The sequence below is a fragment of the Acinetobacter puyangensis genome (genome assembly GCF_900096995.1).
GTDB lineage: Bacteria > Pseudomonadota > Gammaproteobacteria > Pseudomonadales > Moraxellaceae > Acinetobacter > Acinetobacter puyangensis.
Genome location: NZ_OANT01000001.1, coordinates 749728 through 807398, shown reverse-complemented (window position 1 = coordinate 807398; position 57671 = coordinate 749728). Strand labels below are relative to the sequence as shown.

The window sequence follows — 57671 nt, the reverse complement described above, 5'->3', positions numbered from 1 at the left end:
AGTCCCATTTAAAGCATCAGCAACAACGCAATGGTGAATTATCGACACAATTACAGCACGCTACCGAACAACTGCATGCAGATTTTACTGCAACGGGTTTTCAACTGGATTTACAGCAAACTTTTGAAGTTTTACAGCAACAGTTTAGTCAAGCAAATCATCAGTTAAAACTGCAATTAGAACAACAGCAGCAACAGGTAGAACATTGGCAACAGACCTTGCGCACGGCTAAAGTCTTACAGCAGCAAAAACAACAGCAACAACAAATTGCCGAGCAAATCGAACGCTATCAACAGGCAGCACAAGCCATCTTCACCCAGCTGAATACATCATGGCAGGATCGATGGCAACAACAACCAGAACCAACCGCACAACAACTGCAACAAGCCATTATGCAACGGGTTAAGCAACGACACACTGCCGAACAACAAGGCCAGAAACTAGATCAATTAAACAGTCAACTCCAGCCGGTACGAGATAAATTAAACTGGTTACAGGATCAAGCACAATCCTTGCAAAATCAGTTAGCAGAGATTTCCAGACAAGGTCAAGCCAATACCGACCTACTGATGGCACATCTTGCCCAGCACAGTGACCAAAATAGCGAGCAGCCCTTTAAATCCGGTAAAGAATGGCAAGAAAACCTATTCACCCATACGCAAACACTTGAACAACGCTGTGAACAATCCAAACAACAATTTATGCAGGTTGAAGAGCGCTATCAGCAACAGCAAACCCAACTGGCACAGCTCAAGAGTCAGCTTGAAATCTGGCAAAAACAGCTTGATGAATGTGAATCAACTAAAACTCAGTGGTTAACTCAGCATCCTCATTTTAATCAGACCTTACAACAACACTGTCTAAAACAGACCGCACAGGATATACAAGCCTGTCGGCAACGGATTCAACAATTTGAACGTGAACTTACCGAAATTCAGTCAACACTTGAGCTATATCAGCAAGAGTTAAGTACACACACTCAAACACAGCCACAAATTGCCGTTGCAGATGTACAGCAACAAATGCAACAACTTGATCAGATGATGCAGGTCTTAATCACGCAACGTGATGAAATCAATGCCAAGCTGATGAGTAATGCCGAACGTGCCAGAGAACAGCAACAATATCAACAACAAATCACTGCCTTACAGCAACAGGTAAATCGCTGGGGTAAAATTTCAGAATTGATTGGCAGTAAAGAAGGCACCAAGTTTCAGCGCATTGCACAGGAACATCATCTCGATATTTTGGTGGAATATGCCAATCAACAACTGGAACCGCTTGCACCACGTTATCAATTACAACGCATTCCCGACAGTCTGGGACTGGCAATTATCGACCATGATATGAATGCCGAAGTACGCCCTGTACTTTCACTCTCAGGTGGAGAAACCTTTTTGGTTTCGCTGGCACTGGCACTGGCCATTGCCAATATGGCCTCAGGTTCGATGAAACTGGAATCGCTATTTATTGATGAAGGCTTTGGTACACTCGACCCGACCTCATTGCATATTGTCATGGATGCGCTGGATCGCTTACAAAGTCAGGGCCGTAAAGTGGTGCTGATTTCTCATGTGCAGGAAATGCACGAACGAATTCCGGTACAAATTCAGGTCAAAGCTGTCGGTTCGGGTGCCAGTCAAATTGAAGTGGTGGGCTAATTGAATGATCAGCCATGATCAGGCATTGCCCAGACAATTTAGTCTACAGCTTGATAGCCTACGTGGCCTAAGTGCGATTATTGTGCTGTTTAGTCATTGTTTTCAGGCTTTTATCGGTCCACTGGATTTGAGTCTTTATTCATTGGTGCGTCTGCTCGGTCAGGCTGCGGTCATGATGTTTTTTGTGTTAAGTGGTTATTTAATCGGTCATTCCATTCAAAAAAATATCTATATTCATCAACAGTTTCAATTAAAGTCCTATTTCCGTCAGCGCTGTAAACGTATTTTACCACCCTTTATTTTTGCCCTATTGCTGGTGACGGTTTTGTATCATCTTGCCCCTGATTTTTTTTATTCCGGAACACATCAAATTCTACCGCAACAAGGCATGATGATACGGGAAAACATTACCATCGACCCTACCGAACTGATTGGTTCTGTGCTCTTTCTCAACGGATTTTTAACCAATACGCTATCTGCCAATGCGCCCCTTTGGAGTTTAAGCTATGAAGTATGGTTCTATGTGCTTGCAGCCTGTCTTGCCTTGTACCATCGCATCGGTGCAATCCTGCTATTTATCGGTTTGATCAGTATTTTATCACTCTTGAATCTGCAATTTTTCCTGTATTTTTGTGTATGGTTACTGGCCTTCGCCTTTTCTTTTCCTGCGGTTTATCAAAACTTAAACCTTGATCTGTTACAACCGCTTAAAATCAGCTTTTTCAGTCTTGCAGCATTGATTGCCATTTTTGATTTTTATCAATTTCAGATCATTGAGCATACGCTAGTCTATCGTGCCGATAATTTTAGCTCTTTTAATGTCTGTGTTGGCATTGCCCTGAGTTGTTGGTTATTACAATTACGTTTAAATATCAAACATGTTAAACCAGTTTTTGCGCATGCTGCCAGTTATTCTTATACCCTGTATGTTACGCATTTTCCAATTTTGCTGTTTATCCTTGGTTGTGGTGCATATCTCTCCTTTCAACATATTTTGATGGCCATGCTATTTGTTATACTTAGCATGTTGTTTTGTATAGGATTCGCCTATGTCACATCTAAATTTTTGGAACCACAAAAAACACGTCGTAAGGAGGAAAAAAGCACATAAGAACAACAGAATAATTTGACATCTGGCATCATTATTGCCACATAATCAACATATAAATTGATGAGTATTGAATAAATGATAAAAGTAGCAATCGACTGTCAATTAACCTATAAAGTAACCGAAAATACAGAATTTATTTTTGAAATTGAAGTGGCGCATCACCCGTGGCAAACCATACTGAATGAAACCTTAAATATTCATCCGAAGGGCAATATTCGACATTTTAATCGTGATCATGACCTGAATCGCCTGATTAGAATCACAGCACAGCAAGGCCAATTGGCTCTCAACTATAAAGCCGAAGTCGAACTACATATTCCGCCACGAGATCAAACACTAGTAGAAAACGAAATTGTTGATTTACCTTCCGATACATTGTTTTATCTGGCCCCGAGTCGCTTTTGTGAGTCAGATTTAATTGCCGGGATGTCCCAGCGAACTTTTGGCGAAATTTCCAAGGGTTACCATCGTGTTCAGGCAATCTGTGACTGGATTTATGAAAACGTGATCTATGAATCCGGCTCATCCGATAATACCACCACGGCACGGGATATTCTGGTCAACCGTGCTGGTGTGTGCCGTGATTTTGCCCATCTTGGCATTGCCATTTGCCGTTCGCTGAATATTCCTGCCCGTTTTGTTTTCGGTTATATGCCCTTTTACACGGCGCAACCCGATTTTCATGCCATTTTTGAAGCTTATCTGGGCGATCAGTGGGTTTTATTTGATGCCACAAAAATGGGGCCGATTGATCAATTTGTTCGGGTTGGTACAGGTCTGGATGCCAAAGATGTGCCGTTTTCAACGTTTTATGGCGCAGTTGAATTAATTGATATTCAACCGAAAATCCACCAATTAATTAAATAATGCATTTAAGCGGAAGATGCAGGTCGATAGCCACTGACAGCATCACCAGCATCTTTTTTAAGCTGAATACCATCGATTAATGACAATAATGAAAATAACGCCACGATAATAAATGCCCAGTGAAAATCCTGAAGCGTAGATTGCTGATGTCCTTGTGCATACATCAATCCCCGCAAAATCAATGCTGCCAATGCCACGCCCATACCCATACTGATCTGAAAGAACATACTGAATAAAGTCGACGCATGACTTTTATCACTGGCCTGAATATCGGCAAAACTGATGGAGTTGTAACAGGTAAACTGCATTGAACGACTTAAGCCATTGATAAACATCAATAGCAGCATCACACTCCATGGAGTATCGGGACTAAATAACGCACAACTGGCAATGGTGATTGCACCAATGATGCCATTGACCAATAAAACCTTTTTAAAGCCAAAACGACGCATAATTTGTGTGGTAAACGGTTTCATCACCAGATTACCGGCAAACACCGCCAACACTAACAGCCCAGCATCAAAGGCAGATAAACCAAATGCAATCTGAAACATCAACGGCAATAGAAACGGAATGGTGCTAATCGCAATACGAAAAATTGAACCGCCCCAGATACTCACCGAAAATGTTTTTTGTTTCATGGCATTAAAACTCAACAACGGTGCTGTTTTATGCTGCATATAACGAATGGCTATCACAAACAAAACCAACCCGACAAAAGCCAGTAACAAGCTACTCTGGAAATGTGCAGGGTTTTGTCCGATAGTTTCCATACCATACATCACACTGGCACAGGCACCCGCCAGAAGGATAAAACCAAGATAATCAAATGCAGCGATATTGTCCTGCTTAAAGTTATCCACCAGTTTTAAACTCGCCAGAATGCCCAATATTCCCAAAGGAACATTCAGATAAAAAATCCATTCCCATGCAAAATGAGTGACAATAAATCCGCCCAGCGGTGGCCCTAGAACTGGTGCCACTAAACCCGGCCAAGTAATATAGGCAATCACCTTGACCAAATCTTTCTTGGGTGCCGAACGCAATACCACCAAGCGACCGACCGGCACCATCATGGCACCGCCAATACCTTGTAAAATTCGCGCCAGAATAAAACATTCAAGATTTGGACTCAAACCACATAAAATCGATGCAAAGGTGAAGATCGCAATGGCAGCAATAAAAATGGTCTGCGCACCAAACCGATCTGCCATCCAGCCACTAATGGGAATAAAAATTGCCACAGCAATTAAGTACGCACTAATCCCAATATTCAGATCAATCGCCGAAACCTGAAAGCTTTGTGCAATGGCAGGCAATGCCGTGGTGATAATAGTGGCGTCCAAATTTTCCATAAAGAAAGTTGCGGCAACCAGAAACGCCATCCATTTGATTTTTTCGTCTGACAAAACAATGGTCCTTCTGTTCTGATCTTAAAAACTATTCTCAAAACTATGGATAATCACGCTGGCCAAACAAAGCCGTACCGATCCGTACAATGGTCGCGCCTGCAGCAATCGCAGCCTCCAGATCACCTGACATGCCCATACTTAAGGTATCCCATTGTTCAGGATGGTGGTGTCTGGCTTTTACCTGATCAAACAATTGTTTCGTCTGAGCAAATGCTGCGCTATGCTCTGGTTTTGGAATGACCATCAAGCCACGTAACTGAATATTCGGCAACTGAGTGATTTGCGCAACCAGATCGGCAACCTCATCAACACGGCAACCATCTTTGGATTCCTGATCATCAATATTGACCTGCAAACACAAATTTAAGGGTGCTAGATTTTCTGGACGCTGATTAGATAAGCGTTCGGCAATAATCAAACGATCCACACCATGTACCCAAGCAAAGTTTTCTGCCAGATGCTTGGTTTTATTGCGCTGTACATGACCAATAAAATGCCATTCAATTGATAATTGTTTGAGCTGCTCGATTTTATCCAGTGCTTCCTGCAAATAATTTTCGCCGAATGCACGCTGTCCCAGTTGATAAAAGGCAGTAATTGCCGAGGCAGGATGAGTTTTTGATACTGCCAGTAACTGTACGGATGTGACTGCCCGACCTGACTTTTTACATGCGTGTTGAATCTGTTGTTGAACCTGTGCATATTGCAAAGCAAATTGTGGCATTTTACTTTCCCGGAATTAGAAATCAGTAGTTTTTTGCGATGAAATCACTTGGTTTCATAGAGCGAACATCTTATCATTCTAAAGTCTATTGGCAATTCCTTTATGAATGTACAACAGACCATAGATAATCAGAAATTTTAAGGGGGAACAATGGACATTACAGAATTGTTGGCTTTTTCGGTAAAAAATGGGGCATCAGATTTACATTTATCAGCAGGTTTACCGCCAATGATTCGTGTCGATGGAGAAGTCAAACGGATTAATCTGCCTGCAATGGATCATAAAGAAGTTCATCGACTCATTTATGACATCATGAATGATAAGCAACGTCGGGATTATGAGGAACTGCTAGAAACAGACTTTTCCTTTGAAGTTCCGGGTGTTGCCCGTTTTCGTGTCAATGCATTTAATCAAAACCGTGGTGCCGGTGCAGTATTTCGAACCATTCCCTCCAAAGTATTGACCATGGAACAACTCGGGCTTGGGCAAACATTTAAGGAAATTTGTGAATTACCACGGGGACTGGTGCTGGTTACCGGCCCAACGGGTTCCGGTAAATCCACAACGCTTGCTGCCATGCTGGATTTTATTAACGATAGCCGTTATGACCATATTCTGACGGTCGAAGATCCAATAGAATTTGTCCATCAATCCAAAAAATGTTTAATTAACCAGCGTGAAGTACACCGTGACACCCATGGCTTTAACGAAGCCCTGCGTTCCGCATTGCGTGAAGATCCAGACATTATTCTGGTTGGTGAGATGCGAGATCTTGAAACCATTCGTCTGGCACTGACCGCGGCAGAAACAGGCCATCTGGTCTTTGGTACATTACATACCACCTCTGCCCCCAAAACCATTGACCGTATCATTGACGTTTTCCCTGCCGAAGAAAAAGACATGGTCCGTGCCATGCTGTCAGAATCTTTACAGGCAGTGATTTCCCAAGCCCTGTTAAAACGAAACGGTGGCGGTCGTATCGCTGCACATGAAATCATGATTGGAACCTCTGCAATTCGAAACCTGATTCGTGAAAACAAAGTCGCACAAATGTACTCAGCTATCCAAACCGGTGCAACACAAGGCATGGTCACGCTGGATCAAAGTCTAAAAGAGCTTGTAAATAAAGGGCTAATTACCAGTGCAATGGCACGTACATTAGCAAAAACTCCAGAAGCATTCTTATAGGTAAGGGACACCATGGACTTTAATGGACTATTAAAACTGATGATTGAAAAAAATGCATCAGATCTATTTATTTCTGCCGATGTAGAGCCCTCAATGAAAATTAACGGGCAAATATTACCGGTCACAAAAACCAAGCTTAGCCCAGAAATCATTGCACAGCTTATTCAGTCCATCATGACTGAAAAACAACGCGACGAATTTGCCCGCACTCGGGAATGTAACTTTGCCATCACCGATCGTGAAAAAACTGCCCGCTTTCGAGTCAGTGCCTTTCAGCAACGTGATATGCCGGGTATGGTATTGCGTAAAATCGAAACGCGTATTCCAACCCCAGAAGCACTGAAATTACCACCGATTCTTAAAGAACTCAGCATGACCAAGCGGGGTATTATTTTATTTGTCGGCGCAACCGGGACCGGTAAATCTACCTCTTTGGCATCTCTGGTCGGCTATCGTAATCATAATTCACGTGGACATATCATCACCGTCGAAGATCCGATTGAATTTATCCATCAACATGCAGGCTGTATTATTACTCAGCGTGAAGTGGGCATTGATACCGATTCATTCGAAGTGGCACTGAAAAATACCCTGCGTCAAGCACCCGATGTGATTCTGATTGGAGAAATTCGCTCTCGTGAAGTGATGGACTATGCGGTAGCCTTTGCAGAAACCGGACATTTGGTGTTTGCCACACTACATGCTAACAATGCCAATCAGGCACTAGATCGGGTGATTCATTTCTTTGATGCAGATCGACATAACCAACTGTATATGGACCTTTCATTAAACCTAAAAGCAATTATCGCCCAGCAACTTGTCCCGACAAAAGATGGTAAGGGACGTCGTGCAGCAGTTGAAGTCATGATCAATACCCCGTTGATGCAGGATTATATCCGCAAAGGTGAAATTCATGAGCTTAAGGATCTGATGAAACGTTCCCGGGAACTGGGTATGCAAACCTTTGATCAGGCACTATATGATCTGTATAAAGCAGGTGAGATTAGCTATGAAGATGCATTAAAACATTCTGATGCACCAAATGATCTGCGCCTGCAAATTAAACTGGCAGAAAGTGATGCACATCATCTCATTGGTGAGAGTGGAAAGGGTCTATTTATTCAAGATTATTAGGGTCTGTTGACATTTCGTCTATGATTGCGACAGTGGTTTTTTTTTAGGCAATACAAGGCATGAATAGTGAAATTTAGTTATTCTAAATTAACTATTCATAACGCAGTATGAGGCGCACTGCGCCGCAAGGAAAACAACCCTGTCCCAAAGGGTTGTGGCTAAAATTCCCCCATACGTCGTTACAAAGCTCGACAAGGGAATAGCCATTGCCTTCGCTTTGTCTTGCGGAGTACACTCCTCATCTGAAGAAATTTTAGCCTACAACGCAATCTATTTATCAAATGTCAACAGACCCTAAACACTGATTTTGTATTTTTGACATATTCTCAATCAGTAAAATCTGATATTGAAAGCTATAAAGCAACTTAACATAAAATACTAAGTATGCAATAAAGCATGTATCACTTAGTATTTTTGCTTGCATCATCAGCAAAATTTGGCTGTATAAGACTCTTCCATATAAACGAGTCAACGTATAAGCCTGCTCAACAAACTTATACGTTTCAAAATCATTAACGCATCAATTTTAATCAATCGTTATGTTTTATCCGCCATTAAGTACGCAGATCAATCACAATACGTCCATCAATTTTACCCGCTTCCATACGCTCAAAAATATCATTAATATTTTCTAGTGGCTCAACGCTAATATGCGCTTTGACTTTACCACGCGCAGCAATATCCAGTGCTTCTTTTAAATCCAGTCGTGTACCTACAATTGAACCACGTACGGTAATACCGTCAAGAACCATGTCAAAAATTGATAAATCAAATTTACCAGGTGGTAAGCCATTTAAGACCATTGTTCCACCACGACGTACAATTTTTACTGCCTGTTCAAAGGCTTTTGGTGACACTGCTGTGACCAATACGCCATGACAACCATCACCTGTTGCTTTTTTTACTTCTTCCTGAACATCCACTTTAAGTGCATTAATTGCAACATCAGCACCCAATTCTTTTGCCAACTCCAGTTTGGAGTCATCGACATCAATTGCAACCACGTTAAAGCCCATAGTTTTGGCATACTGCACTGCCACATGGCCCAAACCACCAATTCCGGAAATTGCAACCCAGTCGCCAGTTTTGGCCTCGGTCATTTTCAGACCTTTATATACGGTTACACCTGCACATAAAATCGGTGCAATTTCCAAAATATCAACACCTTCTGGAATCACACCGACATATTCACCATCGGCAAGGCAGTATTCTGCAAAACTACCATTGACCGAATAACCGGAGTTTTGTTGCTCTTTACACAATGTTTCCCAGCCTGCATAACAGTGATCACAATGCCCGCATGCCGAATATAACCAAGGAATCCCGACAGTATCGCCAATTTTTAGATGGGTAATCCCTTCACCGATTTCAATAACCTCACCGACACCTTCATGTCCAGGAATAAAAGGTACAGTCGGTTTAATCGGCCAGTCACCATGCATCGCATGTAAATCGGTATGGCAAACACCTGTAGCAAAAACCTTGACCAATACTTTACCTGCAGAAACTTTTGGAATTTCCACTTCTTTAATTTCAAGCGGTTGATTAAATGCCGTGACAACGGCTGCTTTCATCATGCTTCCCATATTCTATTCTCCTTGTCCTTTGTCGTTATTGACATCTATTCTCATTCAATGCCAATATCTTCAAGCTAACATGCAAAAGGTAGGTTTAAGGTATGTTATTTTTTGCCAAGCAAAACACAATCAAAATATAATTTATTGATATTTATATACTATTTAAATATATTCTATTGTTTTTGATTAAAGTACTTACAAACATACAATAATTTACAAATTAAATTTTAATTCTCAGCGAAGCGCATGTGTGCCTAAGCTCACTTCGCTGATTAATTCAAATACTGAGAATCACAATGCGTCCAAAAATCATGAATAGGCTTGATTGATCTTATGACTAATAATTTCTGCGGTAGCCGCAGATAAAGTCCAACCCAAATGACCATGACCAGTATTATAAAATACCCGGGAATGTTTACCCTGCTCCACTTTAGGCATCATATTGGGTGTCATGGGCCGTAAGCCTGACCACGGTACAGCATGACAGGCATCCAGATCAAAATTCTCACGCGTCCATTGTAATAGCGGTGAAATTCGATCGGCACGGATATCACGATTATAGCCATTAAATTCTGCCGTTCCAGCAACCCGTAAACGATTTTCTCCCAAACGACTGCTGACAATTTTGGCCCGCTCATCCAGTAAACTCACCCATGGCGCATTGGCTTTGAATTGTTCTGCTTCCAGATGAACCGTGATTGAATAGCCTTTTACTGGATAGATATTCACTCGATCACCCAGTTGATGCGCCAGTTGATAACTACTCACACCACCACACACCAATAGCACATCGGCTTGGAGCTGCTGCGGCTGAAAATGGTGTACATTTTCTTCACTCGGCACAAATGTTAATTCAACATTCTTTTCAGACAGTTTGATGTCTGTCACTTCAACCCCAAATTGAAAATTCACACCATATTTTTCACAGGCTTTTGCCAAACCATTGGTGAATTTAAAAATATCCCCCGTTGCATCATCAGGCGTATAAAATCCACCGACATATTCGCCTTTTAACGAAGGCTCTATATTAATCATCTCATCAGGTGTCACCGCAAAACGTTCTAAACCGCCCTTAACTAGCAATTGATTGACCTGATTGGCAACCACATAATCATGATCATTGTGAAAAATATGCAAAATACCGCGTTTTTCCAGATCAAAATCAATATTTTCTTGTTCAGCAATCTCAAATAGACGATAACGCGCATCTAATGCCAACTTTACCGTTTCAAGGGTATTTTCCTCGTAATGCTGAATATTAGATACAAACTCGTATAACCACGAATATTTATGCACGCTAAAGGAAGGATTGAGCAATAAAGGTGCATCGGATTTTGCAATCCATTTTAAGCCTTTTTTAAGGGTACTGATTTGATTCCAGACTTCGGCATTACACGCCGATAATTGACCGCCATTGGCAAATGAAGTTTCCATGGCCGGACATAAATGTTTTTCCAGCACCGTCACTTGGTGACCAAGTTTTGCCAGCATATAGGCGGAGGTGACACCGGTAATTCCCGCACCAATAATAACAATATGAGACATAAGCAAACTCCGTACAAATGTTGATTTGTTGTGGTTTGCCCCATCTGTCATTTGTACCTGAGAGTTTTGGTATATAGACAGTATTCAGCCTACATACCTTCCCCTTCGGTGAGCCAGAGTGGATAATCACTCTCAGCTACTCTCCAGATTGTTTTTCATCATTACAGTCCTGTGGCCTGAGAGTTTCCGAGGCGGTTGCTCCTTCGGCGTGTACTTAAACACTCTCCCGCAATGATGTATTCAGTTGATTTCAATCCACTGATGATATGATTAAAGCATGAACCATGCCATAAAACTGTTTATAAAATTTTAAACCTTTCCCTCATTGCTTTTTAAAAATTTTCAGGCATGCTTTCGCATCATTTCTGGTTACTTGAGATTTTTTCATGAAAAAGCGTCTAGGCGAAAGTATTTTTAAATTGGCAGGCTGGACCTATCAGGCAGATCCCTCGTTACTGGAAAATAAACAAGTGATTATCGGCTTTGAACATACCTCAAATATGGATGCGGTACTCTCCCTAGCAATTTTTGCGATTCTGGATATCAAGATTTATACCTTGATCAAAAAAGAATTATTCAAAGGGCCACTAAAACCACTTTTAAAAGCGGTTGGTGGTATTCCTGTGGATCGGCACAACAAAGGTAATATTGTCGAGCAAATGGTACAGGAGTTTAACACGCATGATAAATTTTCACTGGTAATTGCACCGGAAGCAACCCGTGCCAAAAATAGTGCAGACCGCAAGCCAATTCGAACCGGTTTCTGGCATATAGCCAAAGCCGCCAATGTACCGATTATTTTAATGTATGCGCATGCACCGACAAAATCCGGCGGTATTTTTGCCAAAATCCACCCAACCGATTTAGAAGAAGACTTAAAACTGATTAAAGAAAAATATGCAGAACTAGGAATTGATATCAAAATTCCCGAATAAACTTTGCGAATACAGCACCTATGATGAATGTTATAGACTAAATTTTTTTATTGTCGATAAAAACAAAAGCCCTTTCAATCACTTGAAAGGGCTTTTGTTTACACATCAGTTTAGTTGAATTTTAATTTATTAAACGCTAAATGCTCGCCATCTTTGGACACCACAATGGTATCTCCTGCACTAAACTCACCTGACAGGATTTGTTGTGCCAATGGATTTTCAATCTCTTGCTGAATGGCGCGTTTCAACGGACGGGCACCAAACACAGGATCGTAACCAATCTCGATCAGTTGATCCAGCGCATCGTCTTCAACACGCAATCTGATTTCACGTTCACCCAGACGGTCACGTAACCGATCCAGTTGAATATCGGCAATACCACGCATTTGCGTTTTTTTCAGGCTTTGGAATACCACCACTTCATCAATCCGGTTGATAAATTCCGGACGGAAATGCTGACCAATCGCAGCCATCACCACGGCATGCACTTCTTCATTGCTAGCATCCTCACCCAGCTCACGCACATCTTGTGAACCCAGATTGGACGTCATCACAATCACAGTGTTTTTAAAATCGACAACACGACCTTGCGAGTCGGTTAAACGGCCATCGTCCAGTACCTGCAACAGGATATTAAATACATCCGGATGCGCTTTTTCCACCTCATCAAACAAAATCACACTATAAGGTTTACGACGTACGGCTTCAGTTAATACACCGCCTTCTTCATAACCGACATAACCCGGAGGGGCACCCACCAAACGGCTGACACTGTGTTTTTCCATAAATTCGCTCATATCGATACGAACCATGGCATCATCACTGTCAAACAGGAAGTTGGCCAAGGCTTTGGTCAATTCTGTTTTACCGACCCCTGTAGGTCCAAGGAACAGGAATGAACCACTTGGACGGTTAGGATCAGACAATCCGGCACGAGAACGACGTACAGCATTGGACACTGCAACCACAGCCTCATCCTGCCCTACCACACGATTATGTAAAAACTCTTCCATATGCAGTAATTTTTCACGTTCGCCCTGAAGCATTTTCGCCACTGGAATCCCGGTTGCTGCACTCACCACTTCGGCAATTTCATTGTCAGTCACTTTATTACGCAGCAATTTTGGTGCTTCGTTTTCTTCGGCAACTTCATCCTGATCCAGCTGTTTTTGCAATTCCGGAATCACGCCATACTGCAAACGGGCAGCTTCGGCCAGATCACCCTCACGTTGTGCTTTTTCAAAAGCAATACGCGCCTGATCCAGTTTAACCTGTGCATCTTTGGTGCCTTCAACCAAGGCTTTTTCTTTGCGCCAGACTTCTTCAAGTTCGCTATATTCTTTCTCTTTCTCGGCAATCTGCGCTTCAAGATGTTTAACTTCACCTTTGGCACCAGCATCTTCATCTTTTTTCACAGCTTCAAGCTGCATTTTCAGTTGAATCAACCGACGATCAAGTTTGTCTAAAGATTCAGGTTTGGAATCCAGCTCCATTTTAATTCGGGAAGCTGCCTCATCAATCAGGTCAATCGCTTTATCTGGCAATTGACGATCTGTAATATAACGATGTGACATTTTTGCCGCAGCAATAATCGCGGAGTCTAGAATTTGCACACCATGGTGGGTGGCATATTTTTCTTTGAGACCACGTAAAATTGCAATGGTATCTTCTACACTTGGTTCATCTACCAGAACTTTCTGGAAACGACGTTCCAGTGCAGCATCTTTTTCAATAAACTGACGATACTCATCCAGCGTGGTTGCACCGACACAACGCAATTCACCACGGGCAAGTGCAGGTTTCAGCATATTACCGGCATCCATAGCACCTTCGGATTTTCCTGCACCAACAAGCGTATGCAATTCGTCAATAAACAGAATCACCTGTCCGTCTTGTTTCGCCAGATCTTTCAATACCGCTTTTAGGCGTTCTTCAAACTCACCCCGATATTTTGCACCGGCCAGTAATGAACCCAAATCCAGCGAGAGTACACGTTTACCTTTGAGACTTTCCGGGACTTCATTGTTGACAATGCGTTGTGCCAGTCCTTCTACAATTGCAGTTTTACCGACACCGGGTTCACCGATTAACACCGGATTATTTTTAGTCCGACGAGATAACACCTGAATAGTGCGACGAATTTCATCATCACGACCAATCACAGGGTCAAGTTTGCCCGCCAAGGCCCGATCTGTTAAATCAATGGTATATTTACCCAAAGCATCACGATTTTCTTCATGGTTGCTGGTGGTCACTTTTTCTGTTCCTCTAATTTTTTCAATCACAGTACGTAATTTTTTTGCATCTGCGCCACTGGCACTGATAATTTTGCTGGTTTCACCCTGTTCTGCCAGTGCCAAAAGCACCCAATCTGTCGATAGAAACTCATCGCCTGCTTTTTGTGCATAGCTATCGGCAAGATTTAAGGCTTTTACCGCTTCCGGATTTAAATTGACATCGCCCGTAGGATTACTAATGGTCGGTGCATCTTTAATTGCCTGCGCCAGTTTATCTTTCAGCAGGTTCAGGTTGGCACCCGCCTGTTGCAATAAACTTTGATTGGCAGGTTCTTCCAGCAAACTCGATAAGATATGGATGCCTGCAATCGCAGTATGATCTTTACCAGTGGCCAGAGACTGGGCATCTGATAATGTTTGTTGCAAACGATCTGTAAATTTTTCAAAACGCATTTGTTATTATCCTCATCATAAATTTTCACTTGTTTAAATAAATTGGGGGCATACTTTATTTTTCAAGGTTTTTTTCGACGCTTTTTAAATATATTTTTAATATTTTTCATTAACTTAAAAAAATAAAAGCATGAGATTTGTCAGTTTAATAATGGGTTGTTTACACACATTTTTCAAGTCCATTATGTTACATTTTTTTATAAACAGTTACATTGATCCAGAGTTTTTTGAAATTCAATGAACAAGCCAAATCTTCACAGCTTATTTGAACATAAAAAAGCGGTCATATTTCTGACCGCTTTTCCAGCTTTATTCGATTTTAACTTTAGGCAGATTTTTTAATCTGTGCATTTTTACGGATGGTGATCATCACCAGTTGCACTGCTGCCGGCGTTACGCCCGGAATACGACTGGCCTGTGCCAAGGTTTCAGGTAAAACAGTTTTTAACTTTTGCGTGATTTCACGGGAAAGCCCGGATACAATATCATAATCAAAATCGGCTGGAATTTTGGTTTCCTCCAGACGTTTCATCTGTGCCACATCTTCATGCTGACGATTGATATAGCCTTGGTATTTCACCGCAATTTCAATTTGCTCACCCACAAATTCCGATACCTGCGAATCGGTTAGTTTGGCAATCTGGGCAAAATTAATGTTTGGACGTTTTAACAGATCAATCGCACTACATTCTTTAGACAAGTCTGCACCGGTCATATCAATGAATTTTTTACCCATTGGATTATTTGGTGCCGCCCATAAATGTTGTAACCGAGAAGTTTCACGCTCTACTGCTTCCATTTTTTCACAATACGCTGCCCAGCGTACGTCATCAACCAGACCCAGCTCACGCCCTGCTGGTGTTAAGCGTTGATCGGCATTGTCTTCACGTAGCATCAAGCGATATTCGGCACGTGAGGTAAACATACGATACGGTTCTTTGGTCCCTAACGTAATCAGGTCGTCCACCAGAACACCCATATAAGCCTGATCGCGTTTTGGTGTCCATTCTTCCTGTTCCCAAGCACGGCGTGCGGCATTTAAACCTGCCAACAAACCTTGCGCACCAGCTTCTTCGTAGCCGGTTGTCCCATTGATCTGACCGGCAAAATACAGATTTGAAATGGCTTTGGTTTCCAGCGTATATTTTAGCGCTTGCGGATTAAAGTAGTCATATTCGATCGCATAGCCGGGACGCAAAATATGCGCATTTTCCATACCACGAATCGAACGAACCAACTCAAACTGTACATCAAAAGGTAAAGAAGTCGAAATTCCGTTTGGATAAAGTTCGTGAGTATCCAAACCTTCCGGCTCCAGAAACACCTGATGCGAATCTTTATCTGCAAAGCGATGAATTTTATCTTCAATAGAAGGACAATAGCGTGGCCCAACACCTTCGATCACACCCGTGTACATTGGCGAACGATCCAATCCACCACGAATAATCTCATGAGTACGTTCATTGGTATGGGTAATATAACAATTAATCTGTTCAGGATGCATAGACACATCACCCATAAATGACATCACTGGTGATGGGAAGTCACCCGGTTGCGGTGTCATCACAGAAAAATCAACTGAGCGTGCATCAATACGCGGTGGCGTACCGGTTTTTAAACGTCCCACCGGAAGATTTAATTCACGCAAACGATGCGCCAATGCGATAGAAGGCGGATCACCGGCACGTCCACCACTGGAATTTTTTAAACCGATATGGATGACCCCACCCAGAAAAGTCCCTGTGGTCAGCACTACGGTTTTACAATCAAACTGGATTCCCATTTGGGTAATCACGCCTTTGACGGTATCGCCTTCCACAATTAAATCATCGGCAGCTTGTTGAAAAATATCCAGATTGTGTTGATTTTCCAGTGTATAACGAATAGCAGCCTTATAACGTATCCGATCTGCCTGCGCACGGGTGGCACGTACTGCTGCCCCTTTGCGTGAATTCAAAATACGAAATTGAATGCCGCCTTTATCGGCAGCCAGCGCCATCGCACCGCCAAGTGCATCGATTTCACGCACCAGATGCGATTTTCCAATACCGCCAATGGCAGGATTACAACTCATCTGGCCTAAAGTTTCAATATTATGTGTCAGCAACAGGGTCTGTCGCCCCATACGTGCTGCTGCTAAAGCGGCTTCGGTTCCTGCATGACCGCCACCAATCACAATAACATCATAAACTTTAGGATAATGCATGGTTATAAAACACTTAAAAAAATGACTGATTATTGTAGCAAAATTACGCCAAAATTGATGGCTATTTTACAAAATTATTTGACTATAACCCTTGCAATGCCAATCAAAACAGCACAAAACCTAAAAATGATAGCCAACTAAAATGTTCACACCATGATTTGATCTCATCGCAAATTTGCTTCTATTTAAATCTATATCACTGAATTAAAATAAAATGCCAACAAATCCAGATGACTTCACATTTCATCCACAATCCTTGACACTTTGTAGCAGGATTAATATACAAATCAAATTAACTATTTATCCCATCGTTCTATACTTAAAAATTATCAGCTAGCAATAAAACTTAGCAATTAAAGAGGATATATAGATGAAAAACATGATATTAAAAGCAATGTGTGTTTCGGCAGCCCTATGTTATTCAGGTATGGCACTGGCCAATACTGATGAACTCAGTAAAGCTGAAGTGCAAAAACAAATCAAAGCATGTAATAAAAAAGCGGCCGGTGATCTGGTGTCTTATTCTCATAAAGGCGTGACCTTTAACGGTACTTGTCAGCAAAACGCTGAGGGTAAATTACAGTTCCAGCCCCCAGTTCCAACAGGTAGTGAAGGCTCTGCCATTCAACCACAACATGCAGCTGCTCCAGCATTAGATGCACCAACAACAGCAGATTTGCCTGCGAATGTGCCACAAGTACCGGATGTAAGTGGTGATGCACCTCAGGCACAAGAAGCCCCAGTTGATCAACAATTACCAGTAGAAGTTCAATAAATTAAATGGGTTAAATACCTTACTCTGTAAATATAGCACTTTCGGGTGCTATATTTTTATCCAAAACATTTGTCATTTTATCATTCTCGCTATTTTCTGGATTTTTGCCATATCTTTCATTGTCATTGTACAAATGAACAATGCCATTCCTCAGACTTCATGAGCCTATTGATTTGTAATCTGTCTTAAAACTTCTTGTCTTTGCACGCAACTTGGATAAACTCAAAATTAGAGGAAAACTTTTTAGTTTTATTGATATAAGATGGAAAAAATATCAATAAATACTGTTTCAACAAGGGTTTACTATTTTTATTCAAGGAATGATTATGGATTCAGGATTGATTACCATCTTTTTGCCTCTGGCACTTGCCATCGTCATGATTGGTTTGGGTCTGGAACTTACCCCAAAAGATTTTGCCCGTGTACGGCAACATCCCAAAGCGGTTTTCCTAGCCCTCTTTTGTCAATTGATTGTGCTGGTCGGGATCGCTTTTATTTTATGTAATCTCTTGGCTTTACCGCCTTTACTTGCAGTCGGTTTAATGCTTTTGGCTGCTTCCCCTGGCGGCCCTACAGCCAATTTATTCAGTTATTTATATAAAGGTGATATTGCACTGAATGTTACCTTGACAGCGATCAATTCGATTCTAGCGGCGTTTACCCTGCCCATCATCGTCAACTTTGCCATTTTATATTTTCTCAACGATGCTCAGCATGTGGGCTTACAATTTTCAAAAGTGATCCAAGTATTTTTGATCATCATCATTCCGGTTGCTATTGGGATGTTGATTCGACATTATGCTGCACCGATTGCGGAAAAGTTAAATCGCCCGGTACGCATTTTTGCCGTGGTTTTTTTAATCTTGATCATTGCTGGCGCGATTATCAAGGAACGCCATAATATTTTAGACTATATTGCTCAGGTCGGTTTAGCCACTGCATTATTTTGTGCCCTAAGTCTTGCAATTGGTTATTTTATTCCTCGTGCCGTCGGTATTAACAGTTTTCAGGCTCGGGCCTGCGCTTTTGAAATTGGCATCCATAATAGTACATTGGCTATGACCATTGCGCTTACCGTCATGGCGAGTACCGCCATTGCCATGCCGGCAGCAGTCTATTCAATCTTTATGTATATTTTCGCGGCAATCTTTGGCACCTTGATCAATAAATTTGATCCCGTGATCGACAAACGCACAACACAAGCAGACTAAAGCGAGTAATCCTGATCATTTTTATGATTGAGGATCAGGATTACCCCCTATAATTGCGATTAAAACAATTCTACCTGCTCAATTTTTAAATCACATATTGTTTTGCAAGTATAGGCTTGGTTGTTTTTATATATTTCTACATCCAATATCCGCTACAATTATGCAAATCTATAAATTTCTGAGCGATCTGGATGAACTGGTTACAAATTCATATTACGGTAGATAAACCACAAGTCGACTTTACTGAAACAGTATTAATGTCTTTAGGTGCAGTGAGCGTCACACTGGATGATGCAGAAGATCAGGCCTTACTTGAGCCTTTACCGGGTGAAACACCACTTTGGGATAAAGTTATTGTGACCGGAATCTTTCAACAGACAGCAGAAGAGCCTATTGATGAAAAAGCGCTGCTGTCATTTATTGATGCACAAATACCCAGTATTGCAATCAAAACCGAAACTATAGAAGAACAGGCATGGGAACGTGCCTGGATGGATTACTACGAACCTATTCAAGTGGCCGAGAATTTATGGATCGTGCCAGAATGGCTCGAAGCGCCTAATCCCGACGTGACCAATATTAAACTTGATCCTGGTCTGGCTTTCGGAACCGGAAATCACGCCAGTACATTCCTGTGTTTGCAATGGCTTGCCGGCATAGACCTTCAAGATAAAATTGTGGTGGATTATGGTTGTGGTTCCGGGATTTTAGGTGTTGCAGCATTGTTACTTGGTGCAAAATATGTCTATGCCACAGACATTGATCCTCAAGCAGTTTTGGCTACCAAACAAAATGCGGAATTAAATGGTGTTGCAGACCGATTATATGTTGGCTTACCGGAAGAATTTGAGCAGCATTATCAAGGTCCGGCAGATGTTTTGGTGGCAAACATTCTTGCCAAACCGTTAATGTCTCTGGTAGAAACTTTTTATGATCTGACTCGGGTTGAAAGTCAAATTGCATTGGCAGGTTTGATCGAGGAACAAATTGAAGACGTAAAACAAGCCTATACACCGTATTTTGAAATGACAGGACAACAAATGCGTGAAGAAAACTGGTGTCGCCTGTCAGGTCATCGTAAGGCATAACTTTACAGCATCACTCACTATATGGATGGAAGTTGATCGTGCGCTATCTGAGTCAATGTCCGAGTTGTCAAACAGTCTATCAACTCTCCTTGATGGAATTAAATATTACACAAGGCCTAGTGAGATGCGCACACTGTCGGCATATTTTTGATGCCTATAGTTGTTTTATTAAAGATCCGGATTACCGCCCACCTTCTATCACCCATTACATTAATGACATGCTTATCGCCCATCAGCAAAATGCTGTGGGTGCTAGGCTGAAATACAGTGCAATACATTCTGATACTGAGAATTCGTTAATTCAGCATGTAAATCAATTGATGTCACAAGGTGTCGATGGATCGCAGTTAAATCTTTATACCTATTTGAATTATCTAGATACCTTGAGTCCCATCCACTCAACTAAAGACGATGCGGATTTTGACCCAATAATGATGGCCAAAAAACAAAAATCCACATTGATAACAGAAAAAAAACAGAAAAAAAGTGTGCTGTATTATCTGGTCTGGGGAATAATTCACGTGCTGTTAATTAGTCTACTTTTGTATCAAATCATCTTTTTTCATCGATAAATACAGATCAGAGTGCTTAATAAGAAACAAAAAAGTGCTGCACTATACATTGAAATCGCCTAAAAATACAGCAAAAAAATTAAGAAAAAATGAACTTTATTTACTCACTTTTTTTCAGATAATGATATTATAGCGCCATTGAAGTTTCACTCGTCTCCTTTACTGTTCTGGTAATTTGATATCATGCAATCTACTTCTTAGCTAGTTTATGCTGGCCTAGATTTTTTTTCGTGTGATATTTATATTAGGATACTTTTTGAACAACCCTTAATGAGAACAAAAAGTATACAGTGAAGCTTCGTTAGTAAATTAAGATAGAGTTTTTTTACGATCTAAAAAAACTCTATCGTTTTGATCGCTTAACTTATTAACATGCCACTATCGATCTAGTGGTTCAATTTCGGATTTATAGCATGAATAGCAAGTCTCCTATTTTTACTGCACAATCAGACGTCGCATTACGTATCCACGTTGATCGCGCAGTTCGCCACTATTTCGCTCAATTGCAAGGTGAACAACCTTCTCAAGTGTACGACATGGTTTTGGCCGAAATGGAGAAACCATTATTATCAGTCGTCCTTGAATATACACGTGGTAACCAAACCCGTGCTGCTGAAATTTTAGGACTAAACCGCGGCACTTTGCGTAAAAAGTTAAAAGCCCACGGACTTATGGCTGAATAAATGATAAAATGCCCGCTACTTTGCGGGCATTTTTATGTCCTATCTTTTTCTAACCGTTTAAAAATCTGATTGCTATGACAGTTTCTCGTGCTTTAATTTCTGTTTCTGATAAAACCGGTATTGTTGAATTTGCCAAAGAATTGGCCAGTCTGAATATCGAAATCCTTTCTACCGGCGGTACTTATAAATTACTTAAAGATAATCAAGTACCTGTAACAGAAGTATCTGAACATACCGGTTTCCCCGAAATGATGGACGGACGGGTAAAAACCCTGCATCCTAAGATTCATGGTGGAATTCTGGCACGTCGTGGGCTAGATGAAGCCGTTATGCAGGAACATCAGATTGCTGCAATTGACTTGGTGATTGTCAATCTTTACCCATTTGCTGCAACTGTGGCAAAACCAAATTGCTCGCTTGCAGATGCAATTGAAAATATCGACATTGGTGGTCCGACCATGGTACGTGCTGCGGCAAAAAACCATGCTTCTGTCGGTATTATTGTCAATGCCAGCGACTATGATGCTGTGATTGCAGAATTAAAAGCTGACGGTGCATTGTCATCTGCAACCCGTTTTGATCTGGCAGTAAAAGCATTTGAACATACTGCACAATATGATGGCATGATTGCCCAATACCTTGGTGCACGTGTTGGTAAAGCAGAAGGTCAAGCAGATAAATTTGCGCGTACCTTTAATTTACAACTGAATAAAGCACAAGATTTACGTTACGGTGAAAACCCGCATCAAGCAGCTGCATTCTATGTTGATGCTGCGGCCAAAGAAGCCTCTGTATCAACCGCAAAACAATTACAAGGTAAAGAGCTGTCTTATAACAATATTGCTGATACCGATGCAGCACTGGAATGCGTAAAATCCTTTGCGAAACCGGCATGTGTTATCGTAAAACATGCGAATCCTTGTGGTGTTGCGGTTTCTCTGGATGGCATTCAAACTGCCTATAATCTGGCCTATGCAACAGATCCAGAATCTGCATTTGGCGGTATTATTGCATTTAACCGTGAACTTGACGTAGCCACTGCACAGGCAATTGTTGATCGCCAATTTGTCGAAGTGATTATTGCACCGAGCATTGCTGTGGGTGTACTTGAAATCACTGGCGCCAAGAAAAATGTTCGTGTACTGGTGTGTGGTGAATTACCAAAAATTGATGAACGTGCTGCGCAACTTGACTTCAAACGTGTCAATGGTGGATTACTGGTTCAGGATCAGGATTTGGGTATGATCACTGCCGCAGATCTTAAAGTCGTGACCGAGCGCGCACCGACAGAACAGGAAATTGATGATCTTATTTTTGCATGGAAAGTTGCAAAATATGTCAAATCCAATGCCATTGTTTATGCGAAAAACCGTCAAACCATTGGTGTCGGTGCTGGTCAGATGAGTCGTGTTAACTCTGCCCGTATTGCAGCAATCAAAGCCGAACATGCCGGATTGGTGGTTGAAGGTGCAGTGATGGCATCAGATGCATTTTTCCCATTCCGTGACGGCATTGATAATGCGGCTAAAGCAGGCATTAAATGTATCATTCAACCGGGTGGTTCGATGCGTGATGAAGAAACCATTGCCGCTGCGAATGAACATGGTATTGCCATGGTCTTTACCGGTATGCGTCATTTCCGTCATTAATAAAATTAAAATGCCCATAATTGGACGTATACAATACGCCCCTACTTTATAAAATATAATTGTAGGGGTTTATTGCATAAACCCTAAAATATGACAGAAAGGTAAATAAAATGAATATTCTCGTTTTAGGCAGTGGCGGACGTGAACATGCGCTGGCATGGAAAATCGCTCAGGATGAAAAAGTCACAAAAATATTTGTCGCACCTGGCAATGCAGGCACTGCAACCGAGACAAAATGTGAAAATGTTGCGCTGGATATTCTGGATAATCCTGCCATCATCCGTTTTGCCCAGCAACATCAGGTCGATCTGATTATTGTTGGTCCGGAAGCACCACTGGTCAATGGTGTAGTCGATGCAGTAGAAGCTGCCGATATTAAAATCTGGGGACCAACCCAATACGCAGCACAACTGGAAGGTTCCAAAGCCTTTGCCAAGGATTTCTTAAAAAAACATAATATTCCGACTGCATTTTATGAAGTTTTTACCGAAGTTGCACCAGCAAAAGCCTATGTCGAAAAACACGGTGCACCCATCGTCATCAAGGCAGATGGTCTAGCTGCGGGTAAAGGTGTTATCGTTGCCATGAGCAATGATGAAGCCTTTGCTGCCATTGATGACATGCTGGCAGGCAATAAATTTGGTAATGCTGGTAGCCGGGTGGTGATTGAGCAATTCCTAGAAGGTGAAGAAGCCAGCTTTATCTGTATGATTGATGGTGAAAATATTTTACCAATGGCAACATCTCAGGATCATAAACGTATTTTTGAAGGTGATCAGGGACCCAATACTGGTGGCATGGGTGCATATTCCCCTGCACCAGTCGTGACAGATGAAGTCTTTGAACGGGTGATGCAACAAGTTATGCGTCCAACAGTCAATGGTATGGCAAATGACGGTCATCGTTACAAGGGCTTTCTCTATGCCGGACTGATGATTGATGCCGAAGGTCACCCACGTGTAATCGAATTCAATTGCCGTTTTGGTGATCCCGAAACACAACCAATCATGATGCGTTTACAATCGTCACTGGTTGATCTGGTACTTGCCGGTGTAGAAGGCAATTTACCCAAAGAAGCCAAATGGGATGAACGTAAATCGATTGGCATCGTGCTTGCTGCCGAAGGCTATCCAGAAACTGTACGCAAAGGCGATGTGATTTCCGGTTTAGGTCAATCACCGGAAGGAACAAAAATTTTCCATGCCGGTACAGCCTTGAATGCCGAAGGTCAGGTAATCACCGCAGGTGGCCGGGTACTTTGCGTCACTGCACTAGGAAATACTGTACTTGAAGCACAAATCAATGCACTTGAAGTCTGTGGTCAGGTCACATTTACTGGTATGCAATACCGTAGTGATATTGGCTATCGTGCCATTGCCCGCGAGAAAAATGCCTAATTATCGTTAAGCTCGTTTGACAAGAGTCCATGTTTAATGCCATGGATTCTTGTGTATTAAAGCTGGCAATCCCATGCAGCATAGTTGTTGTAGATATAAGACCATTTCCCCGACAATATGAAAGATACAACAGCAGAAACAAAAAAATAAATACAGGCGGATCTACTTTTAAAATACTGAATATCCGAAATCACTATTTTCATCAATAAATGAAAAAAATTCATTACTGTTAACTTTATTGATACTTAATATTTTTCATATAGTTAATCAATAAATTATATAATGCTCTACTGTTTACACCCTAGTCTAAAACTGCATATCGTTGTACTATATTGCGGTTTGAAAATTTAACTTTGGAATATCCATGCGCGAATACGCTGTATTTACCTCTGAATCCGTCAGTGAGGGTCATCCAGACAAAATGGCTGACCAAATTAGTGATGCTATTCTTGATGCAATATTAGAACAAGATAAATATGCACGTGTCGCCTGCGAAACTTTAGTCAAAACAGGTGCAGTCGTTCTCGCTGGTGAAGTGACGACAACGGCAAATATTGATGTTGAAGCAGTTGTTCGTCATACTGTAAACGGTATTGGCTATCATCATTCCGATCTGGGTTTTGATGGCTCAACCTGTGCCGTGATCAATATGATCGGAAAACAATCGCCCGAAATTGCTCAAGGTGTAGATCGTCAAAAACCTGAAGATCAGGGCGCTGGTGATCAGGGTTTGATGTTTGGTTATGCCAGCCGTGAAACAGAAGTATTGATGCCTGCGCCAATTTCCTATGCTCACCGTTTAATGGAAAAACAGGCAGAATTACGTCGTCAGGGAATTTTGCCATGGTTACGTCCAGATGCAAAAAGTCAGGTGACATTTGCATATGAAAATGGCATGCCTGTGCGTCTTGATGCAGTGGTGCTTTCTACCCAGCATGATCCGGAAATTTCTCAGGTCGATTTAAAAGAAGCGGTCATTGAGGAAATCATCAAAAAAGTGATTCCCAATGAAATGTTCCATGCCGATACCAAATTTCACATCAACCCCACCGGATTGTTTGTGATCGGTGGTCCTGTAGGCGACTGCGGTCTGACTGGGCGCAAGATTATTGTTGATACTTATGGCGGTATGGCGCGCCATGGTGGTGGGGCATTTTCTGGTAAAGATCCATCCAAAGTTGACCGTTCTGCGGCCTATGCTGGTCGTTATGTTGCCAAAAATATTGTGGCTGCCGGACTTGCCGATAAATGTGAAATTCAGGTGAGCTATGCGATTGGGGTTGCCGAACCTACCTCAATCTCGATCAACACGTTTGGTACAGCAAAAATTCCGGAAGAAACCATTATTGCCTTGATTCGTGAACATTTTGATTTACGTCCTTATGGCATTACCCGCATGCTTGATCTGTTACAGCCAATGTATAAGCAAACAGCAACCTATGGTCATTTTGGTCGTCAAGGGTCAGCACATGCGTTTACATGGGAACAAACCGATAAAGCCCAATTATTAAAAGATGCCGCTGGCCTTTAAAGGCGAAATAAACCCCAAAAAACCTGCATTCGCAGGTTTTTTTATAGCTAAATTGATATGTTCAATATGGGATTGAGGCTGCAAAAACAGCATCAATAGGTGTCAACATTTACCCTGACCAGCCCTCGAACATTGCTCAATTCATAATAACCAGACTGCTGATTAAAGAAAACCTGACCTGATTTATTTACATCATAAATGTCCTGATAATTGCCAGCCCAACGATAGCTATACGATTCCGAGCCAAAATCCTGCGTGCTATTCTCTTTTTGCGTGGCTGTTACTTTCTCAAAACTATTCGGATATTGTATATTCAATAGCTTAATCGACTGATAAGCAGGCATTTCCCGTTTTAGTAAATCTTCTTCAATCAAAAAATTGGTCTTATTAGTCTCGGTTAAATCACTGACAATCGTGTTCTGACTTGCCGTATTTGCCAGTTTTTCATCTGAAACCGTCTCCACTGCATAAACCACTGTTGTCGTTAAACATCCGAACAGGATAAATCCGGCGGACCAGTTCTTAACAAATGCATCCATACTTTTGTCCCTGATATTATTGTTATGACCATGACATCTACAAAACAAAACTATCAATTTTTAACCAATGAAGCAAGTCAGACATGACCATTGATCGAAAGTTTATTAGTCTTGGAATTATGTTGAAAATCCAATATACCCGCAGGCATATTGGATCAGTTGGGATACGGTACGATCTGCATTGAACCGTAATCTAGTTTATTTTTCTCAATTGATAATGCGCCTTCATCGGTCCGTTAATGGCGGAACCATCTAAAGCACGTGCTTCGGCAAAACCCTCACCGATAAAAAATATACGATTATCTGCTGCACCATCGAGAACAATTAAAGATGAATTGGTTTTATCAAATTGAAAAGTGCCTTTGGCAACAAAAGGTTTAACCTGCCGCTCCAAATAAGTTTCTTCCAGACTATAAGTTTTATCAAGATTAAGTATTAGAACTGTTTTGATCCCCGGACAATCGGCACAAGGCAAAACGCCTTGATAAGCACCATTCCAGTCCAAAGAATTTTCGGCAGTATGTGCTGGATCTGGCACAGTTATACCAAGCTGGGGACTACTCACTTGAGCAGTAGGTTGAGGGTCGGTAGAATTATCATTATTACTATGATGACATGCTGACAAAATTAAAATGCCTGTTACAGCACAGGTCAGACTAAAAATTTTATTCATCGCTTAATCCGTTATATTTAAAAAATACTATTGTAAAAAAATAACTTAAGCGATGAAGGGGGATTTTGTATGGGTTTGTATTGCTTTATCAATAATTGTACAACAATCATTACCCTTGACGCGCCTTAAAGCGTGGATTGGATTTACAAATCACAAATAATTTGCCTCGTCTTCTGACGATTTGGCAATCACTGGAACGCTTTTTGGCACTTTTTAACGATGATAAGACTTGCATGCTAAACTCCGATTAATGTTATATTATAACATATCAATTATAAGTTTATTGCTCATGCTCTGCAAGCTTTAATGTTATTAAACGAGATTTTCTTATCATCGATCAAAAAGAATCCCCGAAACGTTTCAGGGATTCTTTTTTAATCTTTGCAAGCAAGAACTAAGGCTTTGGATCTACTGGCAATGATATCAATCTTTTATTCTTTATAATTTTGAGTACTGTAATACGCAACCGGAAGGCGGGATAATTGTTTTTGCCCTGCTGTGCCCTCTAGATTTTCAACATAAGAATCACCGTCATTTTGTAAATCGCGGAAATATTGTTTTGCCTTGTTTTTAGTAAAACAAGCGATTTGAATAGTGTTATAATACGGCAATTTTAAATTCTTCATGGCAACACTGTTCGCAATGTTGCCTATTTTCAAAATGTTAGGACTAGCAATGACTGATAATGCAACTATCTTGCAGCATGTACCAGTAGGGAAAAAAGTTGGGATTGCCTTCTCTGGCGGTCTGGATACTTCTGCTGCTTTATTGTGGATGAAACAAAAAGGCGCAGAACCTTATGCCTATACTGCCAATCTTGGTCAACCCGACGAAGATGATTATGATGCCATCCCAAAGAAAGCGGAAAATTATGGTGCAGTAAAAGCACGTTTGGTTGATTGTCGTTTACAGCTTGCATTAGAAGGCATTGCCGCAATTCAGTGTGGTGCATTCCATATTCATACCGGTGGTGTACCTTATTTTAATACCACACCACTGGGTCGTGCGGTTACAGGTACCATGCTTGTTACAGCCATGAAAGAAGATGATGTTAATATCTGGGGTGATGGTTCGACCTATAAAGGCAATGATATCGAGCGTTTCTATCGCTACGGTTTATTGACCAATCCAAATTTGAAAATTTATAAACCATGGCTTGATCAAACATTTATTGATGAACTCGGTGGTCGTGCCGAAATGTCACAATTTTTGATCGACAATGGCTTTGACTACAAAATGTCAAAAGAAAAAGCCTACTCTACCGATTCAAATATGCTGGGTGCAACGCACGAAGCAAAAGATCTTGAATATCTAAATGCCGGTATCAAAATCGTAGAACCGATTATGGGTGTAGCGTTCTGGAAAGAAGATGTCAAAATCGAAGCGGAAGAAGTTACTGTACGTTTTGAAGAAGGTATGCCAGTTGCATTAAATGGTCAGACTTTTGACAATCCTGTGGAATTGATTCTGGAAGCGAACCGCATTGGTGGTCGTCATGGTCTGGGTATGTCGGATCAGATTGAAAACCGTATCATCGAAGCCAAATCCCGTGGGATTTATGAAGCACCGGGTATGGCTTTACTGCATATTACCTACGAGCGTTTATTGACAGGTATTCACAACGAAGACACCATTGAGCAATATCGTATCAATGGCTTGCGTCTGGGTCGTTTACTCTATCAGGGTCGCTGGTTCGATTCACAAGCATTAATGTTACGTGAAGCTGCACAGCACTGGATCGCCAAAGCGATTACAGGTGAGGTGACACTTGAATTACGTCGTGGTAATGACTACACCATTTTAAATACAGAATCACCGAATCTGACTTATGAAGCAGAACGTCTGACCATGGAAAAAGGTGATTCAACCTTTAGTCCGGCCGACCGTATTGGTCAATTGACCATGCGTAATCTGGATATCACCGATACCCGTGCCAAACTGGGTCTGTATTCCAACGCTGGTTTATTGTCGATTGCACAAGGTTCTGCGGTTCCACAACTGGAAAACAAGAAAAAATAATTCTGTTTAATCTAGTTACCCTGAGTTTGCTGAAATTTAGTATGTAAGATCTTAGTCTAAAGGATTATAAGTCGGGGTCTTACAATATTCACTCATCAATTAGGATTAACCTTCGGTTCGACCTACTTTTCTTTCGGGAAAAGTAGGCAAAACCATTTTGTCAGTTGCAAACTCGGTCAAATACCACTCTACTAAAATAATTAATTGAAAAACACTATATTACATATACCGTCCTGACCTCGAACATGCAACCGACTTTTCTGCGTATCAAATATTCTTTTACTCATCTTATATTGAACTAAAGTTAGTAAATTAATTTTAAAATGGCAGTATTTTTATAGTCTATCCCATTATCCATGAGAATGAGTCAGGCGCGTTTTACCTCTTTAAAATGTTGTCGAAGTACCGCAATCCATGCCGCAACTGCTGGCGATATAATGATGTTCTTTTTCCAGGCCATCACCAGATGCCAACGAATTTCCGGCTGTTCTAAAGTCACAGCTGCAAATTTTTCTGGATCAAGCATTTGCGTATAATATTTCGGTAATAACGCCACACCCATACGCTGATAGACCATATCTGCCAATAATCCCCATTGACTGCTACGACAGACAATATTAGGTTCAAAGCCATTCGCCAAACAGGCATTTAAAATCATTTCATTTAAAGAAAAGTTTTCCTGAAACAGAAGAAATGCCTGATGACGTAATTCTTCCAATGCAATGCTGCTGCGCTTGGCCCATTGTGAATCATGACGTAGTACCACCATCAGCGGATAATCACAGAGCTCAACATGATTAAAAATATCATGCTGAATCGGTTCCAGTAAAACGCCCACATCCAGTTCATTATTCAATAATGCCTGTTCGATGCCTTTGGAGCCGACTTCCAGAAATGATAGTTTGATTTGTGGCCATTGCCGATGAAATTCAAATAAAGCCGAGGTCAATAACTGTGCTCCCAACGGCGGCACGCCCATTTGTAAAGTCCCAACTTTCAGCGCACTATAATTTTTAATGTCCTGTCGTAAATCATGCTCAATTTGCAACATCTCTAGCGCATGCTGGTAAACACGTTGCCCTATTTCCGTCAATTCGATTTGACGTTTTCTGGCATGATCCGACTTAACCAGCAACTCAACCTGGAGTTCCTGTTCCAATTGTTGCAAGTTCTTACTGATGGTTGGCTGAGTCAAATATAAAAGCTCTGCGGTTCTGGTAAAACTTTTCGTGTCTACCAGCGTCACAAAACACTGTAATAATTTGAGAGAAACCATAATCAAACCCCATCACTTGGCAAACATAAAATAATTATTCTATTTACGCATAATTTTAAACCATATAATTCATATTCACCATATTAAGTTCGCCTTAACATAGAACTATCAAATCAATCTATAACGATTATCCATACCGACCATGAATCTTTCTCAGAATTACTTTAAAAGTTTAGTCAGACTAATCGGACAACTCGCCTTATTGGCAGGTTTCTGGCTGATTGGTGATGTATTGAATAAAGTTTTAAATATTCCGATTTCCTCCGGTATTTTAGGCATGTTTGTACTTCTGGCCTGTTTATTACTGGGAATAATCAAAATCCAGTATGTCGAAACGGGTGCACAGGTTATTTTAAGAGAGCTGGTGTTATTTTTCTTACCGATTGTCGTCGCTGTTGTGCAATACAAGGAATTATTCATGACCGAAGGCTGGCAATTGGTGCTGAGTATTGGTGTCGGTACGATGTTGGTGATGGTCAGTACCAGTTTGACCATTCATTATCTGTATCGTTTCAAAAAATACTGGCATGTCCGCAAACGTCTGCATCATATTGATTAACCATGACTTACAGCAATAAAAACACGCCATTAAAACCTTAAGGAGTACAGCATGAATATCTGGGCAGTTGCATGTTTAGTCTGGACGATTGTGGCCTATATAATTGCCAAAAAAATCTATCAGAAACATACCAAAGTATGGTTATCACCAGCGATTACTGTGCCGACCTTAACCATTATCCTGATGTTTATTTTTGGTATTTCCTATCAAACCTATGCACAGGATACGCAGTGGATTGTTAATCTGCTCGGACCTGCAACTGTCGCATTTGCCGTACCAATTTATCGGCATCGTGACATCATTAAAAAACATATTCTGGTGTTGTCTGTCGCTATTTTTGTCGGGATGAGTGTCGGAGTTTATAGTGCGTATGCCATGGCACAATTGTTCCACTTTGATTCAGAAGTCACCAGCAGTTTAATGGCACGTTCGATCTCTACCCCTTTTGCCATTGTTCTGGCACAGGATTTACACGGTTCAGCCACATTGGTGTCTTTATTTACCGTGATTACCGGTCTGGTGGGTATGATCTTCGGTGACTTAATTCTGGCATTAACCCATGTCCGTTCCAATATTGCCAATGGTGCAGCCTTGGGCAATGGTGCACATGGTTTTGGTACTGCCCGCGCCCAACAACGTGATAATGAAGAAGGTGTCATTGCCAGTTTGACCATGGTGATTGCAGGGATTTTAATGGTGTTGGTTGGACCAAGTTTGATTCATTTATTTCTGGTTTAAATATCTCATCGTTAAAATATTCACTGCTTATAGGTTTAGGTTTTCTTTATATATTCAATTTTACAATATGCTCAATTTACCCGTAATAACTCTCCCCATCGGGTTAAATAAGCTGGTGAGCGATGATTCTGATTCATTGCCCACAGCTTGGGTTTCAAGCTAACTAATCGTCCCGGCACCAGCGTATCCTTACCGAATTTTTTATTCATTTTTTCCAGCGTATCAGACAATTTTTCACGCTGTATTCTTTTGTCCGGATCAAAAAATAAATCCGGTGCATGCTGTTGCCGTGGAATAATATCCAGCAATAATACGCCAGCCTTTTTATAAATATATCCCGCCTTAAAAATTCGATTTAATCCCTGCTGAACCGCCTGATTAATTTCCAGTACATCATCACTATAATCCTGTAAATGAACCATCATATAAGGATGAAAATAATCATTCTGTTGGAAGCGACTGGTACGAATACTGATCCCGACCGTTTTACACAATAGCTTTTGTTGCCGCAAGCGTTCTACTGCTCTTAGGCTAAATTCAGTCAATGCTCCACTTAAACTATGATGATCCTTGATCGGGTGACCAAAACTTCGACTACTGATAATTTGCCGACGATCAGTCTGTTGGTCTTCAATTTCGATACAGGCCGTACCCTGTAATTCCCGCACCGTATTTTCCAGCATCACTGAAAAATGCTTGCCTAATTGTTTTTCATCCGCCTGAATTAAATCCATGACCGAATGAATATTAAATTGTTCTAACCGTTTTTTAATTTTTCGCCCTACACCCCAGACTTCACCAACCGACGTATTACTTAACAAATCTTCGATAATGCAGGGATCTTCATCCACAATGTTACAAATTCCCTTGAATGATGGGTAAGTCTTGGCAAGATGATTGGCGAGTTTAGCTTGAGTTTTGGAATAGCCAATCCCGATACAGCATTCTAAACCTAGCCATGTTTTTATGGTATCTAAAATAATTTTCGCATAATCATTTAATGGATAACGATGCTGGCCAGTTAATTCCAGAAAACATTCATCAATAGAATAAATTTCCTGTTCACCCTCACCGACAAAACCACCTAAAATGTTCATAAAACGTCTGGACATTTCGGCATACAATGCATAATTGCTAGACAGTACTACGACTTGATGCTGTTTGATTAAATGCTGAATCTGAAATAACGGTACAGCCATCTTAATGCCAATCGCCTTGGCCTCTACAGATCGGGAAACTACACACCCATCATTATTGGATAAAACCACTACAGGACGATTATGAAGTTTAGGATCAAACACCCGCTCGCAACACACATATGCATTGTTAATATCAATCAAGGCAAAGATACGTTGCACTGTCATGACAGAATTACCGCATACGTTTTAAGTTATAAGTGACCACACCCCAAATCACTAGCTCCTGACCTTCTTCAATATAAATATTCTGAAATTCAGGATTTTCAGCTTTTAACCAGACTTTGGGCGGCTCAAAATGATGATCAACCATTAGACGTTTGACAGTAAATTCGGTATCAACCATAGCAATGACAATATCTCCGGCTTTGGCAGGAATACTGCGATCAACAATCAAAGGGTCATCAATATCAATGCCAGCCCCCAGCATGGATAAGGAATTGGCCTTGACGATAAAGGTGGCATTTTCATTACGAATCAGATATTCATTTAAATCCAGTGCCTGCTCAACATGATCCTGTGCCGGTGAAGGAAAACCTGCGGCAACACGCTCCGTTGCCAACGGAATATGATAGGTTTTATTAGGATTCGGCTGTACAGGTTTGGCTTTGACCGAGGAATTAAAATCGATCAAATTGCCACTTTTGACATTTTCCAGTAACCACTTTTTGATAAAAGCAACCTGTGACTCCGGCACACGAATGACTTTGGTCGGTTCCTGAAATTTGGCTTTACGTCCAGCATTGGCTCTGGCACCGCCATGCTCATTTTTACCCGCATTGGACATCATGCCTCCTAATTGTCTGTTTTATCAATCGAAATCATCATAACTTGAAAAAGTTACAAATTCAAGTTGACGAAAGATAAATTTTACATAACAATGCAATTATCAAATCTAAATTTGATGATATGGAGAACGACAATGAATACTCAACGTGATGCCATTCTCGGCTATGCCAATGAACAACATGCCTACTATATTCGTTTTATCGAGAATAACACTGTTCTAGGTAACTGTTACGGTTTATTCTGTCCAGATCCCGAAAGTGATGATGCAGAAAACATCATGATGACATTATTCTTAAAAAAATCCTTTTGGCTCAATGGTTCAGATTTTCAAAATATCGTAAAAGGATTGCAACCGCTTGCTGTAGATTCGACATTAATTGCTTAAGTCTTATAGATGATCAATATGGGCAATGTCTATCGATGTGAGAATTGCCCAGTGATATATTTGATGTCAAAAATGTATAGTAAACAGGACAGAAGAACAATATCTTTAATATCAAAAACTCTCGTTTATTCTATTATCACACCTTTATTGTTTTATCAGAAAAATGTTTTCCTCGTTTTATACAGATTACAATGCCAAGAATAAGACTAATCGCCCATGATACCTGAAATGCCCGAATCTCAGAATCATGATTTTCCATATATTGTATTGTTGAATGTATATCTGACAAACTAGTATTTGTAATTATTTCAACAGCCATTTTATTAAAGTAACTCATTAAAGCAGTATAAATAATAAATCCACCAATCCCTATCACGACTAAATTAATAATTAAATTTTTATTTGGAGAATAATAAGTAGAAACATAACTATAAGCAATACCTGCCAAACCTGATATCAAAATCATTGTACCAATATTTCCAAAATTTAATACTTTAGAAATAACACCACCAATTAAAACTCCTACAATTGCGGCAAAAACAGGAAATCCTAAAAAGTTTAACCACTCATTGATACTAAAATCTATACCATAACCATTTCTTGGAATATTAGACATACTATTCTCTCAGCTGAATTGAAATTTTTAATCCAATGTATAACTTTTACAAAGATTAATAATATATTAAAAAATAAAAAATGTCACTTATATAGTGTGCACTTTTAACGTGTGTTCTTATATCACGTGCTCTTATAAGGCGTGGTCTTATAGAGCGTGTACTTCTAATATCATTTTTATTTGTACATATGATGATATGGAAGATAACCCTCTCGTTCTATTTGGCTTGCGTTTAAAAGAATTACGAAAAATCAGAGGAATTTCTCAAGAGAAATTAGCCTTGGAATGTGGCATAGCCAGAAGTTATTTAGGTGAAGTCGAAAGAGGAAAACGCAACATTGCTTTAATTAATATTTATAAACTGGCAGATACGCTTGGCGTACCTGCCTCTACACTTTTAGAACCACCATCACAGCAGATCAAGGAAGATTAATCGTGTTAAACCACTTCTTCCTGATTGGTCACTCTTAATACTTCCTCTACAGTGGTTTTGCCTGCAAGCACTTTTCTTAAGCCGTCGTGGCGAATCGATTGCGATTGTTTTCGGGCATAAGTTTCCAGTTCATACTCAGCCGCATTACCATGGATCAAGCGGCGCATATGATCATCAATCGGCACCACTTCGTATATTGCAGTTCGCCCACTAAATCCGGATTGATTACATTTATCACAGCCTACGGGATGTGGAATTTTCAATGGTGTGCTATGTTGCATTTGCTCAAACAATTGTTGTTCATGCTCATCTGCATCTTTCCATTGCAAACAATGTGAACACAATGTTCGTACCAACCGCTGTGCCACAACACCGATCAAGGAACTGGATAACAGAAAGGGTTCGATCCCCATATCTTTTAATCGTGTCACTGCACCAATTGCGGTATTGGTGTGTAAGGTTGACAGTACCAAATGACCTGTTAATGAAGCCTGTACTGCGATTTCAGCCGTTTCCAGATCCCGAATTTCCCCGACCATCACCACATCTGGATCTTGACGTAACATGGCTTTTAATGCACGGGCAAAGGTCATATCCACTTTGGTATTGACCTGTGTTTGCCCGATACCTTCAAGTTGGTATTCAATCGGATCTTCGGCAGTTAGAATATTGCGGGTATTATCATTCAAGTCGGAAAGCGCGGCATACAGTGTGGTGGTTTTCCCCGAACCGGTTGGTCCGGTTACCAGAATGATGCCATGTGGACGATGCACCAGATAGCTTAGACGTTGGTAATCATCTGCCATCAGGCCTAAATGGGTCATGTTTAATCGGCCTGCCTGTTTATCCAGCAGTCGCATCACCACCCGCTCACCATGACTCGATGGCAAGGTCGACACACGCACATCCACTTCCCGACCTGCCAAACGTAGTGAGATACGACCATCTTGCGGAATACGTTTTTCGGCAATATCCAGTCTTGCCATGACTTTGATCCTAGACACCAGAAGTGGTGCAAGTTCACGACGCGGCTGTACAATTTCTCTTAATTGTCCATCCACACGTAGGCGCACGGAAAGGCGTTTTTCAAAAACCTCGACATGAATATCCGATGCATTAACACGAATCGCCTCAGACAATAAAGCATTAATCAGTCGAACAATCGGAGCATCGTCTTCCTGATCCATCAGGTCTTCCATTTCCGGCACTTGATCGGCAAGACTAAGCAAATCCGGATGGTCTTCTAGTCCGGCAGCGACTTGTTGCGATTCACCAGTATCTCCAGCAAAGGCTGCGCTCAATATTTTCTGGAAATCCTGATCAGATACAAGCTGATAATGTGCAGAATGTCCCAGAAAACGTCGGGCTTCCTGCAATGCCTCAAATGGTGTGTGTTGACAACGGATTATATTTGTTTGATCGCCATCAAATTGAAACAACACGCCATGGCGTTTTGCAAAGCTATAAGGGATTTGGGTTTGTCTAAGCATGGGTATTTGCAAAAATCTAATGAATTAGCTTACTTGAGTGTACTTGAACTATGTTATAAGGTGAAGACAAAATTATTTTTCTATATATTCATCGGGTGTGATGTTGAATAAATTAGACCATGTCGAAACAGATTTAAAATGGTGGGGAGAATTTCATTTTTCCCTGCATCAAGCCTATTCTTGGCGCTTTGGTTCGCTATATTTCCGTTTGATTCGTAATGAAAAAGAATGGCGTATCGAATATCATCGCCCACAGAATCAACATGAGAGCCAGCAGGATTGGCAAAAGCTGGATCCGGACGAATTATTTCCTGCGCCGATTTTGTTTGAACGTTATATGTTCAATCGAACTGGAGAAAAAATATTTTTATTGCCGAGGCTTGCAGATCGTTCGGTGGTGATTAAACCGGTACAACCGATCTATATTCCGGCAGGTCAACGTGCTTCGTTATTTATCAGCACACCCTTATGGATTTGCGGCATTGTCGATAATCAAAAAAAGCCCCTGTTTGATTTTCCTGTCATTCGTCCCAAAGATACTTGGTTTGGTATGAGTAAAATGGAAGGCCAGCTATGCTATGCCACCCCGGTGGATGGCAGTACCGATCTCAACCTGTTAAAACCACGTGCTTTTCGTGCCATTACCCCGATTCACTTCTACAATGATAGTAATCAGCAGATGCGGCTTGAACGAATTAATGTGCCTGTGCATTCCTTGCCCTTATTTCACAGTGAACAAACAGGACGTTTATGGACTTCGGAAATCAAAGTCTATCAGGACAGCATTGAACGGCCACCGCGTATTCGCATTGAAACACGTACCCCCCCCATGGCAGGTGAAGTGACGTATGTACAGCCTGCACGCACTGAAAGTGCCGGATTTATTACTAATATGTTTGAATCACTTTTCTAGGGATAAACATGGCTGAATTGAACATCACTGAGCAAATCCTTGATACCCTTAAAAGCTTTGTGGCGAATCTAAGCACGGATCGTTTTCAGGAAATTTTATTTGCAATTTTATTCGCATTTATCGGTTTTTTTATTGCCCGAATCATCAGTAATACCTTTACTGCAACCATTGGTTCCAGACTAACGTTACATCAGCGCCTGATTTGGCGACGGGGAATTTTCTATTTTATTTTCATTCTATTTCTGATCGCAAGCTTAAGGGAAGCAGGATTTAAACTCAGCGTATTTTTGGGCGCAGCAGGAATTTTAACGGTTGCATTGGGTTTTGCTTCTCAAACCTCTGCCTCCAACCTGATTAGCGGTTTATTTCTGATTGGTGAAGGTGCATTTGAAGTCGGTGATACCATTCAACTGACTTTAATTCGTGGGCATACCCTTGAAGGGAAAGTACTTTCGATTGACCTGCTTTCGGTTAAGCTGCAAACGCTAGATAATACCGTCATCCGTGTCCCCAACGAACAACTCATCCGGGCACCGTTTTATAATTTAACCCGTTTTCCCATACGGCGTATTCCGATCACCTTGTTTATTAATTTTCATGAAGACATCGTTAAGGTCCGTCAGGTCATGATCGACGTAGCAGATAATTATCCGCTGGTACTAGATGAACCTCGTCCCATGGTGGCGGTGACAGCATTTCGGGAATCCTCAATCGAGTTATTATTCACGGTCTGGACTTTGCAAAAACATTATATTCAGGTTCATGATGAAATGCAGGAACGCATACGCAATGGTTTTATTGACAATGATATTGAAATCCCAATTCCCAAAATGGGACTGGTAGAACGACAAGCAGCACCATTAACAAATGAAGATATTGATCAATATGCCAATAAAGAAGAAATCAAACGCGAACCACGATAACGAGCTGTGAATTTTTACCTTGCAATATTTTTGATATAACATATTGCAAGGTCCGATACATAGTTAATAATAAATCTGAGTCTAAATATTTACACCAGCATCAAATGGTTTTATATCATATAGACCTTTTTTAGTTCAATTTTGCCTTTGGCGGTAAGGGTGCAAAATACCCAATCACCAGCATAATCAAACCACTACCGATAAAAGAAACAATACGGGTTAAGGTATGGCTATGTGACAAATCAAGGAAAATCAGTTTTAGAATCACCAGCGCCAGTACTGCAATCCCCAGCATCCAGATATAACGCCATGATTTTCGGCTTGCCAGTGACGTTAAAACCAACGCAACACTGGTCCATAAAATGGTCAGACAAGTTTGCACGGTACTATTACCCCACGCTTGTTGCGACCAGTACGGCAGATCGGCATAGTGATATAAAACCCGTAATAATACGCTACTGATCAGAAACAGCCCCACAAACAAGATACTGGCAGCACTGATGATTTGCACTTCTCGCTGCCCTTGCATTAAGAAAGGTCGAATCGCATAAGTGATGATCGCAAATAAGAGTAAACTGCTTAAGTCCACGGGATTCAACAACACGATATAAGGCAAATGCCACTGCCCTGTATGTAAGGCCGAGATATAACAGAGCCATAACAGCCCAATCACAATGATGCCGGGATTACCAACCCAATACGACTGTAAATCCTTATATTTTTCAAAAAATAAGGTGATAGAAAATACAATAATCGGGACAAGCGCCCACAAATAGATTGATGTAAAAGAATTTGACCAGACAGCGCCCAATATACCGAGATACAGCACTGCAATGGTTGCAAGTGTATAATGTTGTGCAAGCTGCCTCACTTTATCTTGCATGCTTCGGCAGCGAATAAATACCGCAAAACCAGCCAGCCACAAAATACCGACCCAGAATAATTGCTGTCTTTTTTCATGATTAAGCTGATAAATTGCCAGCAAATCACCGATGTGAAAGTCGATCAGATGCGCAAAAGTAAGAAATGCAGCAACCGCTAGAATAATGAAACTAATGGCCGACCAATCCCGATCCAAAACCTTATTTTTAAGTCTATATAAGCCCGTTAAAATCAAAAACCACAGCAGTAATGGCAAACTAACGAAATACATGGACCATGATAAATGAACAGCGATCCGATGATACACATAAGGTGTAAGGGTAAAAGACAGGATAATAAATAAGATTGAAAAAAATTGTTCAAATGCCGAACGTGGTCTTTGTTGTAAATTATATCTTAAACAATATGCAGCAAGTGCATAGCATAACATCAATACACTGGACGCAAATAAAACAGTTTGCTGGTCCAGAATAACAGCACATAACGTCGCAATGCCACTGGCAAGCAATAAGACCGTACCAAAATATCGGGCATTGACAATGTTATACCGCCAGCCTAGATACAGCACCACGGCACCATGAATCGCCCAGCCAACACTACTCCAGTAAGCATCAAAGGCGAATGGTAAAATTAATGCCAAAAATACCAAACCAAGTCCATAAAAGCATTGTGCCAAAATCGTAAGTTGATGAACCTTACGGTGCAGGACAAAACCAATGCTCAAATACACTGCTGCCAAAATTGCGCTAGCAATACTTAAGGCCTGACCATCAGAATCCACCAGACCTGCATAAAGACTAAAGGCCATAAAAGGTGTGGCAAAAATAAGGGTACTATCAATGAATGGAATATCACTGAATTTTTGATCAAACTGAATGATTAATTGGCTGTATCGAATCGAAATAAACAGATATAAGGCAAAGATCAACCAGACCCAACAACTAATCTGAAAATACTGTCCGGGCTCGGCATTAAACCAGACGGCAAATCCACCAATCCCAAAAGTCATTAATAACGCCACAGTATTGAGAATACGCCACGGTTTAAACCATGCAATCACAGCCAGCGCACTATTCAACACAAAATAGTACGCCATCATTGCAGCAACATTATTACTTCCGGTATTTAAAATAAAAGGGGCTACAAAACCACTGCCCAAGGCAATAAAAGCCAAAATCAAGGCATTTTGCCGCAAAGCCAATACTAAGGTTGCAGCCAGTAAAGCGATCAAACTTAGATAAGCCAGACTGATTGATGCAATGACATGCAGGTGAAATGCGCTAAACAGCACTAAGAATACAATTCCCAAGCCTGCCCCTTGCAGACTAATCGCATACTCAAAACGCTTTTTACGCAACACATAACCCAAAGCCGTTAATACAAAACCACCGCCTGCAATCGCTGCCATTTTTGCAGATAAGGTAAGCTGCCAATATTCACTGGCGAAACGTAGCAATAACACCACCCCGATCAATAACACCACAATGGCAATCCGCACAATGCTATTGCCACCTTTAAACCAGTCAATCGCTGTATGCCATAAGGACGTTACAGCTTTTAGTTCTTTTAAGGTATCTGCATCTTCCTGGGGTTTGGACAATGCAACAGACACGGCAACCTGATTAGGTAATGGCGTGGAATTAATCTGTGAAGTTGCTTCATCTGGTACAGCAACCTCATCAGGGAATGGGCCTTCTTTATCTTGCACTGTAGATGGCAAAGGCTGTTCTAAGGATTGCGTTGTCATCGTTGCTTGCGCTGCATCAGAAGACATCTGATCTTTAGACGGTAGATCTGTTAGACGTTGTTGTAATGCAAAAAGCTGTTGTTGCAAAGACTGTATTTGTCGTTGCTGTTGTTCAAATAAATTTGCCACAATCAACAACACAGTCAAACCCAATATTGAAAATAGTACATTAGAGCTGCCGCCGGTAACAAATTGCCAGAGCACCAGAACAATCAATATAATCAATAAATATCTGGCCCAATATGCTTGCGGGATTTTCAATAAACCTGAAGTGTTGTGTTCGGATTGCTGTTGTTGCATAGGCGTTCTAAATTTTTATAATCTAAATATTGCACAATAATTTAACATGCCCACCTCAATTACAATATGTCTTATTGTTTCAGTGTCGTTTAACGCGCCAGATTACAGTACACTATAGGACAATTTAAAAATTTAGTTTTGGGATATAAAGCATGCCACCTTTTGTATTGGTCGATGGATCATACTTTCTTTTTCGGGCTTTTCACGCCATTCCTTTATTGACCACTTCTCAGGGTTTACACACCAACGCAGTTCGCGGTGCATCTGCGGCCATTCAGAAACTGATGCGACGCGTTAATCCAACCCATATGGCAGTTATTTTTGATACACCAGAACCGACATTTCGTCATGAACTTTCACCGATTTACAAAGGCGACCGCCCAAGTATGCCGGATGAACTGGGCGAACAAATTCCCTATCTACACGATTTAATCCGTGCACTGGGTATTCCGCTGTTTAGTCTTGCAGGGGTAGAAGCCGATGATATTATTGGTACACTCACCCAGCAAGCATTACTGGAAGGTCATCAGGTACTGATTTCCACTGGTGACAAGGATATGGCACAACTGGTTAATCCCAAGGTCACGCTAGAAGACAGCTTTAAAGAACGGGTACTGGATGAACAAGGTGTTTTTGAAAAATTTGGCGTGCATCCACATCAAATTGTCGATTATTTAACCCTGATGGGCGATGCGTCGGACGGCATTATGGGTGTTCCCGGTATTGGTGCAAAAACCGCAGCAAAACTGCTCAATGAATTTGGTACACTCAATAACATTATTGCCAATGCCGACCAGATCAAAGGTAAAGTCGGACAAAATATTAAAGACAATGTTGATAATATTAAAGTTGACCATCAACTTGCGACCATCATTACCGGACTTGAGCTGAACTTAAGCTGGGAGGACTTAAAACTAACCGACCCCAATTCAAATGAATTAAAACGCCTCTATACCGAACTTGAATTTCGGACCCAGCTTCAATCACTTGAACACCCGAACAATCCGAATAACCCAAGAAATAAAAACCTCAATAAAAGTATAAACAGTAGTGAATCGAAAGCCGTAGTTCCAGAAAGTACCACACAATTAACAAGTGATGAAGATCAACTTGGCAAAGCAACGTATCATACTATTTTGACACAACAAGACTGGGATACGTTATTCCAGCGCCTGACCCAAGCCAAACTGTTTGCCATTGATACCGAAACCACCAGTCTGGATTATCGTATTGCGGAAATGGTCGGTTTTTCTGTGGCATTTGATCAACAAGACGCCTATTACGTTCCGTTTACCCATGATTATGAAGGCGCACCTGAACAGCTAAATCGTGAAACTATTCTGGCACAGATCAAACCAATTCTTGAAAATCCTGCCATTGGCAAAATCGGCCATCATCTTAAATATGATGCGCACATTTTTACCAACCACGGTATCCAATTACAGGGCTGGATTTTTGATACCATGCTGGCCTCCTATGTGCTCAATCCGACAGCAACACGCCATAACATGGACGATGTTGCCCGAGTGTATCTTAGCCATCTGACCACAACTTTCGAACAAATTGCCGGTAAAGGGGTTAAACAACTAACCTTTAATCAGATTCCACTGGAAATTGCTGCACCTTATGCGGCCGAAGATGCACATGTCACCTATCGTTTATATGAAGTTCTGTCAAAAAAACTGGCTGTAAGTCCGGAATTAAAACACCTGCTTGAGCGTGTCGAACTACCGGTTGCACAGGTTTTAACCGGAATGGAAAATCAGGGCATACAGTTAGATCCAGAGTTTTTGCATAAACTGAGTGATGAATTTAATCTGGACATGCAAGGTTTTGAAAAACAGGTCATGGAAATGGCTGGTGAACAATTTAATATCGCCTCCCCTAAACAAGTGGGCGAAGTGTTATTTGATAAACTCGGTATTAAAGGCGGCAAAAAAACCACCAGTGGTCAGTACAGCACCAGTGAATCGGTACTGGAAAAAATTGATCATCCAATTGTGCAACTGATTCTCGACTATCGCACGCTGGCAAAACTAAAAAGCACCTATACCGATCGTCTGGTGATACAAGCCGACCAGACAACGCATCGCGTACATACCAGCTATCATCAGGCCGTCACCACCACTGGTCGATTATCCTCATCTGATCCAAACCTGCAAAATATCCCGATTCGTGGTGAAATTGGCCGCCAGATTCGCAAAGCCTTTATTGCACCACAAGGTCGGGTACTGATGGCTGCCGATTATTCCCAAATTGAACTGCGCTTGATGGCACATTTTTCACAGGATCCTGCACTGGTTCAGGCATTTATTGAAGGTAAAGATATTCATCGTGCCACTGCCGCAGAAGTTTTGGGCATTGCACTTGAAGATGTCACCGCAGATCAACGCCGTCAGGCCAAAGCTGTGAATTTTGGTTTATTATATGGTATGTCTGAATTTGGCTTGATCCGCCAACTGGGTTTTACCCGCGCAGAATCACAAAGCTATATCAAACAATATTTCCACCGCTATCCCGGCATCTATGAATATATGCAACGTACCCGACAACTGGCACATGAACAGGGTTTTGTTGAAACCATATTGGGTCGCCGTTTATATACACCAGACATTGATGCGCGTAACATGATGGTGCGTAAAGCTGCCGAACGTGCTGCCATTAATGCCCCACTACAAGGTAGTGCAGCAGACATTATCAAAATGGCGATGATTGAAGTGGAAAAGAAAATTGACCATCAGCGTAGTTTATTGTTACTTCAAGTCCACGATGAACTGGTACTTGAAGTCGATCAGGACTATGCCGATGAACTTAGGCCGATCTTACAAGATGCCATGCAAAATGTGGTACAACTGACTGTACCCTTGGTGGTAGATGTTGGACAGGGCCTGAATTGGGATGAAGCGCATTAAAATGATTTCAGTTTTATATTGAAGTGAATTGAGTAACAGGCAGGCTTGTTGATCGCATGAGTGTTCAACAAGCCCTGCTCTCCTTTTTAAAAATCGACTATTTTTTATAAATGTTTGAGTTTGAAAAAAGGTCATACAAATGTGTATTTACATCAATATCAATTTTCATTAGTTTGAGGTAATGTGACCAACTGAGTCTAAATTCTGTTATTGGTGTCAATTCTGTTTGAGATTTAACAGACAGTGTCTGCTGTTTTGACCAAATAAGATAAAATTGTCGCATTTACTGTAAGTTCGTTACAGAAAATCCTTTGCCAAACTCCTGTGTCAGATTGAAAGATAGATCTGACAATAATTGTTTTCCGTAACCTGCTCTCTCTTTTCCAAGTTGCTCTTCCTCAACAATCATCCGCCCAATTCCAAAATAAGTTAGAACCATTGTATGATTTACTGTTGGAACAACTTTCTGTCGAGCTTCATTCAATAGATTTAATATTTTTATCGATAAGCTATTCGAAATCATATTTGCCATTGTTACTTGAATCTCACTTGGCGGATTTAAGCAAGCAATTTTGTTTTAATTTCTTCACTTTTCCTTGTGATCCAGCATGTTCCTTACGGAACTTTGAATGTCACAGCACAAGAGTAAACAAGACAAGAGTGCCAATTTTTTACTGCCGTGCATCTTGTACTTTTGTTGTGGCAAATGACAATATATTCTCATCCGCTGTGACTAGAATCGCCTGATGTTTACTTGCAGTTGCCAAAATGATACGGTCAGCAGGATCACCATGCATGTTCAATTCATTTGCTAAAATACCGATTTCACCAGTCATAGGCAATTCAATAAGTCCCTGAGCAAGCAGTGCTTTTCGTGTATCTATCATACTGTTATTCGGTACACCAACTCGCCCTTTATGATATAGCATTGACCATTCCCAAAAGGACATACTACTCACCGCAAGTGTGTAATCTCGCCACGCAGTTTCAATCAGATTGTAACTGGCTTTGCCAATTTTCCCTTCAATGCCTTGACTCATCCAAATCATAACATGCGTATCTAGCAAAATCATTGACACGCTTCCCACTCACTCTCTGGAATAGAAGGAGATATAATATCGCCTGTGATTTCAAATTGCCCTTTAAACAACCCAAATGGACTTTCCGCACGAGGCTCTGAAATAGATATATGTGCTTCCACATAACTTAATACTTTATATAATTCATGATCATCCAACTGATGCAACAATTGGACAATCCGTTGTTCTAAAATTGCATTCATCTCATACCTACGCCATAACAACATTACTAAAGCATAGCATAAATATTCGTCACTATTATGCTCAAAAACAAATGCTGTGATTTTTAAAATCTCTTGTTTCTATAGACTAAGATGAACGAGATTGGAAAAAAGCTCATCCGCGCGTCATTTTTAAAGCAGTGCTTTAAAATCTCCTCATGTAAATTTTTATTAAAAAATTGAAAAATAAATATATTTCTATTTATTTTTTATTTTTCAATTTCTTATTTTTGCTTAATGTTTGATCATCATAATCTATGCTATTATTTAACTATCTCAATATTATTTATGAGGTATATCATGACATCTTTAACCATTCACTTACCTGATGAGCTTGCCAAGCGTGTCGAAAAGACAGGTGTTTTAACATCGCCTATCGTTTTACAATTTCTTGAAAAAGTGGTTATGCAAGCCGAGCAAAAACTAGAGATACAACAACGAGATAGTAAGCAAAATGTATTAAAATCGGCATGGGCATGTGTCCAGCCTAGCCACTCCATAGACAGTATTGATCATGATTTATCAGAAATCCGTGATGAATGGGCAAACCGTCCATGAATGTTCTGATTGATAGCAATATTTTGATTTATTTTATTAATGGTCAGCTTTCTGCCCATGCAAAACAATGTTTTGAAGATGCTATCTTGAATAATGCTACATATTCATCAATTACTCGTATAGAAGTAATTGGTTGGTCTGGTCATACCTTGGAATCTAGACAAAAAACATTAGCAATACTGGATTTGATGCAGGAAATTACTCTAACAGAAAAAGTAATCCTGAAAACGATCCAGTTAAGAGAGCAATATCGTATTAAATTACCAGATGCTATTATTGCTGCGTCTGCACTCTGTCATGATTTGCAGCTTATGACACATAATAGTAAGGACTTTAAAGACATGGATATTCAATTATTTGATCCTTTTGAAGAATAAATCTCCCTTACCAGTATTAGGAAGATCAAGTTTAACATCCAATCATACCTACTTTAAAAATTTCCTGTTTCTATAGACTGTGCCCCTCACCTAGCGTTAGGTGAGGCGTAAAACGAACGAGATTAGAAAAAAGCTCATATTTCTTTAATTTATATAGATGAGTACCTTAACAATTCGTTTACCCGATGAAAAACATCAACGCCTGAAAGAACTTGCAGCTTCTCGAAACACCAGTATTAATAAACTAGTGGATGAATTAACCACGATTGCACTGGTTGAACATGATGCAAAAGTCCGTTTTATGACTCGTGCAACTCGTGGCAACGCACAGCAAGGTTTGACATTACTGGATTTACTTGATCAACGAGATAAAAGTTAAAACGATAGATTTAGTCGTAGGTTTTAAATCCCTCCTAACCTCCCTTTTAAAAAGGGAGGAGCGTTGCGAATCTAAAACTGTATTAGATACGCAACGTTCCTTTTTCAAAGGTGAGCCATATATGGCGCAAGAGGGAGGATTGATATTTCTGATAAAAATTTATATTTAGAAACTTCCTTTTAAAACCTAAAACTTATATTTCACTGTTGCCATCCAGTTACGTTCAGGACCATATTCCCATCTACTTAGAAGACCTTTACGATATTCTTTATCAAAAGCATTTTTCAAATTAAATGCCACACTCAGATGACTATTAAATTCATAGCGTGCCATTAAATCCACCACTGCGTAGGCATCCTGTTTAAATAAATCATAGTACTTTTCAGTCGCTTCACTAGAGACGGTCTTACTTTGCCAATTAACCCCACCACCGATGGTGAGTTGTGGCAATTGCGGAATTTGATATGTGGTAAATAGTTTAAATTGCTTAACTGGAAGGTCAGGCGTTAGAAGTTCTCCATCACTGTCTTTGATTTTTACATACGTAAACCCAGCCTGCATATGCCAGCCTAGCATCAGTTCTCCGGCAACTTCCATTTCATAGCCTTTGCCTTTGGTATCATCTTCAGCCCGATAGGCTTGTTCACCCCAAGGAGTTAGATTACTATCATCTTTGACGGCGACATTGTCTTTATTACTTTGAAACACAGCCATACTGGCATTGAGGCGGCCATTAAACCATTCACCTTTTAAGCCTAGTTCATAATTTACGCCCTCTTCTGGATCAAGGACTAACCCATTAACATCATAATATGTTTGTGGGTTAAAAATTGTGGTATAGCTGGCATAAGCCGCAAGATTTTGATTAAAATCATAAACTACGCCAACATATGGGGTAAATTCATCACTGTATTTACGATGTTCTGTTAACGTACCATTTATCGGACCGTTTAAATTTTTCCTATTATATTCCCAATCACTTAAACGGGCACCAAGAATCACTGCCAAATGCTCTAAAGGTCTGATTCGGGTTGAGATATAGCCTCCCCTCTGGTTGATTTTTTTATCATTAGCACTACTATTTGTAGCACTACTCCAATCCGGTGTATAAACGATATGACCATTTGCATAATGAGCCGTAGCACCATAATAACCATTAACCCGTAAATCAAGCGGGAAATCAAAATTTGCATCAGAGCTATTTACCCCTAGTACCACATCATGTTGTCTCCCCCAAAGGTAATAATGACCGTCTAATTTTAAATCAAAAGCATTGCTTTCCCCTTTTTGCTTGTTCCTAAATACTCTTGCAAAGGTGGCTGTATCATCTGAACTCATATACCAAACATAACCATGTAGAGAATCTGTATCCCATTCGCTATAGGTATAATTAAATTTAAGCTTCCAGTTATCATTAAACTGATGATCAATAGCTAAGCCATAGGTCTGACGTGTTTTATTACTGTAACCGTCATACGACATATTCGCGCCTTTACCATAATTAGTGGGTTCGCCATTATCATAATAAACTACCGGATAACCATACACCCAATTATCCCCACCTTCGGTTTTTTCCTTCACATATTCCCCCGTCACCGTAAGCAGGGTATGATCCGTTAAATCGACATCCAGAATGCCATAACCCAGACTTCTTTTACCGGAATAATTATCAAACCAGGCATCACTTGTATCAGTAGCGATGACTGCACGACCGCGTACCGTACCGCTTTGATTAAGTGCACCACTCACATCGAACATGCCACGATAATGATCCCAACTACCGGCACTGGTTTCCACAGAGGCTTGAAAATCCTGAGTTGGACGTTTTCTATTTAAGTTAATGCTACCACTGGGTTCGCCTGCACCGGTTAATAAACCGGTCGCACCACGAACCACGGTCATTGAATCATAAATTGCAGTGTCGAAAAATGGATTACTACCCGTACCAAAAGCATATGCAGCAGCTAATCCGCCATCAATTTGATAATTGGTTAGTGCATAACCACGGGAATAAACATATGTTTCACCAAACACAGGAACACTTTCCTGATAAAAAATTCCTGTGGTATTGGCCAATACATCACCAACTGAATTTAATCCCTGATCTTCCATCCTTTGTTTAGTTATTACAGTTACAGATTGCGGTGTTTCCCTTAAAGATAAATCCAAACCGGTCGCTGCACTGGTTGATCTCATGGTATAAGAATTTTCATTTTCTGCATTTACGGTAATCACAGGTAACTGTGCTACATTAGAATCACGATTGGCTGTACCAATCGCATTGACACCAATCGGCTTTAACTGTCCCATATCACGGCTCTGCTGTTGTGCCGCTGGCACGATACTAAAGCTATTATTACCGTTATCCTTGATTGCCAATCCTGTACCTTGTAATAACTGTTGTAATGCCTGCTCTACCGTCAATTGTCCTTTAACTGATTTTACCTGTTGCTTACCGGTTATCTCATTGCTAAATAAAATCTGTGCACCTGACTGCTTTGCCAGATGGTGTAACGACTCACCCAAAGATTGTGCAGGTAAATCAACTACCAATGGATTATTGGCAAAAACAGTCCCTACATATAACATTGCAGAAACCACCAAACTTAAACGCTTTAAACCTAAAACGTGTTTTTTTGTCTGTCTGTTCATGTTCATCACAACCCCGTCAATCAGTTTATCATCAATATTTTTAGATGAAATTTTCACCTATATAACGTATGACAACTAACAGCATGCTTATGTACACCTGATAAAAAAAAATTTCTTGATAAAATGATCCATTGTTTCAGCCAAAATTATTGCATATAATTCTCATTATTCTTTGCAATACATCTATTTCTCATGGCAAAAACGCTGGTTCATGTTCTGGTCACGCATAATGACGAGCTGGTAGACTATATCAGCCAGCGTTTTGGTAACCGTGCTTTTGCCTACGAAGTAGTGCAGGAAACTTGTGTACATCTCTTAGAAAAACAACTCGATGCCACAGAAATACGCTCGCCTATCGCTTTTTTAAAAACCATGAGTTTTAACATTGCCATTAATTATTACCGTCAGGAAAAGACAACAAGGCAATGGATCGATTTTCTGGATGCCCCGCCTGAATATCATGAAAATGACATACAGCCGAAAATGACGTTGCCGGAGCTTGATGTCGCCAGACAACAACGAGAACAACAAATCCTTAAGGCGATCACGACACTACCAGAAGTGTGTCAGGACGTCTTCATTATGACGCAGCTATATCATCTGTCACAAATCGAGGTAGCCAAACGGCTCGATATTTCACGTGGTATGGTCACCCGTCATCTGGCACGCGCATTGAAATATATCTTGCCGGTTTTAACCGATACGGACGTATAAAATATGGGCACAGATGAACAACCGCACAATGATCCAGCCGATCATACGCCAATAGATAAAAGTAACCAATCACGCCAGCAACGTGTGGTCAGTCAAGCACTTGCACCATTTGAAGATGCACTGATTGCACAACTGCCCACACTAGAACAAATTACCGAACGGGCCGCAAATCGTCAAAAAAGAAACAAACAGCGTTATAAAGGTACTGCATTGGCCATACTGGCTTCAGTATTAGGTGGCGCTTTTTGGCTAGATCCAGCATATCAAACCAGCACACAACGCACAGCGATTGGACAACAGGCCGAATGGCAATTATCCGATGGCAGTAAAATTCAGTTGAATACCAATACCAAAGTGACCGTTGCCATGCATTTGCGCTCCAGACGGATTAGCTTGCAACAGGGTGAAGCCATTTTCCATGTGTCACATAGTCCATGGCATTCGTACTTACCACGGCTAGAACGTCCGTTTACGGTACAGGCAGGTGATATACAGGTACGTGATATTGGTACAGTATTCAATGTTCGATTGACGCCTGAACAAGAGACACAGGTTACCGTATTACAAGGACGTGTTTTAGTTTCGGAAACACATGGAACCAATCCAAAGCAGATAACGCTAGGCGCAGGACAAGCAATTTATAGTCAAAATAGCAAACTACAACAGCGCACGCAGGTTGATCCTGAACAAAACACGGCATGGCAACATGGCCGTATTTATTTTTATAATCAGACCTTGGCTGAGGTTCTACAGGAACTGAATCGCTATGGAGAATTGCCCGTGGTGATTAAAGATCAAAGTACCGGAAAAATCCGTATTTCTGCACAGGTTGATATCCACAATCGTGAACGCTTTATTGCCCTATTACCCGGTTTTGCGCCTGTCACGCTGAAACAAGATAAGGATGGAATCGCATCAATTGAGCAAAGATAAAAAAATAGCTAAAGCGAATATCTCACTTTAGCTATTTTTTAGAGATGATTTTGCACCATCATCCAACACCGTTAACGAAATCCACTCATCACACTCAACGATACATTGGCCATCACAATATCAATGATCAATAAGGCGAGAATGGCGAATAAGGGTGATAAATCAATCATACCCATGTTTGGCATAATTTTACGAAACGGTGCAAACAAGGGTTCTGCCAGATCCTGTATCGCTTCTGCATAAGGCCCGCGATTCTGAGTAAACATTACCACCCAGCTCATGATAATCGCTGCAAAAATCAGATAACGACAAAACGTGATCACGCCATCTGTCACTGCCATCAATGTACCAAGCAGCAAACTATCAATGCCTGCGGCCAGATTTTTATAATGTACATCAAAAATATTAATGCCAATATCGAGATGACTTAGGCCCCATACTTTTAACAAGTATAGAATAATTAACAGAATAATAGCGGCAAGATTCACCCGACCCTTTGCCACAACCGGCAAGGTACGGTTAAGAACATCAACCACTTTAGTTGCTTTCACCGTGGATTGCACCACAGGATTAAAAAAATTAATTGCTGCAAGTTGCATTAAAAAACGCAAAAAAACTAAAAGAATCGCAACATTAATAATGACATTAAAAATTAGTGCCAAAGTACTACTCACTTTTCATTAAAAGTTGGGTTAATTTATGGGGTATTGATACGTTCCGCAAGTTCCTGTGCCAAACTTTGGCTACGTTTTTCTGCGGCAGCAAGTGCAGCCTGAATATGCTGCGATACCTGAAAAGAATCAAATGTTTCAATTGCAGCTTCGGTGGTGCCATGCGGTGACGTCACATTTCGACGCAATTGCGCCGGTGTATGCTCACTGGTAATGGCCATTTGTGCAGCACCCAGCGCAGTTTGTAAAGTTAAGGCTGAGGCAGTTTTTTCATCCAAGCCTAGATTTTTACCCGCCTGAATCATGGCTTCCATCAAATAGAAGAAATAGGCTGGACCAGAACCGGAAATTGCTGTTACTGCATCAATTTTCTTTTCCTGATCAACCCATATGGTCAACCCGGTCGCCGATAGAATTTTTACGGTTAATTCCCGATCTTCCTCGCCCACCGCTTCGGACGCATACAAACCATGTGCACCGCATTGTACCAGTGCAGGCGTATTTGGCATGACACGAACAATGCGCGCATAACCACCTAAAAGCTGAGAAATCAAATCAATCGGTGCGCCGGCAACAATGGAAATCACCAATTGATTTTTTAGCTGACCTGCAAGTGGTTTTAAGACCTGTGCCAGCACTTGCGGTTTTACCGCCAGTACAATCACATCTGCATGTTGAATCGCAGTTAAATTATCATCACCGACATTGATATCCTGCTGCTTTAATATGTCCTGAATCTGAGGCACTGGATCAGATACGGTAATACGGGTAGTCGGTAAACCACGAGCAAGCAAACCACCAATCAGGGCTTGTGCCATATTTCCACCACCAATGAACGTAATATTACGATCTAAACTCTTTGCCATTTTCATTTGATCCATTATTAATGCAGTTGTAAATTTGGTAACCAGCCATTATTGACACAATATACACTTTCAGCCAGCCAAAATCCCGTCGATGTAAATACACCAAGAATCGTATTATGGTACATCAATATTTGCGTTTGATGACGAAACCAAGGGGCTATTTTTCTTGCTTGTAGCTCTTTTTTCAAGATACGGTGCCCTTTTCGCCCATAAAAAGCAATTTTTTCACCACCTTGCCTCGCTACTAGCGTTAACACCTCAGACAATAAAGCACGATCTATGCCGAAGTTTGCCATCTCGACCGTTACATGGCCCAAGGCTATCTGATGCTGTACTCTAGCATCGAAACGGATCGTTTGTTGTTGTGGTGTTGTTTGCAAAGCTTGCCATACGGCTTGTGGATAACGATACACATAGCCATCGAAACGTACGAAATCATAACTGGCATGATGTAATATGCTTTGTGCATCTTGCCGTGCTGTAATCACTTCCGTTCGGATTCGTTCTACCATGGCAAACGGTGGTCGATAGCGATCATCACCCTGCATCCAGACGGAAAGTACCTGACGTTGTCGTGACAAAGATAGCTGATTTAAACACTCAATATTTAAACGCTGCTGCGAATCAACACATTGTTTTAAATCCTGTTGTAACACCTCATAGAGAATATTGTCAGCATCCTGCATTAAGGTTGCACAGCGGACAATACCCTCCTGCATTCTGGAAAAACGCTGTTCCAGTAGCGGCCAAAGCTGTTCCCTGCACCAGACACGATCATAATGCTCATCATGATTCATGGGATCATCAACATACTCGATATTAAGTTGTTGTACCCATTGTTGAATCTGCTGTCGGGATAAGGTTAATAGAGGTCGCCATAAAGCATATTGGGCAGTATCTAATTGAGAAGACTGATGCGAATTTAACTTATTATCATGACTTAAAGAAAAACCGGAAACTAAGCTGCTTTGGGAAAGATCGCTTTGAAAAGGATCATATTGTGACGGATTATGATGATGCAGTTTACGCCATTCGATCTCCTGCATCGCAGATAAACCGCTTATCCCTGAACCTTGTAATAATCTCAGTAAAACAGTTTCGGCCTGATCCTGTTGATGATGTGCCAGAACCAAAATGTCCTGAGGCTTTAAATGCTGTTGAAAAGCGTGATAACGGGCTTGACGGGCCTGAGCTTCGAGATTGCCTGCCTGTATCTGTACCGGAATAATCTGACAAGGAATTTTGAGTTTGTCACAACTGTGCTGGACATGTTGCGACCAAGCTGCACTGGCTTGCTGTAGCTGATGATCAACGGAGAGAACGTAAAGACGCTGAGGGATTAACCCTGCTAACAGGTGTAGCAGCAACATGGAATCCATGCCACCACTACATCCCAGAACAATTTTTGCCTGTGGTGCAAATTGCTGTAAATGACTTAAGAGGCGTTGACTAAATTTGTGCTGCCAAACTTCATTAAACGCTGGTAACGTGCTTCGCATCGCGCATTGGCATCCATTTCTAACAATTCATCTAAAGTATCTTTCAATACTTCTTGTAATTGATGCATCACTTTGATGGGATGTAAATGTGCACCCTCACCTTCATCCACGACAGTTTCAACAATTCCCAGTTTTTTAAGGCGCTCAGCAGTCAGTGCTAAAGCATCACTGGCCTGCTCTGCTTTTTCGGCTGTTTTCCATAAAATGGACGCACAACCTTCTGGTGAAATCACCGAATAAATACTGTGAGAAAGCATAATCACACGGTCTGCTACGCCAATCGCTAAGGCACCGCCAGAGCCACCTTCACCAATGACAGTCGCAATGACTGGTACTTTTAAACTGGACAATTGTGCCAGATTCTTGGCAATTGCTTCAGCCTGACCACGTTCTTCGGCACCGACACCCGGATATGCACCCATGGTATCAATAAAGGTCAATACTGGTAAATTAAAGCGTTCTGCCAAATCAAACAAGCGTTGTGATTTACGATAACCTTCTGGATTACACATACCAAAATTATGCTGTAATCGCTCACGGGTATTACGCCCTTTGTGCTGTCCAACCACAACTACAGGCTGACCATAGAAGCGGGCCAGACCACCGATCAAAGCACCATCATCACCAAACAAACGATCACCATGCAATGCATCAAATTCGGTAAAAATTTCACCGACATAATCGAGGAATTGAGGACGTTCGGGATGACGGGCAATTTTTACTGTCTGCCAAGCCTGTGAGATTTTTGCCTTTGTGTTCATAGCCTACTCTAATTATTAATCCATATGTTGACTGGACTTAATTTGCAGATCAACATTCCAATGTTTAAATTGAATTTGCTCATCATGCAAATCAGCAATCAGTAGTGGCCATTGTTTCACATCTCCGCAAATGGTCAATTGCCAACTCTGCTCATTTTTCACCTGTAAATCAAACTCAGGTAAAGCAGCATCACTACGGCTATGATTGAGTAAAACTGCCAGTCTCATCAGTAAACACAGGAAAACCAGCTTTTTACCACCAACTTTTTGCACGTCCAGTAATGAATCATGGCGTAATTTTCGCCGATGATGAGCGACCAAATGTGACAAATGGTTTTGATCAATCTGTGAAAATCCCGGAATATCGGAATGTTGTAATAAATATGCACCATGTCGATGATAGCCGCCATGACTGATCGCCAGACCAATTTCATGCAGATAAGCAGCCCGACGTAATAAGTCGTCGTCATCACTGCTTAAATTTAAGGCAGTATCAGCATCCTCAAAAAGCTTTTGTGCAGTTTGAACCACCCTTTCGGCTTGTTTTGGATCGGAACCATAACGCCCCATCATCGCTTGTACACTGCGATCACGAATATCTTCATGCCGAAAACGTCCGAGCAAGTCATACATGACACCTTCACGTAAGGCACCATCAGAATAGGCCAGTTTATCAATTTTCAACACCTCAAAAACCGCCGATAAAATTGCCAAGCCTGCCGGTAATACAGCACGTCGATCATCACGTAAACCATCAAAGTCAACTTTGGCAATATGATCAAATTTCAACAAACGATCTTTGAGTTTTTGTAATCCCGATGCAGTCACATTTTGCTGATCATCACTGAGTCCCATATTGACCAAAATCTGTCGACAAGCTTTAATGGTTCCACTTGATCCCACGACAGTATCCCAGCCTGTCAATACATAGGTATTGGCAATGGCACTTAATTCTTTGCGTGCTGCAACCACGGCTTTATCAAAAGCTTTGGTATTAATTTCACCTTCTGGGAAAAATGCCTTGGTATAGGCCACACAGCCCATTTGCAAAGATTCAGTGAGAAGCGGTTCGAATTCTTCCCCAATAATAAATTCGGTCGATCCGCCACCAATATCAATCACCAAACGACGGCCGCCATTTGCCATGGTATGTGACACGCCTAAGTAAATCAGCCGCGCTTCTTCACGACCAGCAATAATTTCGATAGGCTTGGGTAATATTTCCGCAGCCTTTTGCATAAATTCATCGCCATTTTCTGCCTGACGCAAGGCATTGGTCGCCACAATTCTCAAACGGTTATTAGGCACAGCGCCGAGCCGACCAACAAATCTCGATAGACAGGCCAACCCCCGTTGTTGCGCCGCTTCGCTTAAATAATTATTTTCATCAAGCCCTGCAGCAAGTTGCACTTTCTCTGACATCGAAGCAACTTTTTTGACTTCCCCATGATCTACTCTCGCAATCGCAAGATGAAAACTGTTAGATCCCATATCAATTGCAGCAAGCAATTCTTCATCGATCAAAAAATCAGACATTATGAGCATATACCCGAATATAAAACATGTTAAGAGTAATGCACTGGCAATTTTTTTTAAAGATTTATTCGCCTTTAAATGTCTAACAATGAGTTATTTGGGATAGATATTGCAAAAATGATTGCGCTTTACGATAATTGCTATCGAAAGCATCCATTAGACAATCAGTGGATAAAACTTGAAAATTCAATTCATGCCCCTATTACTTATGATATACAGCTTAATCATATAGGTTGTGTGATCAATATAATGGTCATTTCACACACGACTATTTTTTCAATAAATTTGGAGTAAACCCATGTCAGACAATATTATCAATACGACTGATGACAACTTTAAATCAGATGTATTAGAAAGTGACACACCTGTTCTTGTAGATTTCTGGGCAGGTTGGTGTGCTCCATGTAAAGCCATTGCCCCTGTACTTGAAGACCTTGCCGGCACCTATGATGGCAAAGTTAAAATTGTCAAAGTTGATGTGACCAATTGCGAAGCAACCGCCGTCAACTACAACATTCGCAATATCCCTGCCCTATTGTTATTTAAAAATGGTGAAGTTGTTGCGCAACAAGTTGGTGCGGTGCCACGTTCCAAACTGGTTGACTTTATCGATAGCAATATCTAATTGATCAAAAATACCATCCTTCTGGATGGTATTTGCATTGAATCAATTGACAAATGCAATGTCCTCCCTTATAGTTTGCCTGAGTTTAAATTCCTTAATTTTTTAAAGGGGTTTAATGTTAAAATAAGATCGCCCCTCGGCTCATCAAGTCTTCCGATATTTTGCCTTACACATTATCCTGAGTTTACTGGTACAGATACGATCAAGACATCACTCCAACCGATTTGAGTGTGCGAACTTGTGTAATTCACTTCTTCATTTGTTAAAAGCTTCTTATTACTGACTATCCTCATATGAACTTAACTGAACTTAAGAAAAAACCTATTGGCGAATTAATTAAAATAGCCGAATTTATGGGTCTCGAAGGCATGGCACGTAATCGCAAACAAGATATTATCTTTGCGATTTTAAAGCGTCATGCAATGAATGGCGAAGAGATTTTTGGTGATGGTGT

The 57671-nt window shown here is 41.0% G+C and carries 53 protein-coding genes, 1 pseudogene and 1 riboswitch (2 of these 55 only partly in view); of the genes and pseudogenes, 29 read left to right on the top strand and 25 right to left on the bottom strand.

Annotated features, from left to right (window positions below; translation table 11 throughout):
- The 3 genes from CRO21_RS03745 to CRO21_RS03735 form a co-directional block, all read left to right on the top strand.
- Nucleotides 1–1661 carry the 3' end of an AAA family ATPase gene (locus CRO21_RS03745; protein WP_097077965.1) on the top strand. It extends 1963 nt beyond the left edge of the window, so only the last 1661 of its 3624 coding nucleotides appear in the window; the start codon falls outside the window, past its left edge; it ends in the stop codon at nt 1659–1661.
- A gap of 4 nt (nt 1662–1665) precedes the next feature.
- Nucleotides 1666–2772 (top strand): acyltransferase family protein, encoded by a 1107-nt coding sequence (locus tag CRO21_RS03740; RefSeq protein WP_097077964.1) that lies wholly within the window; start codon nt 1666–1668, stop codon nt 2770–2772.
- Between the two features lie 75 nt (nt 2773–2847).
- On the top strand, nt 2848–3639 hold the full coding sequence (locus tag CRO21_RS03735) for a transglutaminase-like domain-containing protein (RefSeq protein ID WP_097077963.1): 792 nt from the start codon (nt 2848–2850) through the stop codon (nt 3637–3639).
- Between the two features lie 5 nt (nt 3640–3644).
- Here the strand turns inward: CRO21_RS03735 and CRO21_RS03730 are convergent, their stop codons facing one another.
- Nucleotides 3645–5048, bottom strand: a complete 1404-nt coding sequence (locus tag CRO21_RS03730; RefSeq protein WP_228150348.1) for a DHA2 family efflux MFS transporter permease subunit — start codon at nt 5046–5048, stop codon at nt 3645–3647.
- 43 nt (nt 5049–5091) lie between these two features.
- Nucleotides 5092–5775: a YggS family pyridoxal phosphate-dependent enzyme gene (locus tag CRO21_RS03725; protein WP_097077962.1), complete on the bottom strand. Its 684-nt coding sequence runs from the start codon at nt 5773–5775 to the stop codon at nt 5092–5094.
- A gap of 150 nt (nt 5776–5925) precedes the next feature.
- On the opposite strand from CRO21_RS03725, the gene CRO21_RS03720 reads away from it, so the two are divergent.
- Nucleotides 5926–6963 carry a type IV pilus twitching motility protein PilT gene (locus CRO21_RS03720; RefSeq protein ID WP_097077961.1) on the top strand — a complete coding sequence of 346 codons (1038 nt, stop codon included), beginning with the start codon at nt 5926–5928 and terminating at the stop codon, nt 6961–6963.
- 12 nt (nt 6964–6975) lie between these two features.
- Nucleotides 6976–8097 (top strand): PilT/PilU family type 4a pilus ATPase, encoded by a 1122-nt coding sequence (locus tag CRO21_RS03715; RefSeq protein WP_097077960.1) that lies wholly within the window; start codon nt 6976–6978, stop codon nt 8095–8097.
- 554 nt (nt 8098–8651) lie between these two features.
- Here CRO21_RS03715 and adhP read toward each other — a convergent pair.
- Complete coding sequence (gene adhP / locus CRO21_RS03710) at nt 8652–9683, bottom strand: alcohol dehydrogenase AdhP (RefSeq protein WP_097077959.1); 1032 nt, start codon at nt 9681–9683, stop codon at nt 8652–8654.
- 300 nt (nt 9684–9983) lie between these two features.
- Nucleotides 9984–11219, bottom strand: coding sequence for a D-amino acid dehydrogenase (locus CRO21_RS03705; protein ID WP_097077958.1), 1236 nt, complete (start codon nt 11217–11219; stop codon nt 9984–9986).
- 154 nt (nt 11220–11373) lie between these two features.
- Nucleotides 11374–11458: riboswitch (glycine riboswitch) on the bottom strand.
- Nucleotides 11459–11605: 147 nt separating this feature from the next.
- Here CRO21_RS03705 and CRO21_RS03700 point away from each other — a divergent pair.
- Nucleotides 11606–12154, top strand: coding sequence for a 1-acyl-sn-glycerol-3-phosphate acyltransferase (locus CRO21_RS03700; RefSeq protein WP_097077957.1), 549 nt, complete (start codon nt 11606–11608; stop codon nt 12152–12154).
- Nucleotides 12155–12264: 110 nt separating this feature from the next.
- Here the strand turns inward: CRO21_RS03700 and clpB are convergent, their stop codons facing one another.
- Entirely contained in the window at nt 12265–14844 is a 2580-nt protein-coding gene (gene clpB, locus CRO21_RS03695; protein WP_097077956.1) for an ATP-dependent chaperone ClpB, read from the bottom strand.
- 325 nt (nt 14845–15169) lie between these two features.
- A complete protein-coding gene (gene mnmG / locus CRO21_RS03690; RefSeq protein ID WP_097077955.1) occupies nt 15170–17050 on the bottom strand; it encodes a tRNA uridine-5-carboxymethylaminomethyl(34) synthesis enzyme MnmG in 1881 nt (626 codons plus the stop codon).
- Between the two features lie 370 nt (nt 17051–17420).
- On the opposite strand from mnmG, the pseudogene CRO21_RS17830 reads away from it, so the two are divergent.
- The 8 genes and pseudogenes from CRO21_RS17830 to metK form a co-directional block, all read left to right on the top strand.
- Nucleotides 17421–17651 (top strand): annotated as a pseudogene (locus CRO21_RS17830) (hypothetical protein); the annotation flags it as partial.
- Nucleotides 17652–18151: 500 nt separating this feature from the next.
- Complete coding sequence (locus CRO21_RS03680) at nt 18152–19036, top strand: bile acid:sodium symporter family protein (RefSeq protein ID WP_097077954.1); 885 nt, start codon at nt 18152–18154, stop codon at nt 19034–19036.
- A 191-nt stretch (nt 19037–19227) separates the two neighbouring features.
- A complete protein-coding gene (gene prmA, locus CRO21_RS03675) occupies nt 19228–20124 on the top strand; it encodes a 50S ribosomal protein L11 methyltransferase (protein ID WP_097077953.1) in 897 nt (298 codons plus the stop codon).
- Between the two features lie 38 nt (nt 20125–20162).
- Nucleotides 20163–20696 carry a zinc-ribbon domain-containing protein gene (locus tag CRO21_RS03670; RefSeq protein WP_097077952.1) on the top strand — a complete coding sequence of 178 codons (534 nt, stop codon included), beginning with the start codon at nt 20163–20165 and terminating at the stop codon, nt 20694–20696.
- A gap of 413 nt (nt 20697–21109) precedes the next feature.
- Nucleotides 21110–21379, top strand: a complete 270-nt coding sequence (fis, locus tag CRO21_RS03665) for a DNA-binding transcriptional regulator Fis (RefSeq protein WP_087618960.1) — start codon at nt 21110–21112, stop codon at nt 21377–21379.
- 74 nt (nt 21380–21453) lie between these two features.
- Nucleotides 21454–23028 (top strand): bifunctional phosphoribosylaminoimidazolecarboxamide formyltransferase/IMP cyclohydrolase, encoded by a 1575-nt coding sequence (purH, locus tag CRO21_RS03660; protein WP_097077951.1) that lies wholly within the window; start codon nt 21454–21456, stop codon nt 23026–23028.
- A gap of 110 nt (nt 23029–23138) precedes the next feature.
- Nucleotides 23139–24425, top strand: a complete 1287-nt coding sequence (gene purD, locus CRO21_RS03655) for a phosphoribosylamine--glycine ligase (RefSeq protein ID WP_097077950.1) — start codon at nt 23139–23141, stop codon at nt 24423–24425.
- Nucleotides 24426–24789: 364 nt separating this feature from the next.
- The gene (gene metK, locus CRO21_RS03650; protein ID WP_097077949.1) at nt 24790–25956 is read left to right on the top strand and encodes a methionine adenosyltransferase; all 1167 of its coding nucleotides are present in this window, start codon (nt 24790–24792) and stop codon (nt 25954–25956) included.
- A 92-nt stretch (nt 25957–26048) separates the two neighbouring features.
- Here the strand turns inward: metK and CRO21_RS03645 are convergent, their stop codons facing one another.
- The 4 genes from CRO21_RS03645 to CRO21_RS03630 form a co-directional block, all read right to left on the bottom strand.
- On the bottom strand, nt 26049–26495 hold the full coding sequence (locus tag CRO21_RS03645; protein WP_097077948.1) for a hypothetical protein: 447 nt from the start codon (nt 26493–26495) through the stop codon (nt 26049–26051).
- A 193-nt stretch (nt 26496–26688) separates the two neighbouring features.
- Complete coding sequence (locus tag CRO21_RS03640) at nt 26689–27168, bottom strand: copper resistance protein NlpE (protein ID WP_097077947.1); 480 nt, start codon at nt 27166–27168, stop codon at nt 26689–26691.
- 109 nt (nt 27169–27277) lie between these two features.
- The gene (ykgO, locus tag CRO21_RS03635) at nt 27278–27403 is read right to left on the bottom strand and encodes a type B 50S ribosomal protein L36 (protein WP_087618967.1); all 126 of its coding nucleotides are present in this window, start codon (nt 27401–27403) and stop codon (nt 27278–27280) included.
- A gap of 196 nt (nt 27404–27599) precedes the next feature.
- On the bottom strand, nt 27600–27794 hold the full coding sequence (locus CRO21_RS03630) for a hypothetical protein (protein ID WP_097077946.1): 195 nt from the start codon (nt 27792–27794) through the stop codon (nt 27600–27602).
- A gap of 34 nt (nt 27795–27828) precedes the next feature.
- Between CRO21_RS03630 and argG the strand changes: the two genes are divergently transcribed.
- Complete coding sequence (gene argG / locus CRO21_RS03625) at nt 27829–29187, top strand: argininosuccinate synthase (RefSeq protein WP_097078132.1); 1359 nt, start codon at nt 27829–27831, stop codon at nt 29185–29187.
- Nucleotides 29188–29554: 367 nt separating this feature from the next.
- Here argG and CRO21_RS03620 read toward each other — a convergent pair whose 3' ends face one another.
- On the bottom strand, nt 29555–30463 hold the full coding sequence (locus CRO21_RS03620) for a LysR family transcriptional regulator (RefSeq protein ID WP_097077945.1): 909 nt from the start codon (nt 30461–30463) through the stop codon (nt 29555–29557).
- Between the two features lie 142 nt (nt 30464–30605).
- Here CRO21_RS03620 and CRO21_RS03615 point away from each other — a divergent pair, with 142 nt between their 5' ends.
- On the top strand, nt 30606–31022 hold the full coding sequence (locus CRO21_RS03615; protein WP_097077944.1) for a CidA/LrgA family protein: 417 nt from the start codon (nt 30606–30608) through the stop codon (nt 31020–31022).
- Nucleotides 31023–31073: 51 nt separating this feature from the next.
- On the top strand, nt 31074–31760 hold the full coding sequence (locus CRO21_RS03610) for an LrgB family protein (RefSeq protein WP_097077943.1): 687 nt from the start codon (nt 31074–31076) through the stop codon (nt 31758–31760).
- Between the two features lie 71 nt (nt 31761–31831).
- Here the strand turns inward: CRO21_RS03610 and CRO21_RS03605 are convergent, their stop codons facing one another.
- Both CRO21_RS03605 and CRO21_RS03600 read right to left on the bottom strand, forming a co-directional pair.
- Nucleotides 31832–33124 carry a Y-family DNA polymerase gene (locus CRO21_RS03605; protein ID WP_097077942.1) on the bottom strand — a complete coding sequence of 431 codons (1293 nt, stop codon included), beginning with the start codon at nt 33122–33124 and terminating at the stop codon, nt 31832–31834.
- Between the two features lie 7 nt (nt 33125–33131).
- The gene (locus CRO21_RS03600; protein ID WP_097077941.1) at nt 33132–33743 is read right to left on the bottom strand and encodes a LexA family protein; all 612 of its coding nucleotides are present in this window, start codon (nt 33741–33743) and stop codon (nt 33132–33134) included.
- A 135-nt stretch (nt 33744–33878) separates the two neighbouring features.
- Here CRO21_RS03600 and CRO21_RS03595 point away from each other — a divergent pair, with 135 nt between their 5' ends.
- The gene (locus tag CRO21_RS03595) at nt 33879–34130 is read left to right on the top strand and encodes a hypothetical protein (protein WP_087618975.1); all 252 of its coding nucleotides are present in this window, start codon (nt 33879–33881) and stop codon (nt 34128–34130) included.
- Nucleotides 34131–34266: 136 nt separating this feature from the next.
- On the opposite strand, the gene CRO21_RS03590 is transcribed toward CRO21_RS03595, so the two are convergent.
- Nucleotides 34267–34746 (bottom strand): hypothetical protein, encoded by a 480-nt coding sequence (locus tag CRO21_RS03590; RefSeq protein ID WP_097077940.1) that lies wholly within the window; start codon nt 34744–34746, stop codon nt 34267–34269.
- A 196-nt stretch (nt 34747–34942) separates the two neighbouring features.
- Between CRO21_RS03590 and CRO21_RS03585 the strand changes: the two genes are divergently transcribed.
- The gene (locus tag CRO21_RS03585; protein WP_097077939.1) at nt 34943–35179 is read left to right on the top strand and encodes a helix-turn-helix domain-containing protein; all 237 of its coding nucleotides are present in this window, start codon (nt 34943–34945) and stop codon (nt 35177–35179) included.
- 5 nt (nt 35180–35184) lie between these two features.
- Here the strand turns inward: CRO21_RS03585 and gspE are convergent, their stop codons facing one another.
- Nucleotides 35185–36669: a type II secretion system ATPase GspE gene (gene gspE, locus CRO21_RS03580; protein WP_378234908.1), complete on the bottom strand. Its 1485-nt coding sequence runs from the start codon at nt 36667–36669 to the stop codon at nt 35185–35187.
- 100 nt (nt 36670–36769) lie between these two features.
- On the opposite strand from gspE, the gene CRO21_RS03575 reads away from it, so the two are divergent.
- On the top strand, nt 36770–37582 hold the full coding sequence (locus tag CRO21_RS03575; protein ID WP_097077938.1) for a hypothetical protein: 813 nt from the start codon (nt 36770–36772) through the stop codon (nt 37580–37582).
- 8 nt (nt 37583–37590) lie between these two features.
- Entirely contained in the window at nt 37591–38505 is a 915-nt protein-coding gene (locus tag CRO21_RS03570) for a mechanosensitive ion channel family protein (protein WP_097077937.1), read from the top strand.
- Nucleotides 38506–38635: 130 nt separating this feature from the next.
- Here the strand turns inward: CRO21_RS03570 and CRO21_RS03565 are convergent, their stop codons facing one another.
- A complete protein-coding gene (locus CRO21_RS03565; protein WP_097077936.1) occupies nt 38636–41434 on the bottom strand; it encodes a DUF2339 domain-containing protein in 2799 nt (932 codons plus the stop codon).
- A gap of 152 nt (nt 41435–41586) precedes the next feature.
- Here CRO21_RS03565 and polA point away from each other — a divergent pair, with 152 nt between their 5' ends.
- Nucleotides 41587–44346 carry a DNA polymerase I gene (gene polA, locus CRO21_RS03560; protein ID WP_097077935.1) on the top strand — a complete coding sequence of 920 codons (2760 nt, stop codon included), beginning with the start codon at nt 41587–41589 and terminating at the stop codon, nt 44344–44346.
- Between the two features lie 283 nt (nt 44347–44629).
- Here polA and CRO21_RS17610 read toward each other — a convergent pair whose 3' ends face one another.
- The 3 genes from CRO21_RS17610 to CRO21_RS03545 all read right to left on the bottom strand — a co-directional run bounded on the left by CRO21_RS17610 (nt 44630) and on the right by CRO21_RS03545 (nt 45628).
- Complete coding sequence (locus CRO21_RS17610; protein ID WP_213064393.1) at nt 44630–44878, bottom strand: DUF1016 N-terminal domain-containing protein; 249 nt, start codon at nt 44876–44878, stop codon at nt 44630–44632.
- A 139-nt stretch (nt 44879–45017) separates the two neighbouring features.
- Nucleotides 45018–45419 (bottom strand): type II toxin-antitoxin system VapC family toxin, encoded by a 402-nt coding sequence (locus tag CRO21_RS03550; protein WP_097077934.1) that lies wholly within the window; start codon nt 45417–45419, stop codon nt 45018–45020.
- A complete protein-coding gene (locus CRO21_RS03545; protein ID WP_097077933.1) occupies nt 45416–45628 on the bottom strand; it encodes a hypothetical protein in 213 nt (70 codons plus the stop codon). The genes CRO21_RS03550 and CRO21_RS03545 overlap by 4 nt, the downstream gene beginning before the upstream one ends.
- Nucleotides 45629–45946: 318 nt before the next feature.
- Between CRO21_RS03545 and CRO21_RS03540 the strand changes: the two genes are divergently transcribed.
- The 3 genes from CRO21_RS03540 to CRO21_RS03530 all read left to right on the top strand — a co-directional run bounded on the left by CRO21_RS03540 (nt 45947) and on the right by CRO21_RS03530 (nt 46960).
- A complete protein-coding gene (locus tag CRO21_RS03540; RefSeq protein WP_097077932.1) occupies nt 45947–46204 on the top strand; it encodes a hypothetical protein in 258 nt (85 codons plus the stop codon).
- Nucleotides 46201–46581 carry a type II toxin-antitoxin system VapC family toxin gene (locus CRO21_RS03535; protein ID WP_171293975.1) on the top strand — a complete coding sequence of 127 codons (381 nt, stop codon included), beginning with the start codon at nt 46201–46203 and terminating at the stop codon, nt 46579–46581. The genes CRO21_RS03540 and CRO21_RS03535 overlap by 4 nt, the downstream gene beginning before the upstream one ends.
- 157 nt (nt 46582–46738) lie before the next feature.
- On the top strand, nt 46739–46960 hold the full coding sequence (locus CRO21_RS03530) for a toxin-antitoxin system HicB family antitoxin (protein WP_097077930.1): 222 nt from the start codon (nt 46739–46741) through the stop codon (nt 46958–46960).
- 186 nt (nt 46961–47146) lie between these two features.
- Here the strand turns inward: CRO21_RS03530 and CRO21_RS03525 are convergent, their stop codons facing one another.
- Complete coding sequence (locus CRO21_RS03525) at nt 47147–49612, bottom strand: TonB-dependent siderophore receptor (RefSeq protein ID WP_171293974.1); 2466 nt, start codon at nt 49610–49612, stop codon at nt 47147–47149.
- 192 nt (nt 49613–49804) lie between these two features.
- Here CRO21_RS03525 and CRO21_RS03520 point away from each other — a divergent pair, with 192 nt between their 5' ends.
- Entirely contained in the window at nt 49805–50326 is a 522-nt protein-coding gene (locus CRO21_RS03520) for an RNA polymerase sigma factor (protein WP_097077928.1), read from the top strand.
- Nucleotides 50327–50329: 3 nt separating this feature from the next.
- Complete coding sequence (locus CRO21_RS03515) at nt 50330–51259, top strand: FecR family protein (RefSeq protein WP_097077927.1); 930 nt, start codon at nt 50330–50332, stop codon at nt 51257–51259.
- 71 nt (nt 51260–51330) lie between these two features.
- On the opposite strand, the gene CRO21_RS03510 is transcribed toward CRO21_RS03515, so the two are convergent.
- Genes CRO21_RS03510 through ppx form a run of 5 tightly spaced genes read right to left on the bottom strand, consistent with a single transcriptional unit; the run spans nt 51331 to nt 56592 of the window.
- Nucleotides 51331–51933 (bottom strand): YggT family protein, encoded by a 603-nt coding sequence (locus CRO21_RS03510; RefSeq protein WP_097077926.1) that lies wholly within the window; start codon nt 51931–51933, stop codon nt 51331–51333.
- Nucleotides 51934–51956: 23 nt separating this feature from the next.
- Nucleotides 51957–52796, bottom strand: a complete 840-nt coding sequence (proC, locus tag CRO21_RS03505) for a pyrroline-5-carboxylate reductase (protein WP_097078130.1) — start codon at nt 52794–52796, stop codon at nt 51957–51959.
- Nucleotides 52797–52813: 17 nt separating this feature from the next.
- Nucleotides 52814–54295 (bottom strand): tRNA lysidine(34) synthetase TilS, encoded by a 1482-nt coding sequence (gene tilS, locus CRO21_RS03500; RefSeq protein WP_097077925.1) that lies wholly within the window; start codon nt 54293–54295, stop codon nt 52814–52816.
- Nucleotides 54232–55056, bottom strand: a complete 825-nt coding sequence (locus CRO21_RS03495) for an acetyl-CoA carboxylase carboxyltransferase subunit alpha (RefSeq protein ID WP_097077924.1) — start codon at nt 55054–55056, stop codon at nt 54232–54234. The genes tilS and CRO21_RS03495 overlap by 64 nt, the downstream gene beginning before the upstream one ends.
- A gap of 15 nt (nt 55057–55071) precedes the next feature.
- On the bottom strand, nt 55072–56592 hold the full coding sequence (gene ppx, locus CRO21_RS03490; RefSeq protein ID WP_097077923.1) for an exopolyphosphatase: 1521 nt from the start codon (nt 56590–56592) through the stop codon (nt 55072–55074).
- Between the two features lie 298 nt (nt 56593–56890).
- Between ppx and trxA the strand changes: the two genes are divergently transcribed.
- Nucleotides 56891–57217, top strand: a complete 327-nt coding sequence (gene trxA / locus CRO21_RS03485; RefSeq protein WP_097077922.1) for a thioredoxin — start codon at nt 56891–56893, stop codon at nt 57215–57217.
- Between the two features lie 293 nt (nt 57218–57510).
- Nucleotides 57511–57671: the 5' portion of a transcription termination factor Rho gene (rho, locus tag CRO21_RS03480; RefSeq protein WP_097077921.1), read on the top strand. Its footprint extends 1102 nt past the window's final position; 161 of the gene's 1263 nt are visible here — the first part of the coding sequence; the start codon lies at nt 57511–57513; its stop codon lies off the right edge, out of view.

What these genes read in the sequence shown, in the direction of transcription:
- CRO21_RS03740 (WP_097077964.1), top strand. Translation starts at nt 1,666, where the DNA reads ATGATCAGCCATGATCAGGCATTGCCCAGACAATTTAGTCTACAGCTT.
- CRO21_RS03735 (WP_097077963.1), top strand. Translation starts at nt 2,848, where the DNA reads ATGATAAAAGTAGCAATCGACTGTCAATTAACCTATAAAGTAACCGAA.
- CRO21_RS03725 (WP_097077962.1), bottom strand. Translation starts at nt 5,775, where the DNA reads ATGCCACAATTTGCTTTGCAATATGCACAGGTTCAACAACAGATTCAA.
- CRO21_RS03720 (WP_097077961.1), top strand. Translation starts at nt 5,926, where the DNA reads ATGGACATTACAGAATTGTTGGCTTTTTCGGTAAAAAATGGGGCATCA.
- CRO21_RS03715 (WP_097077960.1), top strand. Translation starts at nt 6,976, where the DNA reads ATGGACTTTAATGGACTATTAAAACTGATGATTGAAAAAAATGCATCA.
- adhP (WP_097077959.1), bottom strand. Translation starts at nt 9,683, where the DNA reads ATGGGAAGCATGATGAAAGCAGCCGTTGTCACGGCATTTAATCAACCG.
- CRO21_RS03705 (WP_097077958.1), bottom strand. Translation starts at nt 11,219, where the DNA reads ATGTCTCATATTGTTATTATTGGTGCGGGAATTACCGGTGTCACCTCC.
- CRO21_RS03700 (WP_097077957.1), top strand. Translation starts at nt 11,606, where the DNA reads ATGAAAAAGCGTCTAGGCGAAAGTATTTTTAAATTGGCAGGCTGGACC.
- clpB (WP_097077956.1), bottom strand. Translation starts at nt 14,844, where the DNA reads ATGCGTTTTGAAAAATTTACAGATCGTTTGCAACAAACATTATCAGAT.
- mnmG (WP_097077955.1), bottom strand. Translation starts at nt 17,050, where the DNA reads ATGCATTATCCTAAAGTTTATGATGTTATTGTGATTGGTGGCGGTCAT.
- CRO21_RS03680 (WP_097077954.1), top strand. Translation starts at nt 18,152, where the DNA reads ATGGATTCAGGATTGATTACCATCTTTTTGCCTCTGGCACTTGCCATC.
- prmA (WP_097077953.1), top strand. Translation starts at nt 19,228, where the DNA reads ATGAACTGGTTACAAATTCATATTACGGTAGATAAACCACAAGTCGAC.
- fis (WP_087618960.1), top strand. Translation starts at nt 21,110, where the DNA reads ATGAATAGCAAGTCTCCTATTTTTACTGCACAATCAGACGTCGCATTA.
- purH (WP_097077951.1), top strand. Translation starts at nt 21,454, where the DNA reads ATGACAGTTTCTCGTGCTTTAATTTCTGTTTCTGATAAAACCGGTATT.
- purD (WP_097077950.1), top strand. Translation starts at nt 23,139, where the DNA reads ATGAATATTCTCGTTTTAGGCAGTGGCGGACGTGAACATGCGCTGGCA.
- metK (WP_097077949.1), top strand. Translation starts at nt 24,790, where the DNA reads ATGCGCGAATACGCTGTATTTACCTCTGAATCCGTCAGTGAGGGTCAT.
- CRO21_RS03645 (WP_097077948.1), bottom strand. Translation starts at nt 26,495, where the DNA reads ATGGATGCATTTGTTAAGAACTGGTCCGCCGGATTTATCCTGTTCGGA.
- CRO21_RS03640 (WP_097077947.1), bottom strand. Translation starts at nt 27,168, where the DNA reads ATGAATAAAATTTTTAGTCTGACCTGTGCTGTAACAGGCATTTTAATT.
- ykgO (WP_087618967.1), bottom strand. Translation starts at nt 27,403, where the DNA reads ATGCAAGTCTTATCATCGTTAAAAAGTGCCAAAAAGCGTTCCAGTGAT.
- CRO21_RS03630 (WP_097077946.1), bottom strand. Translation starts at nt 27,794, where the DNA reads ATGAAGAATTTAAAATTGCCGTATTATAACACTATTCAAATCGCTTGT.
- argG (WP_097078132.1), top strand. Translation starts at nt 27,829, where the DNA reads ATGTTAGGACTAGCAATGACTGATAATGCAACTATCTTGCAGCATGTA.
- CRO21_RS03620 (WP_097077945.1), bottom strand. Translation starts at nt 30,463, where the DNA reads ATGGTTTCTCTCAAATTATTACAGTGTTTTGTGACGCTGGTAGACACG.
- CRO21_RS03615 (WP_097077944.1), top strand. Translation starts at nt 30,606, where the DNA reads ATGAATCTTTCTCAGAATTACTTTAAAAGTTTAGTCAGACTAATCGGA.
- CRO21_RS03610 (WP_097077943.1), top strand. Translation starts at nt 31,074, where the DNA reads ATGAATATCTGGGCAGTTGCATGTTTAGTCTGGACGATTGTGGCCTAT.
- CRO21_RS03605 (WP_097077942.1), bottom strand. Translation starts at nt 33,124, where the DNA reads ATGACAGTGCAACGTATCTTTGCCTTGATTGATATTAACAATGCATAT.
- CRO21_RS03600 (WP_097077941.1), bottom strand. Translation starts at nt 33,743, where the DNA reads ATGTCCAATGCGGGTAAAAATGAGCATGGCGGTGCCAGAGCCAATGCT.
- CRO21_RS03595 (WP_087618975.1), top strand. Translation starts at nt 33,879, where the DNA reads ATGAATACTCAACGTGATGCCATTCTCGGCTATGCCAATGAACAACAT.
- CRO21_RS03590 (WP_097077940.1), bottom strand. Translation starts at nt 34,746, where the DNA reads ATGTCTAATATTCCAAGAAATGGTTATGGTATAGATTTTAGTATCAAT.
- CRO21_RS03585 (WP_097077939.1), top strand. Translation starts at nt 34,943, where the DNA reads ATGGAAGATAACCCTCTCGTTCTATTTGGCTTGCGTTTAAAAGAATTA.
- gspE (WP_378234908.1), bottom strand. Translation starts at nt 36,669, where the DNA reads ATGCTTAGACAAACCCAAATCCCTTATAGCTTTGCAAAACGCCATGGC.
- CRO21_RS03575 (WP_097077938.1), top strand. Translation starts at nt 36,770, where the DNA reads ATGTTGAATAAATTAGACCATGTCGAAACAGATTTAAAATGGTGGGGA.
- CRO21_RS03570 (WP_097077937.1), top strand. Translation starts at nt 37,591, where the DNA reads ATGGCTGAATTGAACATCACTGAGCAAATCCTTGATACCCTTAAAAGC.
- CRO21_RS03565 (WP_097077936.1), bottom strand. Translation starts at nt 41,434, where the DNA reads ATGCAACAACAGCAATCCGAACACAACACTTCAGGTTTATTGAAAATC.
- polA (WP_097077935.1), top strand. Translation starts at nt 41,587, where the DNA reads ATGCCACCTTTTGTATTGGTCGATGGATCATACTTTCTTTTTCGGGCT.
- CRO21_RS17610 (WP_213064393.1), bottom strand. Translation starts at nt 44,878, where the DNA reads ATGGCAAATATGATTTCGAATAGCTTATCGATAAAAATATTAAATCTA.
- CRO21_RS03550 (WP_097077934.1), bottom strand. Translation starts at nt 45,419, where the DNA reads ATGATTTTGCTAGATACGCATGTTATGATTTGGATGAGTCAAGGCATT.
- CRO21_RS03545 (WP_097077933.1), bottom strand. Translation starts at nt 45,628, where the DNA reads ATGAATGCAATTTTAGAACAACGGATTGTCCAATTGTTGCATCAGTTG.
- CRO21_RS03540 (WP_097077932.1), top strand. Translation starts at nt 45,947, where the DNA reads ATGACATCTTTAACCATTCACTTACCTGATGAGCTTGCCAAGCGTGTC.
- CRO21_RS03535 (WP_171293975.1), top strand. Translation starts at nt 46,201, where the DNA reads ATGAATGTTCTGATTGATAGCAATATTTTGATTTATTTTATTAATGGT.
- CRO21_RS03530 (WP_097077930.1), top strand. Translation starts at nt 46,739, where the DNA reads ATGAGTACCTTAACAATTCGTTTACCCGATGAAAAACATCAACGCCTG.
- CRO21_RS03525 (WP_171293974.1), bottom strand. Translation starts at nt 49,612, where the DNA reads ATGAACAGACAGACAAAAAAACACGTTTTAGGTTTAAAGCGTTTAAGT.
- CRO21_RS03520 (WP_097077928.1), top strand. Translation starts at nt 49,805, where the DNA reads ATGGCAAAAACGCTGGTTCATGTTCTGGTCACGCATAATGACGAGCTG.
- CRO21_RS03515 (WP_097077927.1), top strand. Translation starts at nt 50,330, where the DNA reads ATGGGCACAGATGAACAACCGCACAATGATCCAGCCGATCATACGCCA.
- proC (WP_097078130.1), bottom strand. Translation starts at nt 52,796, where the DNA reads ATGGCAAAGAGTTTAGATCGTAATATTACGTTCATTGGTGGTGGAAAT.
- tilS (WP_097077925.1), bottom strand. Translation starts at nt 54,295, where the DNA reads ATGCGAAGCACGTTACCAGCGTTTAATGAAGTTTGGCAGCACAAATTT.
- CRO21_RS03495 (WP_097077924.1), bottom strand. Translation starts at nt 55,056, where the DNA reads ATGAACACAAAGGCAAAAATCTCACAGGCTTGGCAGACAGTAAAAATT.
- ppx (WP_097077923.1), bottom strand. Translation starts at nt 56,592, where the DNA reads ATGTCTGATTTTTTGATCGATGAAGAATTGCTTGCTGCAATTGATATG.
- trxA (WP_097077922.1), top strand. Translation starts at nt 56,891, where the DNA reads ATGTCAGACAATATTATCAATACGACTGATGACAACTTTAAATCAGAT.